47 protein-coding genes (1 of these 47 running past the window's edge) are annotated in these 50,143 nt (G+C 63.9%); 26 read left to right on the top strand and 21 right to left on the bottom strand.

The window, feature by feature from the left end:
* A protein-coding gene (locus U1R88_RS28550; RefSeq protein WP_322434311.1) for a LysR family transcriptional regulator crosses the window boundary here: on the bottom strand, positions 1–21 show its start. It extends 918 nt beyond the left edge of the window; only the first 21 of its 939 coding nucleotides appear in the window; it begins with the start codon at positions 19–21; the stop codon falls past the left edge of the window.
* A 104-nt stretch (positions 22–125) separates the two neighbouring features.
* On the opposite strand from U1R88_RS28550, the gene U1R88_RS28555 reads away from it, so the two are divergent.
* The 3 genes from U1R88_RS28555 (at position 126) to U1R88_RS28565 (ending at position 2,036) form a co-directional block, all read left to right on the top strand.
* Positions 126–296, top strand: coding sequence for a hypothetical protein (locus U1R88_RS28555; protein ID WP_322434312.1), 171 nt, complete (start codon positions 126–128; stop codon positions 294–296).
* A 68-nt stretch (positions 297–364) separates the two neighbouring features.
* A complete protein-coding gene (locus U1R88_RS28560) occupies positions 365–970 on the top strand; it encodes a class I SAM-dependent methyltransferase (protein ID WP_322434313.1) in 606 nt (201 codons plus the stop codon).
* Between the two features lie 103 nt (positions 971–1,073).
* Positions 1,074–2,036 carry a nucleoside hydrolase gene (locus U1R88_RS28565; protein WP_322434315.1) on the top strand — a complete coding sequence of 321 codons (963 nt, stop codon included), beginning with the start codon at positions 1,074–1,076 and terminating at the stop codon, positions 2,034–2,036.
* Between the two features lie 107 nt (positions 2,037–2,143).
* On the opposite strand, the gene U1R88_RS28570 is transcribed toward U1R88_RS28565, so the two are convergent.
* Positions 2,144–3,364, bottom strand: a complete 1,221-nt coding sequence (locus U1R88_RS28570; RefSeq protein ID WP_425545492.1) for a BaiN/RdsA family NAD(P)/FAD-dependent oxidoreductase — start codon at positions 3,362–3,364, stop codon at positions 2,144–2,146.
* Positions 3,365–3,405: 41 nt separating this feature from the next.
* Between U1R88_RS28570 and U1R88_RS28575 the strand changes: the two genes are divergently transcribed.
* A complete protein-coding gene (locus U1R88_RS28575; protein ID WP_322434317.1) occupies positions 3,406–4,314 on the top strand; it encodes a LysR substrate-binding domain-containing protein in 909 nt (302 codons plus the stop codon).
* 276 nt (positions 4,315–4,590) lie between these two features.
* Here the strand turns inward: U1R88_RS28575 and U1R88_RS28580 are convergent, their stop codons facing one another.
* From U1R88_RS28580 to U1R88_RS28590, 3 genes are all read right to left on the bottom strand, one after another.
* The gene (locus tag U1R88_RS28580) at positions 4,591–4,830 is read right to left on the bottom strand and encodes a hypothetical protein (protein WP_322434318.1); all 240 of its coding nucleotides are present in this window, start codon (positions 4,828–4,830) and stop codon (positions 4,591–4,593) included.
* A gap of 60 nt (positions 4,831–4,890) precedes the next feature.
* A complete protein-coding gene (locus U1R88_RS28585; RefSeq protein WP_322434319.1) occupies positions 4,891–5,415 on the bottom strand; it encodes an SMI1/KNR4 family protein in 525 nt (174 codons plus the stop codon).
* A 73-nt stretch (positions 5,416–5,488) separates the two neighbouring features.
* Entirely contained in the window at positions 5,489–5,806 is a 318-nt protein-coding gene (locus U1R88_RS28590) for a hypothetical protein (protein ID WP_322434320.1), read from the bottom strand.
* 544 nt (positions 5,807–6,350) lie between these two features.
* Between U1R88_RS28590 and U1R88_RS28595 the strand changes: the two genes are divergently transcribed.
* The 7 genes from U1R88_RS28595 (at position 6,351) to U1R88_RS28625 (ending at position 15,891) form a co-directional block, all read left to right on the top strand.
* A complete protein-coding gene (locus U1R88_RS28595; RefSeq protein ID WP_322434321.1) occupies positions 6,351–7,493 on the top strand; it encodes an ABC transporter substrate-binding protein in 1,143 nt (380 codons plus the stop codon).
* A 326-nt stretch (positions 7,494–7,819) separates the two neighbouring features.
* Entirely contained in the window at positions 7,820–8,851 is a 1,032-nt protein-coding gene (locus U1R88_RS28600; RefSeq protein ID WP_322434322.1) for an ABC transporter ATP-binding protein, read from the top strand.
* A complete protein-coding gene (locus tag U1R88_RS28605; protein ID WP_322434323.1) occupies positions 8,851–9,792 on the top strand; it encodes an ABC transporter permease in 942 nt (313 codons plus the stop codon). The genes U1R88_RS28600 and U1R88_RS28605 overlap by 1 nt, the downstream gene beginning before the upstream one ends.
* Before the next feature lie 39 nt (positions 9,793–9,831).
* A complete protein-coding gene (locus U1R88_RS28610) occupies positions 9,832–10,638 on the top strand; it encodes an ABC transporter permease (RefSeq protein WP_322434324.1) in 807 nt (268 codons plus the stop codon).
* Positions 10,639–10,769: 131 nt separating this feature from the next.
* Positions 10,770–12,200 (top strand): gamma-aminobutyraldehyde dehydrogenase, encoded by a 1,431-nt coding sequence (locus U1R88_RS28615; protein ID WP_322434325.1) that lies wholly within the window; start codon positions 10,770–10,772, stop codon positions 12,198–12,200.
* A 166-nt stretch (positions 12,201–12,366) separates the two neighbouring features.
* Positions 12,367–14,109 carry a tetratricopeptide repeat protein gene (locus U1R88_RS28620; RefSeq protein WP_322434326.1) on the top strand — a complete coding sequence of 581 codons (1,743 nt, stop codon included), beginning with the start codon at positions 12,367–12,369 and terminating at the stop codon, positions 14,107–14,109.
* Between the two features lie 135 nt (positions 14,110–14,244).
* Positions 14,245–15,891 (top strand): AMP-binding protein, encoded by a 1,647-nt coding sequence (locus tag U1R88_RS28625; RefSeq protein WP_322434327.1) that lies wholly within the window; start codon positions 14,245–14,247, stop codon positions 15,889–15,891.
* A gap of 81 nt (positions 15,892–15,972) precedes the next feature.
* Here U1R88_RS28625 and U1R88_RS28630 read toward each other — a convergent pair whose 3' ends face one another.
* The 5 genes from U1R88_RS28630 to U1R88_RS28650 form a co-directional block, all read right to left on the bottom strand.
* Positions 15,973–17,211: an amidohydrolase family protein gene (locus tag U1R88_RS28630; RefSeq protein ID WP_322434328.1), complete on the bottom strand. Its 1,239-nt coding sequence runs from the start codon at positions 17,209–17,211 to the stop codon at positions 15,973–15,975.
* Between the two features lie 2 nt (positions 17,212–17,213).
* Complete coding sequence (locus U1R88_RS28635; RefSeq protein ID WP_322434329.1) at positions 17,214–18,791, bottom strand: gamma-glutamyltransferase family protein; 1,578 nt, start codon at positions 18,789–18,791, stop codon at positions 17,214–17,216.
* A gap of 388 nt (positions 18,792–19,179) precedes the next feature.
* Entirely contained in the window at positions 19,180–19,455 is a 276-nt protein-coding gene (sciP, locus tag U1R88_RS28640) for a CtrA inhibitor SciP (RefSeq protein ID WP_068297942.1), read from the bottom strand.
* 129 nt (positions 19,456–19,584) lie between these two features.
* Positions 19,585–20,871, bottom strand: a complete 1,287-nt coding sequence (locus tag U1R88_RS28645) for a chloride channel protein (protein ID WP_322434330.1) — start codon at positions 20,869–20,871, stop codon at positions 19,585–19,587.
* A 126-nt stretch (positions 20,872–20,997) separates the two neighbouring features.
* Entirely contained in the window at positions 20,998–21,777 is a 780-nt protein-coding gene (locus U1R88_RS28650) for a class I SAM-dependent methyltransferase (RefSeq protein WP_322434331.1), read from the bottom strand.
* Between the two features lie 187 nt (positions 21,778–21,964).
* Here U1R88_RS28650 and U1R88_RS28655 point away from each other — a divergent pair, with 187 nt between their 5' ends.
* The 3 genes from U1R88_RS28655 (at position 21,965) to U1R88_RS28665 (ending at position 25,685) form a co-directional block, all read left to right on the top strand.
* Positions 21,965–22,828: an alpha/beta fold hydrolase gene (locus U1R88_RS28655; protein WP_322434332.1), complete on the top strand. Its 864-nt coding sequence runs from the start codon at positions 21,965–21,967 to the stop codon at positions 22,826–22,828.
* A 229-nt stretch (positions 22,829–23,057) separates the two neighbouring features.
* Positions 23,058–24,629: a serine hydrolase gene (locus tag U1R88_RS28660; RefSeq protein ID WP_322434333.1), complete on the top strand. Its 1,572-nt coding sequence runs from the start codon at positions 23,058–23,060 to the stop codon at positions 24,627–24,629.
* Between the two features lie 174 nt (positions 24,630–24,803).
* Positions 24,804–25,685: an alpha/beta fold hydrolase gene (locus U1R88_RS28665; protein WP_322434334.1), complete on the top strand. Its 882-nt coding sequence runs from the start codon at positions 24,804–24,806 to the stop codon at positions 25,683–25,685.
* 172 nt (positions 25,686–25,857) lie between these two features.
* Here the strand turns inward: U1R88_RS28665 and U1R88_RS28670 are convergent, their stop codons facing one another.
* Entirely contained in the window at positions 25,858–26,718 is an 861-nt protein-coding gene (locus U1R88_RS28670) for a DMT family transporter (protein ID WP_322434335.1), read from the bottom strand.
* Between the two features lie 26 nt (positions 26,719–26,744).
* Positions 26,745–27,257 carry a GNAT family N-acetyltransferase gene (locus U1R88_RS28675; protein WP_322434336.1) on the bottom strand — a complete coding sequence of 171 codons (513 nt, stop codon included), beginning with the start codon at positions 27,255–27,257 and terminating at the stop codon, positions 26,745–26,747.
* A gap of 108 nt (positions 27,258–27,365) precedes the next feature.
* On the opposite strand from U1R88_RS28675, the gene U1R88_RS28680 reads away from it, so the two are divergent.
* Positions 27,366–28,772, top strand: a complete 1,407-nt coding sequence (locus U1R88_RS28680) for an aminotransferase-like domain-containing protein (protein ID WP_425545493.1) — start codon at positions 27,366–27,368, stop codon at positions 28,770–28,772.
* A 7-nt stretch (positions 28,773–28,779) separates the two neighbouring features.
* Here U1R88_RS28680 and U1R88_RS28685 read toward each other — a convergent pair whose 3' ends face one another.
* From U1R88_RS28685 to U1R88_RS28695, 3 genes are all read right to left on the bottom strand, one after another.
* Positions 28,780–29,571 (bottom strand): metal ABC transporter permease, encoded by a 792-nt coding sequence (locus tag U1R88_RS28685; RefSeq protein WP_322434337.1) that lies wholly within the window; start codon positions 29,569–29,571, stop codon positions 28,780–28,782.
* Positions 29,572–29,681: 110 nt separating this feature from the next.
* Positions 29,682–30,470: a metal ABC transporter ATP-binding protein gene (locus U1R88_RS28690; RefSeq protein ID WP_322434338.1), complete on the bottom strand. Its 789-nt coding sequence runs from the start codon at positions 30,468–30,470 to the stop codon at positions 29,682–29,684.
* Entirely contained in the window at positions 30,467–31,297 is an 831-nt protein-coding gene (locus U1R88_RS28695; protein WP_322434340.1) for a metal ABC transporter solute-binding protein, Zn/Mn family, read from the bottom strand. Before U1R88_RS28695 ends, U1R88_RS28690 begins: the two co-directional genes overlap by 4 nt.
* A 412-nt stretch (positions 31,298–31,709) precedes the next feature.
* Between U1R88_RS28695 and U1R88_RS28700 the strand changes: the two genes are divergently transcribed.
* Positions 31,710–33,755 carry a DUF4139 domain-containing protein gene (locus U1R88_RS28700; RefSeq protein WP_322434342.1) on the top strand — a complete coding sequence of 682 codons (2,046 nt, stop codon included), beginning with the start codon at positions 31,710–31,712 and terminating at the stop codon, positions 33,753–33,755.
* A 262-nt stretch (positions 33,756–34,017) separates the two neighbouring features.
* Positions 34,018–34,602: a class I SAM-dependent methyltransferase gene (locus U1R88_RS28705; RefSeq protein ID WP_322434343.1), complete on the top strand. Its 585-nt coding sequence runs from the start codon at positions 34,018–34,020 to the stop codon at positions 34,600–34,602.
* A gap of 66 nt (positions 34,603–34,668) precedes the next feature.
* Here U1R88_RS28705 and U1R88_RS28710 read toward each other — a convergent pair whose 3' ends face one another.
* Positions 34,669–35,556, bottom strand: a complete 888-nt coding sequence (locus tag U1R88_RS28710; RefSeq protein ID WP_068297985.1) for a cupin-like domain-containing protein — start codon at positions 35,554–35,556, stop codon at positions 34,669–34,671.
* A gap of 387 nt (positions 35,557–35,943) precedes the next feature.
* Between U1R88_RS28710 and U1R88_RS28715 the strand changes: the two genes are divergently transcribed.
* Together U1R88_RS28715 and U1R88_RS28720 are read left to right on the top strand one after the other, a co-directional pair.
* A complete protein-coding gene (locus U1R88_RS28715; RefSeq protein ID WP_322434344.1) occupies positions 35,944–37,662 on the top strand; it encodes a caspase family protein in 1,719 nt (572 codons plus the stop codon).
* A gap of 106 nt (positions 37,663–37,768) precedes the next feature.
* A complete protein-coding gene (locus U1R88_RS28720; protein WP_322434345.1) occupies positions 37,769–38,392 on the top strand; it encodes a GNAT family N-acetyltransferase in 624 nt (207 codons plus the stop codon).
* 7 nt (positions 38,393–38,399) lie between these two features.
* On the opposite strand, the gene U1R88_RS28725 is transcribed toward U1R88_RS28720, so the two are convergent.
* The 4 genes from U1R88_RS28725 to U1R88_RS28740 all read right to left on the bottom strand — a co-directional run bounded on the left by U1R88_RS28725 (position 38,400) and on the right by U1R88_RS28740 (position 40,982).
* On the bottom strand, positions 38,400–39,545 hold the full coding sequence (locus U1R88_RS28725) for a PQQ-dependent sugar dehydrogenase (RefSeq protein ID WP_322434346.1): 1,146 nt from the start codon (positions 39,543–39,545) through the stop codon (positions 38,400–38,402).
* A 57-nt stretch (positions 39,546–39,602) separates the two neighbouring features.
* Positions 39,603–40,118 carry a hypothetical protein gene (locus tag U1R88_RS28730; RefSeq protein WP_322434347.1) on the bottom strand — a complete coding sequence of 172 codons (516 nt, stop codon included), beginning with the start codon at positions 40,116–40,118 and terminating at the stop codon, positions 39,603–39,605.
* Positions 40,119–40,323: 205 nt separating this feature from the next.
* Positions 40,324–40,578: a hypothetical protein gene (locus tag U1R88_RS28735; RefSeq protein WP_322434348.1), complete on the bottom strand. Its 255-nt coding sequence runs from the start codon at positions 40,576–40,578 to the stop codon at positions 40,324–40,326.
* On the bottom strand, positions 40,575–40,982 hold the full coding sequence (locus U1R88_RS28740) for a VOC family protein (protein WP_322434349.1): 408 nt from the start codon (positions 40,980–40,982) through the stop codon (positions 40,575–40,577). The genes U1R88_RS28735 and U1R88_RS28740 overlap by 4 nt, the downstream gene beginning before the upstream one ends.
* A 172-nt stretch (positions 40,983–41,154) precedes the next feature.
* Here U1R88_RS28740 and U1R88_RS28745 point away from each other — a divergent pair, with 172 nt between their 5' ends.
* The gene (locus U1R88_RS28745) at positions 41,155–42,069 is read left to right on the top strand and encodes a bestrophin family protein (RefSeq protein WP_322434350.1); all 915 of its coding nucleotides are present in this window, start codon (positions 41,155–41,157) and stop codon (positions 42,067–42,069) included.
* A gap of 19 nt (positions 42,070–42,088) precedes the next feature.
* Here U1R88_RS28745 and U1R88_RS28750 read toward each other — a convergent pair whose 3' ends face one another.
* Entirely contained in the window at positions 42,089–43,147 is a 1,059-nt protein-coding gene (locus U1R88_RS28750; RefSeq protein WP_322434351.1) for a putative bifunctional lysylphosphatidylglycerol flippase/synthetase, read from the bottom strand.
* 266 nt (positions 43,148–43,413) lie between these two features.
* On the opposite strand from U1R88_RS28750, the gene ppaT reads away from it, so the two are divergent.
* The 6 genes from ppaT (at position 43,414) to U1R88_RS28780 (ending at position 49,817) form a co-directional block, all read left to right on the top strand.
* Positions 43,414–44,655, top strand: coding sequence for a pyridoxamine--pyruvate transaminase (gene ppaT / locus U1R88_RS28755; protein ID WP_322434352.1), 1,242 nt, complete (start codon positions 43,414–43,416; stop codon positions 44,653–44,655).
* Positions 44,636–46,252 (top strand): ABC transporter substrate-binding protein, encoded by a 1,617-nt coding sequence (locus tag U1R88_RS28760; protein WP_425545494.1) that lies wholly within the window; start codon positions 44,636–44,638, stop codon positions 46,250–46,252. Before ppaT ends, U1R88_RS28760 begins: the two co-directional genes overlap by 20 nt.
* Positions 46,253–46,380: 128 nt before the next feature.
* Complete coding sequence (locus tag U1R88_RS28765; protein WP_322434360.1) at positions 46,381–47,337, top strand: ABC transporter permease; 957 nt, start codon at positions 46,381–46,383, stop codon at positions 47,335–47,337.
* Positions 47,334–48,164 carry an ABC transporter permease gene (locus tag U1R88_RS28770; RefSeq protein WP_322434354.1) on the top strand — a complete coding sequence of 277 codons (831 nt, stop codon included), beginning with the start codon at positions 47,334–47,336 and terminating at the stop codon, positions 48,162–48,164. The genes U1R88_RS28765 and U1R88_RS28770 overlap by 4 nt, the downstream gene beginning before the upstream one ends.
* Positions 48,161–49,051 carry an ABC transporter ATP-binding protein gene (locus tag U1R88_RS28775; RefSeq protein WP_322434356.1) on the top strand — a complete coding sequence of 297 codons (891 nt, stop codon included), beginning with the start codon at positions 48,161–48,163 and terminating at the stop codon, positions 49,049–49,051. Before U1R88_RS28770 ends, U1R88_RS28775 begins: the two co-directional genes overlap by 4 nt.
* Positions 49,044–49,817, top strand: coding sequence for an ABC transporter ATP-binding protein (locus U1R88_RS28780; protein WP_322434357.1), 774 nt, complete (start codon positions 49,044–49,046; stop codon positions 49,815–49,817). The genes U1R88_RS28775 and U1R88_RS28780 overlap by 8 nt, the downstream gene beginning before the upstream one ends.
* Positions 49,818–50,143: the final 326 nt, after the last annotated feature.

Below are 50,143 nucleotides of genomic sequence, written 5' to 3' on the forward strand. Positions count from 1 at the left end.
CGGGGGCAAATCCCAATGCATGATGCATCAATCCAGTTGATGCATCCTACGCGACGTTCGATTGGAATCCAAGGCTTGGCGGCGGCAGGATGTCTCCATCGCTCCAGGCCGAAAGGACCACGAACATGACGAAACATATCAAGCGCTACAGGCTTTCGCTCCTCGACTTGTTCGCCGCGCCGTTCCGGCCGCGCGCCTCTCGTCAACTCGATCCCCGCGATCTCGGCGACCACCTGAAGCGCGACCTGGGCCTGATCGATGGAAACCGGGCCGTCGGCGGCGTCCGCTGGCGGTGACTCGCATCGGCAAGGGCAGGGGACCCGATGGGAAAGACCCGATCGGGGAGAGATCGGAGATCGCCACCATGAAGAAAACGCCCGAGGCGCTCGAACAGTGCCGCCAGACCATCCAATCCTATGAGGGCTGCGCGGATCGCTACTACGCCCGCATTCCCGAAATGCCGAATCTGCGCGACCAGGCGGCATTGCGGCGTATCGCCGAAATGGCGGGAGATGGCGGATTGATCCTGGAGGTCGGGTCGGGGCCTGGCCGCGAGGCGGATTTCCTGGAGACGCTCGGCGTCACGGTGCGCCGCACCGATGCGACCCGCCGCTTTCTCGAATTGCAGGCCGCTCGCGGCAAGCATGGCGAACTGCTCAACATCGTCACCGACGATCTCGGCGGTCCTTACGATGCCGTCGTCGGCCTATGTGTGTTGATTCACGTTCCCCGCGATCGGATCGATCACGTGCTGGCCAAGGTTGCCGCGTCGCTGCGTCCCGGTGCGCCTTTCCTCGTCTCCATGCGCGAGGGCGACGGGGAGACCGCCGGAAAGTTCCACACGGTCTATTGGCGACGCGATGCGTTTGCCGTGCGGCTCGAACAAGCCGGGCTGACCGTGCTGTGGGATGAGTTTTCCATCGACCCGGATGGCGACCCCTGGAACACCTTCCTGGCCGTCAGGCCATGATACCGGCTTTGCCGAGGCGCATTGCGGCTTCGCGGCGTTGACTTTCCCCACCACCGGGCGCAGACGCAAAGGTTCCCGCCTTTTTTTCCCGGTTTGCCTTACGATGCCCAGCCATAAAGTCATCTATGATACCGATCCCGGCGTCGACGACGCCATGGCGCTGTTCTTCCTGCACTATCATCCGGACATCGAACTGATCGGCATCACCACCTGCCACGGCAATGCGCCGGTCGAGATCACCACGCGCAACGCGCTCTATCTGAAGGAACGCTTCGGCATCGATGCGCCGGTGGTGCGCGGGGCGGCGGGCCCGGTGACGGGGGACGACGCCCATCACGCCGCCGTCGTCCACGGCCATAACGGCCTCGGCGAGATCGAGATCCCCACCGAGATCGAGGCGCAGGCGATCGACATGCCCGCCCATCGCTTCATCATCGAGACCGTGCGCAAGCATCCCGGCGAGATCACGCTGCTGGCGGTGGGGCGCATGACCAACCTGGCCCTGGCCCTGCGCGAGGATCCCGAGATCGCCGGCCTGGTCCGCCGGGTGGTGGTGATGGGCGGTGCCTTCGGCTATCGCGGACATCTGGGCAACGTCACCCCAGCCGCGGAAGCCAACATCCATGGCGATCCGCATGCCGCCGACGAGATGTTCGCCGCAGCCTGGCCCGTTACCGTCATCGGCCTCGACGTTACCCACGAAGTGCTGATGCCGCAGGATTATCTGCGCCGGCTGGGCGAGGAGGCCGGCGAGGTCGGCCGCTTCATCTGGGACATCACCCGCTTCTACGAGAATTTCTATCTCAAGAAAGGGCTGGCCGGCATTTCCGTGCATGATGCCTCGGCGGCGATCTATCTGGTGGCGCCGGACTTGTTCGAAACCCGCTCCGGCCCGATTCGGGTGGTGTGCAAGGGCCTCGCCTTCGGCCAGACCATCCAGCGCCCGGCAGCGGTCGGTTTTCCGCCCAACGAATGGGATGGCCGGCCGGATCATGCGGTCTGCATCGACGTCAAGGCCCAGCCCTTGCTCGATCTCTACCGGGAAACCCTGCTGAGATCGGCTTAAAGAGCGGACGGGACGTCCGCGGTCCCAGCCCTACCGCTTCCAGCGCGAATCTTGCAGGCCTTGTCCGGGAAACGCCGCGGCTGGGACCGCGGACATCTTGTCCGCCCCTACCTGGCGGCCAGCCAGGTTTCGATGCCCCTCGCCGCCGCCACCCCGGTGGCGAAGCAGGCCTGCAGCAGGTAGCCCCCGGTCGGCGCCTCCCAGTCCAGCATCTCGCCGGCGACGAAGACACCGGGAAGCTTTCGCAGCATGAAATGGCCGTCGACCTCGTCGAGCGCGATGCCGCCGGCGCTGGAGATCGCGCGTTCGAGGCCGCGCTGCGCCGTCACCTTCAAGGGAACATGCTTGATCAGGCGGGCCAAGGGGACGGGATCTCGTGGCAGCATGTTGCCGGTGGCCTCGCGCAGCAGGCCGATGGCCGCCGGCGCCAGCTTGGCGGCTTTGCGCAGATAGGTGGAAAGGGACTGGCTGCCCTGCGGCCGGTCGAGCAGGCGAGGCAGCGCCGTCTCATCGAGATCGGGACGCAGGTCGATCTCGATCTCGGCATGGCCGTGCGTGGCGATCGCCGTGCGGATGAGGGGAGAGAGGGCATAGATCGCGCCGCCCTCGAGCCCCTGTTCGGTGACGACGGCCTCGCCGCGACGCGTGGTGCCGGCGATGGAAACGGCAATGCGCTTCAGCGGTTCGCCAGCCGATTTCTCCGCATAGGCCGGGCTCCAGGCGATTTCGGCGCCGCTGTTCGACGGTGCAAGCTCGGCGATGGTGACGCCGCGGTCGCGCAGCAGCGGGACCCAGCCGCCATCCGAACCCAGGCGCGGCCAGGAGGCGCCACCGAGGGCGAGCAGCGTCGCAGCGGCTTTGCGATGAAGAGGCTTGTTGTCCGGACCCAGGAAGACGGGCTTTCCCCCATCGTCCCATCCTGTCCAGCAATGGCGGGTGTGCAGGGTCACACCCAGGCGAGTGAGCCGGGCCAGCCAGGCCCGCAACAAAGGCGAAGCCTTGAAGCTCTCGGGAAAGATGCGGCCGCTCGAACCGACAAAGGTCTTCTCGCCCAGCCCTTCGGCCCAGGCGACCAGATCGCTCGGCGCGAAGGCGCGCAAGGCGGGTTCGAGAAAGGCCTGGGCCGGACCGTAGCGGGTGAGGAAGCGCTCGAAATCCTCGCCATGTGTGAGGTTGAGCCCGCCGCGCCCGGCCATCAGGAATTTGCGGGCGGGCGAGGGCATGCGCTCATAAATCGCGACGCTTCGGCCGGCCTGCGCCAATTTCTCGGCGGCGATCAGCCCGGCCGGGCCGGCGCCGATGATGACGATGTCGCTCAAGTCCGCCACGTCCGTCTTTATTTCCAATTCGCATTGTGCTCACTGCCCTCATGGCATTCTCCTTCCGGCAAATCCAATATTTCGTGGCGGTGGCCGAGAACGGAGCGGTGTCGCGCGCCTCGCACGAGCTCTCCATCTCGCAATCGACGGTGACGGAGGCCATACGCGAGCTCGAAGGCGATCTCGGCTTTTCCCTGTTCGACCGGCGCGCCCATGGCGTCGAGCTCACGCTGAAGGGGCACCAGTTCCTGCGCCATGCCCGCAAGATCCTCTCGGAGATCGCCGACGCCCGCCGCGCCTTGCGCTCGGAGACGGCACCGATGGAGGGGCGGCTTGCGGTCGGGGTGACGCCTCTGGTGGCCGCCTATGTGCTTCCGGACCTGCTCGCCCGCTTCCGACGGGCCTTTCCCCATGTCGCGGTCGAGATCATCGAGGATACCAGGGACTATCTCGACCATCTGCTGGTGGGCGGCGAGCTCGATGTCGCCGTGATGGTAGCAGGCACCGAGAAGAGTTCGGCGGCCCTGCATGTGGAGACGATGGAAGCCTCCCCCTATCGCCTCTGGCTGCCGATCGGCCATCGCCTGGCCGAGGCCGAGAGCATCGGCATCGTGGACCTCGCCGAGGAACCGTTCGTGCTCTTGATGCTCGACGAGATCGCCGAGGCCGCCGAATATGCTTGGCGGCGGGCCGGCGTGCGGCCGCCGGTAGCCATCCGCACCCGTTCGGTGGAGGCGGCCCGCAGCTTGGTCGCAACCGGGGCGGGCGTCGCCATCCTGCCCGACCTCACCTATCGCCCCTGGTCGCTCGAAGGCGACAAGATCGAGGCGCGCGACCTTGCCGAGGCGCTTGCGCCGGTGGAAGTGGTGATCGGCTGGCGGCGCGGCTCGCCGCTCGATGCCATCGCCACGCAGTTCGTTGCGGTGGCGCGAACGCATCGGACTGGTAAGGGGCGGTGAGGTTTCGATGAAATGAGTTACGCGGATTGGTGCGTGTCTGTTTCAAAAATCGTTTGCAGAAGTCGACTTTCCAGATGGTCTTTTGCGACAACAAGAAGCCAGCAGCTTCAACGGTTGTGATCTTACCAAACCTACTCTTCAAGGAAGTGCTTTCACCAGAAATTCATAGATGTAGCAACGCTCCTTGAATCCATCCGACCAGGTGTATTTCTCTCGATAAAAATTATCGAATATTATCCTATATTGCGACGAGCGAATAAGAAATTGCTTTTCCTCTCAAAATAATTCAAATCTAACATTCGCAAATTTATCATCAGAATTATCAAGTGTAGATCCATAGATTTTCCATTCTTTATCTTTTGCTTCGCTGTCATTGAGAAAAATCTCGAGGCGTGGCTTTTCAATATCTTCAAAGGTGTAGGACAGTTTGAATACCAGGTCGAAAAGCTCGACGTAGTATGGGTTGTACGCTTCATGAATAATGCTGATTCTCTTGGCGGTATCGGCAATCTTCATGAGTGTGCCCGAACTATTCTACGTCGTAGTTTTGAGGGATTTGTACGACATGGAAGGCCGTCATCGCATCGCACCTAACTGCGGTGCATTGCCTGCGCAGACAGCCGAGATGACTTCCTCCAACACGCTCGCAATGCTTGCACGATGGCGGATGAGCCCTGAGCTAGGCAAAAATTCCCAAACCTCTCCGATCATTGCATGGATACACAATTCATAAGCATCCCACGATGCGAATGGAATCAATTCCGGCACCCAATATCCTGGGTCCTCCCCACCCGAAGGAGGGAAGGTCGGCGGTGGATCAAAGGCAACATAGTAATTCTCTGCATGTATCTTATGGTTCTCAATGACCTCGGCAGGGCTGTGCAGCCGATGTTTTCCAAATAAGCCAGTGATGCCGGGCGGGATGTACTCCTGACCGCCGTGGACGGCATACACCGCGCGCAGTTCTTCCGGGATAGGTAGGGACAATTCCAAGGCAATTCGCTCGATCGCGTCTTTGCCAGTAGGCGGCAGCAATCCGTGACCGCAGTTCAAACCAGCGGCTGCATAAACTTCCTGTGCTTTGGCGATGAGCGATTTCATTGACCGGCCTTCACGTGATTATCTAATTTTTCGACGTCGCGCTTTGCGGCGTTTCGTATAAGGAGGCTGGCAATCAAAAAAATTGAGGCCCTTTGAGTGTGCCACCTTCCAAAGAGGCACCTGTGCCGAGAGCATTGCTGATCGTAGCAAGAAGGCCACTCCTTTCCGCGACGTTCTTCATTATGTGTCGTGGGCCGTTATGGAAAACATGCTGGGAAATGACGATTGCAGCACCAAAAATCGGCTCCCGATCGAAGTCGAATGATTGCCAATCCCCCATTGCGTCTTTTGCATAAAAACAAGTCGGCAGCTTCACGCCTGACGCTGCCTTGAGATGGGAAATAAGTATCAATCCGAATGCCTCTGGAATGACATCGGCAAGTCTACGCATGGTCATCTCGTCCGCGACGAGAGCTAGAATTTTCCCTTCAACATCCATTCTTTATCAAGTTGATGTTCTTGCGCTCCGATAATCTCCACAGCGGCGTAGATTGTGTCCAGGGCTACGGCTTCTATTTTCACCTCCTCTCATTTAAATTGTCGCGAAACTCCCAATTAAGGTGAGGCTTTAGCGTCGGACTTTAGTGAGTAACCTGCGATCCTGTTATCCACGATGGATCCGCAAACGTAGCATACAAGGTCTGTCCCGGTTGTACGGCCAATCATAAAAGCAATTTTGGTGCCATAGGTTGGCGCGACGTGCAGCATTCGTCGTTATGCGCCGTGGACGGCGCACTGTTTAACACACGCCTGAATGGTAGGTGTGGTTTCCATGTAATGGGTTGCAGCAAAGCGATCTCTCATCGATGATATCGGAAAAACCGATATCATCGATCTCCGGAATGGTGTGGCGCCTGTGGCTTTTCCAAGGCATGCTCGCCGCAATCAAGAATTCGCCCTGTATTCGAACGGACGGCAACCAGAGGAAAACCATCATGTCCAGGCTTGGATGGGTCGTAGCGTTGGCGGGTATTACGGCAGTGGCCGTACCGGCGCTCGCCAAGGAGATCGGCAAGGGAGAGGGCCAGCTCAACATCGTGGCTTGGCCCGGCTATATCGAGCGGGGCGACACCGACAAGAGCTATGACTGGGTTACCGATTTCGAGAAGAAGACCAGCTGCAAGGTCAATGTGAAGACCGCCAGCACCTCCGACGAGATGGTCGCCCTGATGAATGAGGGGGGCTACGACCTCGTCACCGCTTCCGGTGACTCCTCTTTGCGCCTGGTCGCCGGCAAGCGCGTGCAGGAGATCGATACCTCGTTGATCCCGAGCTGGAAGACCGTCGACGAGCGCCTGCAGAACGCGCCCTGGCATACGGTCGACGGCAAGCATTATGGCGTGCCCTATCAATGGGGCCCCAATGTGCTGATGTACAACAGCGACGTGTTCAAGGAAGCGCCGAAGAGCTGGAGCGTGGTGTTCGAGCCGCAGAACCTGCCGGACGGCAAGCCCAACAAGGGGCGCATCCAGGCCTATGACGGTGCCATCTACCTCGCCGACGCCGCCCTCTATTTGATGAGCAAGAAGCCCGAGCTGGGCATCAAGGATCCCTATGAGCTCAACGAGGATCAGTACAAGGCGGTGCTCGAACTGGTGCGCCAGCAGCATGCCCTGATCCAGCGCTATTGGCACGACGCCAATATCCAGGTCGACGACTTCAAGAACGAAGGCGTGGTCGCTTCCGGTTCCTGGCCCTTCCAGGTCAATCTGATGCGGGCCGACAAGAAGCCGATCGCCTCCACCGTACCGGAGGAAGGAGCGACGGGCTGGGCCGATACCACCATGATGGCCGCCGATGCCGCCAATCCCAATTGCGCCTATATGTGGCTCGAACATTCGATCCAGCCCAAGGTTCAGGGCGATGTCGCCGCCTGGTTCGGCTCGCTTCCCTCGGTTCCGGCGGCCTGCAAGGGCAATGCGCTGCTGGGCGATAGCGGTTGCGCCACCAACGGTTTCGACAATTTCCCCAAGATCAAGTTCTGGCGCACTCCGGTGGCCAAATGCACCACGCAGAGCGCCTGCGTGCCCTATTATCGCTGGGTTACCGACTATATCGCCGTGATCGGCGGGCGTTGATGCGGGCATCCAGCGGTCCCCAGCCACAACGCTCGGTAGGGGCTAGATTGCCGGGGCAAGCCCGGCAATCACAAAGGTCGAGCCAATTCGATCGTTCTCTGGAGGGCTCAGGGCGTTTTGTGATTTCACGCAGTCACCAGGAAGCGCAAAGACGCGTCGAAACAAGGAGCTAGAGCAAACAAGCGTTCAATCCTGAACGCACTTTGCTCTAGGGCGCGCTGACTGAAAATCGGCACGCCAGAGCATTGCCTTTGTGCCCGTGCGGGTCATGAAATTTTTGTCCAGATAGAGGCGGCTGAGCCAGCTCACGTCCTCGAGGTATCCTCATGGCTGTAACCAGCACCACTCCTGCCGTCTCGTTCCGCGGCGTCCAGCGCCATTTCGGCAGCGTGAAGGCGGTCGACGGCGTCGACCTCGACATCGCGCCCGGCGAATTCTTCGCCATGCTGGGGCCGTCCGGCTCGGGCAAGACCACCTGTCTGCGCCTGGTCGCAGGCTTCGAACAGCCGACTGGGGGCCATATCGAGATCTTTGGTGAGGCGGTCGAGGGCATGCCGGCCTATCGGCGCCCGGTCAACACCGTCTTCCAGGACTATGCCCTCTTCCCGCATTTCAACATTCTCGACAATGTCTGCTACGGCCTGATGATCCGCGGCGTCGCCAGGCAGGAGCGCTATCGCCAGGGACGCGAGGCGCTGGCCATGGTCAAGCTCGCCGGCAAGGAAGACCGCCGGCCCGGACAGCTCTCGGGCGGCCAGCGCCAGCGCGTGGCGCTCGCCCGCGCTTTGGTGGTCAGGCCCAAGGTGCTCCTGCTCGACGAGCCGCTCGGTGCTCTCGACCTCAAGCTGCGCGAGGAGATGCAAGGCGAGCTCAAATCGCTGCAGCGTTCCCTCGGCCTCAGCTTCGTGTTCGTCACGCATGACCAGGGCGAAGCCCTGTCCATGGCCGATCGCGTCGCCGTGTTCAACGAAGGCCGCATCGCCCAGGTCGGCAGCCCGCAGGACATCTATGAGCGGCCACGCACCCGCTTCGTCGCCGATTTCGTCGGGTCTTCCAATGTGATCGAGCCGGACCGGACACAGAGCTGGATCGGCATGAGCAGCGCGGCCAGCCTGCGGCCGGAAAAGATCACCCTGCTGCCGCAAGGGGTGGGCGCCGCCGGCGATGCCGTGGTGGTGCCGGGCACCGTGACCCAGGTGCTCTACCATGGCGCCGTCAATCGCCTGGAACTGCGCACCGATGACGGCGCCCGCCTCAGCGCCGCCATTCCCGCCGCCATCGGCACGCCGCCCGAACAGGGCGCGGCCGTGCGCGTCAGCTTTCCCCGCCAGGCCCTGCACCTGATGGAGGACGCGTGATGAGCCTCGCCACCCTCCAGGCCCCGCGGGACGGTCTTCTTCGGCGTATCTCGGATGTGCTGGTCGCCCGGCGCGGGCTCTATCTCCTGCTCCTGCTGGTGCCGCCGCTGCTTTGGCTCGGCGTCGTCTATCTCGGCTCGCTCTTTGCCCTGCTGGCGCAGAGCTTCTTCTCGATCGACGAGTTCTCCGGCACCATCGTGCGCGAGCCTTCGCTGAAGACCTATGGCGAATTGCTGTCGCCCTCCAATCTCGACATCATCATCCGCACGGTGAGTCTTTCGGCGGTGGTGACGCTGCTCTCCGCCGTCATTGCCTTCCCGATCGCCTATTATGCCGCCCGCTATGCCCGCGGACGCGTCAAAGCGCTGTTCTATATCGCGGTGATGATGCCGCTGTGGTCGAGCTATCTGGTCAAGGTCTATGCCTGGAAGCTGCTGCTGGCCAAGGAAGGCGTGATCGGCTGGATCATGGCCAAGCTCGGTTTGGCCTGGCTGCTGGAGGCCTGGCTGTCGCTGCCGATCCTCGGCGGCCCCTCCCTCTCGGTGAGCTATACCGGCATGGTGCTGGTGTTCCTCTATCTGTGGACGCCCTTCATGATCCTGCCGGTGCAGGCGGCGCTGGAGCGCGTGCCCGGCTCGCTGATCGAGGCTTCCGGCGATCTCGGCGCCACCCCGGGCCAGACCTTTCGCAAGGTCATTCTGCCGCTGGCCTTTCCCGGCCTGGTGGCCGGGGCGATCTTCACCTTCTCGCTCACCCTCGGCGACTACATCGTGCCGCAGATCGTCGGACCGTCCTCGCTGATCCTCGGCCAGGTCGTCTACACCCAGCAGGGCACCGCCGGAAATATCCCGCTGGCGGCCGCCTTCTCGGTGGTGCCGGTGCTGATCATGGGCATCTTCCTCACCGTTGCCAAACGATTGGGGGCTTTCGATGCGCTGTGATCGACACGCCTGGTTTCCTGCGCTCGCGGGGAGGGCATCATGACCGAGAACCGCTCACCGCTGGGCCTGCGTCTTGCCGCCGCCGCCGGCCTGCTCTTCCTGCACCTGCCGCTTCTCTTCATCATCCTCTATGCCTTCACCACCGAGGAGCGCAGCTTCGAGTTCCCGCCGCCGGGTTACACGCTGAAATGGTTCGGTGTGGCCTGGAACAGGCCCGATGTCTGGGCCGCGCTGGGGCTTTCGGTGAAGGTCGCGCTGGTCTCGACCTTCCTCGCCATCATTCTCGGCACGCTGGCGGCGGCAGCCTTGTCGCGCACCCGCTTCTTCGGCCGGGAAGCCATCTCGCTGTTGCTGATCCTGCCGATCGCCCTGCCGGGCATCATCACCGGCATTGCGCTGCGGGCCGCGTTCAACCTGGCCGATATCCCGTTCTCCTATTGGACGATCGTGCTCGGCCACGCCACCTTCTGCATCGTGGTCGTCTATAATAATGCCGTGGCGCGTTTCCGCCGCTTGTCGCCTTCGCTGATGGAGGCCTCGATGGATCTTGGAGCCGACGGCTTCCAGACCTTCCGCCATGTCGTGCTGCCTTCGATCGGCACGGCTCTGCTGGCGGGTGGCATGCTGGCCTTCGCCCTGTCCTTCGACGAGGTGATCGTCACCACCTTCACCGCCGGCCAGCAACAGACTCTGCCGATCTGGATGCTGTCGGAGCTGATCCGCCCGCGCCAGCGCCCGGTCACCAATGTGGTGGCGGTGATCGTCATCCTGGTCACTGCCTTGCCGATCCTGGCTGCCTATTACCTCACCCGTGAAGGCGAGAACGTCGCCGGTTCCGGCAAATAGTCAACTTCCGGAGCGCTTCGCGACGAGACCAAGATGTCTCGGATCGCAACGGTCCCCGGAAGCAAAGAGCAAGATCAAACCAGCGTTCGCCCTTCAACGCGTTGTGCTTTGGAATGCCCAAGGAGATTGCCATGCTCGATACCAAGATGCTGATCGGGTCGAAATTCGTGCCCGGCACCGAAGCGCCGGAAAAGGTGCTCAATCCCAAGACCGAGGAGACGCTGGTCGATCTCCCCGAGGCTTCCGTCGAGCAGGTCGACGAGGCCGTGGAGGCGGCGGCGGCGGCTTTCGTCGGCTGGTCGCGCACCACGCCGGCCGAGCGCTCGGCCCTGTTGCTCAAGCTCGCCGACGCGATCGAGAAGGACGCCGAGGCCTATGCCACGCTGGAGGCGCTCAATTGCGGCAAGCCGCGCATCCGAGTGCTGCAGGACGAGATTCCCGGCATCGTCGATTGCTTCCGCTTCTTCGCCGGCGCCGTGCGCAACATGCATGGGCTGGTGGCCGGGGAATATCTGGCCGGCCACACCTCGATGATCCGGCGCGATGCCATCGGCGTGGTCGGCTCGATCGCGCCGTGGAACTATCCACTGATGATGGCGGCCTGGAAATTGGCGCCGGCGCTGGCGGGCGGCAACACCATCGTGATCAAGCCGTCCGAGCAGACGCCGCTGACGCTGCTCAAGCTCGCCACCACCATCGCCGAGATTTTTCCGGAAGGCGTGGTCAATGTCGTGGTGGGGCGCGGCGAGAGCGTCGGCAATGCCCTGATCCACCATCCCAAGGTCGCGATGGTCTCGCTGACGGGCGACATCGCCACCGGCAAGAAGGTGCTGCAGGCGGCCGCCAAGACGGTCAAGCGCACCCATCTCGAGCTCGGCGGCAAGGCGCCGGTAATCGTGTTCGACGATGCCGATCTCGAGGCCGTGGTCGAGGGCGTCAAGCTGTTCGGCTATTACAACGCCGGCCAGGATTGCACCGCGGCCTGCCGCATCTATGCCGGCAGCAAGATCTACGACAATCTGGTGTCCGAGCTCGCCGGTGCGGTGAAAGGGCTGAAATACAACCAGCCCAATGACGACGAGAACGATATCGGCCCGCTGATCTCGGCCCGCCAGCGCTCCCGCGTCGCCTCCTTCGTCGAACGGGCCACCGAGCACAAACATATCGAGATCGCCACGGGCGGCCATCAGGCGGCTGGCAAGGGCTTCTTCTACGAGCCCACCGTGGTCGCCGGAGCCCTGCAGAGCGACGAGATCGTGCGGCGCGAGGTGTTCGGGCCGGTGGTCTCGGTAACCCGCTTCGGCGATGTCGAGGAAGCGTTGACCTGGGCCAATGATTCCGACTACGGCCTGGCGTCGTCAGTATGGACGCGCGACATTTCCAGGGGCATGCAGATGGCCTCGCGCCTGCAATATGGCTGCACCTGGGTGAATTGCCATTTCATGCTGGTGAGCGAGATGCCGCATGGCGGCGTCAAGTCCTCCGGCTACGGCAAGGACCTGTCGATGTATGCCCTGGAAGACTACACCGTGGCGCGCCACGTCATGGTGAAGATGGGCTGACCCGCGAGTTTGCAAGCCGAGCAGGGATGGGGCTGCCTTCGGGCAAGGCCCATCCCTTCCTTTTGGACAGCGATGCCGAGTTCGGGCATGGTCTGGTGTTGTGCATGGAACAGCCTGCGCAAGCCATTGATTTCATCATGCCTTTTTCATGAACGAGGTGATTGCCATGGAGCTCGGGAAACGGCTGATCCCGGCAGCGATGCTGGCCGGCGCCTTGCTGGCAATGCCGACGATCGCGCCAGCCAGGACGGCACCGGCCACCGTCGAGGCGCTCTGGCAGACCTGCCGGGCCATCGAGAAGGACCCGGCTGACAGCGTCAAAGCCTGCACGCGGTTTCTAGATCTGCCCGAGGGGCGGCGACAGCAGTTTCGTACCTATGCCTTCTCCAATCGTGGCAACGCCTATGTCAGCCTGCAGCGCTATGACGAGGCGCTGGTCGATTTCGCCGAGGCGCTGCGCCTCGACGCGGGGAACGAGACCGCCTATGTCGGCCGCGGCAACGTGCATTTCTGGCGCGGCGAAAACGATCTTGCCCTCAAGGATTTCGGGCAGGCGCTCAAGCTCGATCCGCGCGATGCCAATCCCCAACATGGCCGCGGCAACGTCTATTTCAACCAGGGCCGCTACGAGGAGGCGATCAAGAGCTATAGCGAGGCGATCCGCATCAATCCGAAATTCTTCAACGCCTATAGCGGCCGCTCCAACGTTTATGCCGAGCTCAAACAGACCGACCGGGCGATCTCGGATCTCTCGCAAGCGCTCAAGCTCAATCCGACCTATGTCAATGCACTCGTCAATCGCGGCAACAACTACGTGCTCGCCAAGCGCTTCGACGAAGCGATCGCCGACTACGACAAGGCCCTGGTGCTCAAGCCGGACACCGTCCTTGCCTTGAGCGGGCGGGCTGGCGCCTACGGCTTGAAGAAGGATTATGCGCACGCGGTCGCCGATTTCACCAAGGCGCTGGAACTCGATCCGTCCTATCTCAACGCGCGCTATGGCCGGGGGCAGGCCTATAAGGAACTGGGCAAGCTCGATCTGGCCGCCGCGGATTTTCGCAATATCCTCGCCCAGAAATCCGACTTCCTGAACACGCGTGACCTGTTGGCCGATGTCGAGAAATCCGGCGCGGCGGCAGTCGTTCCGCCGTCCGGCGCCAATCTGGCACCCATGGCCGGCGCGCTCGCGGCCATCAAGGCGCAGCGCCGCGTCGCCCTGGTGATCGGCAACGCCGCCTATCCGCAGGCTCCCCTTGCCAATCCCCACAACGATGCCGCCGATGTCAGCGCCCGCCTGGGCCAGCTCGGCTTCGACGTGGTGACCGGCTACGACCTCACTCTGGCGGGCTTTTCCGACACGGTGGAGCGCTTCGTCGCCAAGGCGCAGGGCGCCGATGTCGCCGTGTTCTACTATTCCGGCCATGCCATGCAGGTGGATGGCGAGAACTGGCTGCTGCCCGTCGATACCAGGGTGCGCAGCCTGTTCGACGTCCAGCAGTTCAACGTGTCGTTGCAGCGCCTGCTGCAGACCGTGGATACGCAGGCCAAGACCACGCTGGTCTTCCTGGACGGCTGCCGCAACAATCCGTTCGCCGATGCCCTCAAGGCCCAGCTCAAGGCGCAGAACCGGGCCTATGCGGAGACGCGTGGGCTTGCCCGCATCACGGTGGATTCGCCCGATACGCTGGTGGTGTTCGCCACCCAACCCAATGACGTGGCGGCGGATGGCACCGGCCGCAACTCCCCCTTCACCCGTGCCTTCCTCGACAATGTCGGTGCGCCGGGCGTGGAGGTCGAGACCCTGATGAAAAGGGTGACGGCCGAGGTGAAGGCGGCGACAGGAGACAAGCAGCGTCCCGAGCGCCTGTCGGGCCTGACCACGGAATTCTACTTCGTTCCCCCGAATTAATGTGCGTCCGTTTCGAGCCAGCTTGCCCGGCGCGACAATTCCGTCATGATATCGTCAACCATAAACGGATTGGGAGGAATCATGACGGCGGTTTCGTCTGAGCAAAGGCCATGGTTGGCGGCCTATGACGGAGACATGAAACCGCATGTCGGGGAGGTGCCCTACAGATTGCTGGGCGACATGATCGTCCAGAGTGCGCGCGAGACCCCACGCAAGACGGCCTACACCTGCGTCATGCCCAACGGTATGCATGGGTCGCTGAGCTTTGCCGAGGCCGATCGACTGTCCGATCAGTTCGCCGCCTATCTGCACGCCGAGCTGAAACTGCCGCCGGGATCGCGCGTGGCCATCCAGGCCCCCAACGGGCTTGCCTATCCGGTGGTTGCCTTCGGCGTGTTCAAGGCAGGCTGCGTGCTGGTCAATGTGAACCCGCTCTACCTGGCCGAGGAGGCGGGCGCTGTCTTCGCCGACGGCGGCATTTCGGTGCTGGTGGTGATCGACATGTTCGCCGACCGCACCGCCAAGACCCTTGCAACGGTTAAGGTGCCGCATGTCGTCCTGATCAGCGCGGCCGAGTTCTTCCCGGGCTGGCCGCGTACCGTGATCGGCCTGGTGCAGAAACATGTGCGCAAGGAGATTCCCGCCGCGACTTTCCCGCATATCCGCCTCAGGCAAGCCCTGGCACTCGGCCAGGCCAAGCTCGCGCGTGGCTTGAGGGTCGCGGACATCACCGCCGGCATGGATGCCTCGGCCACGGCCTGCCTGCAATATACCGGCGGCACCACCGGCGTGAGCAAGGGGGCCATGCTTACCCACCGCAACCTGGTCATGAATGTCCTGCAGGTGCTGGCCTTCGGGGGCAGTGCCTTCACGCCGGACGATGTGATCATGACGGCGCTGCCGCTCTATCATATCTTCGCCTTCACCGTTAATTTCCTTACCTTCACGGCGCGCGGTGCCCATGTATTGATGGTGCCCAATCCGCGTCCCCTGAGCAATCTGCGCAAGGCTTTCGAGAAATATCCGGTCAGCTACATCACCGGCGTCAACACGCTCTATAATGGCCTGTTGAACGAGGCCTGGTTCATCTCCATGCCCAAGCCCCATCTCAGGGTCTGCATTGCCGGCGGCACGGCCCTGCAGGCTGCGGTAGCCGAGCGCTGGCACAAGAGCGTCGGCGTGCCGGTGGGGGAGGGCTACGGCCTGACCGAGACGTCACCCGTCGTCTGTTTCAACCCGTTCGGTTCGGGACATAACGGGGCGGTCGGCGTTCCCTTGCCGGACACCGACGTCAAATGTGTCGATGACGATTTCAATGAGGTGGCGCTGGGCATGCCGGGCGAACTTGCCGTGCGCGGCCCGCAGGTGATGGCGGGCTATTGGCGCCGGCCGGACGAAACGGCCAAGGTGATGCGCGGCGAGTGGATCCTCACAGGCGACATCGCCGTGATGGATCATGCCGGCTATTTCCGCATCGTCGACCGGCGCAAGGATATGATCCTGGTGTCGGGCTTCAACGTCTTTCCCAACGAGGTGGAGGACGTGCTGGCCAAGATGCCGGGGGTCAAGGAAGCGGCGGTGATCGGTGTGCCCGACGGCGCGGCCGGCGAAGCACCCAAGGCCTTCGTGGTCAGGAGCGATCCTGCTTTGACCGTCGAGGCGGTGCGCGCCTATGCCAAGCAGCACTTGACCGGTTACAAGGTGCCGAAATTCGTGGAATTCAGGGACGATCTGCCGAAATCCAATGTCGGCAAGATCCTGCGCAAGGATCTGCGGGGCTAGCAAACAAGCGTTTCGGTCCAAATGCGCTTTGCTCCAGCTGGGAAACTCGATTGCTTCCCGCTTTGCAGCCCGGCGACATCATTATCCTCGACGAATGATCTCCGGCCTCGTCGTACGGAATGTCGGGCGACCGCGCTTCCAGCCTCGTATCACGCGGCTGTTCTCGCGTATCGCCTGTTCGGGCGTCACGCAGTCGATCAGTACGATGTCGGCTGCCGCTCCGACCGATAGGCCGGATGCGCGCCGCATTCCGCGGGCTGCAAGAGGACCGATCATGTCGAAGACGACCCGCAGATGCTCGGTGCGCGAAAGTTGAACGACATTGGCATAGAGGTTCGCCATGCGGAGGAGTGAGGCGTCGCCAAATGGTGTGAAGGGGTTGAGAATATTGTTGGTGGCGATCGAGGCATTCACCCCCATCAAAGCCAGAATATGGGTCGGAGCGACCCCGCGCGGCACCAGTCGCTCATACTCGCGGCCACTTAGAAACAGGTCGGTGGCCGGCAGGGTGACCACTGCAATGCCGGCCTCCCGGAGCCCTGCCGCGATCGCTTCAACCTCATGTGACGGCCGCGCCGAAAGGCTCGTCATGTGTCCGAGCGAAACGCGCCCCTGCCAACCGCGTCGTATCGTTTCTTTCAGGACGACGGGCAGATTGCTCTTTTCGGGTGCGAGATCGAAATCGAGATGGAAGTCGACAGCGACGCCGTGCGCTTGCGCGAGGTCGAAGATCTGGCTGATTTGTCCAGCCGGATCGGGATCGGTGTAGGGAGCACCACCCACCAGGTCCGCTCCGCCCGCCAGGGCCTCGTTCAACAAACCCAGCGTTTCCGGCTCGTTGGTAAGCCCTTCCTGCACGAAAGCGCAGATCTCGATATCGATGGCGAACGCGTAATCCCGGCGAACGCGTTTGACGGCTTCGAAGGAGCGCAACCCGGCCCGCGGATCGACCTCGACGAAGCTGCGCATCGCCATGGTGCCTTGTATGATGGCCTGCTCGACGACGCGAGCGGCCCGTGCATAGACATCCGCCTCGGTGAAGGACGCCTTGGCTCTTGCCGTCTCGCGCACCGCCTCCGCCAAGGTACCTTCGCAGATGCGGCAGCGATCGAGGATACAGGCTTTGTCCAGATGGATGTGGCTGTCGACAAAGCCGGCGCAAGCCAGTGCGCCTTCGGCTTCTACGATTTCAACCGCTTCACAACGAAGCTCTCGACCGATCGCGGCGATCGACCTGTCGCGTATCGCCAAGTCGACCGGTTCCTCACTGGTTGGCAGGCGAGCGTTGCGGATAAGCAGGTCGGCTGGAGGAATGTCCATCGTCAAAGACCGATCGCCCCACCATCGCTGCGCGGATCATGCGCAGCTATGATCGTCCCGTCAGGTCGGAGGCGAATGATGCCGGCATGTCCGCCGAGTTGGCTGAAGGGTTCGATCAGGCCCACCTGATGTCCCCTGTCCGCAAGCTCGGCAATGAGCGAGCCTCCGGCATGGGCCTCTATCTTCAGGCTGTCGCGACTGTCCGAGAAGGTACGCCCCAGAAGGAAACGCGGCCGGGATAGAGCCGCAAGCGGATCGAGCCCGTGGTCGATCAGCAGCGACAGCAGCAGAGCGAGGGTCTGCGGCTGCCCGTCGGCGCCTTGAGTGCCGTAAAGCAGGCAGGGATGCCCGTCTTTCAGGGCGATGCCGGGGTTCAACGTGTAGAAGGGACGTTTGCCGGCCCTGATGCAGTTCGGGCTTGCTGGATCGAGGCTGAAGGCCGCGCCGCGGTTCTGCCATAGGATACCGGTGTCACCGGCGACGACGCCGCTGCCCCAGTCGAAATAGAGGCTCTGCAGCATGGCAACGCTCCTGCCCGCGCTGTCCGTCGCCGCCAGGAAGGCCGTGTCGGCGGCCTGGAAGGGTTGCGGCCAAGGCAACGCCCTGTCGAGCGCGATCGAGCGTGCCTTCGCAGCCAGTCGGCGCCCATCGAGCAACCGCGCGACATTCACGTCTGTGAAGGCGGGGTCGGCGATCGACGGGCGATCGAGGAAGGCCTGTTTCACGGCTTCCACGAGGAGGTGATAGAATTCGGCCGAGGCAGGGTCGAGCCGGCCCAGATCGAAGGAAGACAAGACGCCCATGATGGCAAGCGTCGTCGCGCCCTGCGTCGGCGGTGGTGGCGCAAGAAGGGTCACATCGCGATAGCGTTGCATAAGCGGCTGCTCACGGAGTGTGCGGGTGCTGGCGAGATCCGCGGCAGTCAGGGGTGAACCGGCAGCTCGGAGGCTCGACGCGATGCGCGCGCCCAGCTCGCCTTCGTAAAACTCGCGCACGCCGTGATCGGCTATGGCGCGCAACGAACTCGCCAAAGCCGGCTGGCGCTGTATGCCGTTCCGGAAGAAGATCCCTTGGAAGCTAGGCCATTGCGTGACCTCGCTTTCGCGGAAACGATACCAAAATTCTTGAGAAGGACTGACGTCGAAGCCGTTTTGTGCCAGCGCGACGGCGTCGTCGAGCAAGCCGGCGATGGACGACCGGCCCTGCCAGTGGCTGTGGGAGTAGTCGAGGACTTGTCCCCAACTGTCGACGAGGCATGCCGTCGTCATGGCCGAAAGCGGCCCGCGAAGCGGGATGACAGACAGATCGGGGATGAACCTCGCCGCCTGGCCAATGCCCAGGAAGGCGGTGGCAGAACCCGTGCGATCGGCAACAAGCCAAACCGCGTCTCCACCAAGACCACAAAAATGTGGATAGAGGACCGAGAGTGCCGCGCTCGCGGCAACCAGCGCCTCGATGGCATTGCCCCCCCGTTTGAGGACCTTCGCTCCGGTCTCTGTGGCGAGCCAGTGTGGCGCGACGACCATGCCCTCGCTCGACGTCGCATTCTCGCTGGGCCCTTGCCGTGGGACGGTCTTCATGCAATCGCCGCGATTGTGTGAACAGACCTCCAGTCAAGCAAGTTCCGGGCCATTTCCGGCTCAGGCGCGTTCGACCTCTTCGAGGCCCCGGCGTCGGTGCACCCAGCGGAAATCCCGGCGATGGGCAGACGGCAACGAAGCGTGCGTTTCCAGGAAGGTCGTGCTTGGACCGGTCGGCATCTTCGAGACTTGGTATGACGCCAAGAGGCCTTATGCGGGATGCATGAACCCGATCTCGCAGACCGACAGGCTATTGAAGGCCGCGGATGTGTGGCTCGCCGTCCGACAAAAAGAGAGCAGATTGCGACTTTTGATCATCGCAACCTGCTCTTGGACTGTCGTATCCGCTGCAAGCGGAAAGAGCAGGCCGGAAGGCCTGATCTCTAGTCTACTGCCGATAATGCTGGATGCGCGTGGTGCGCAGGCCCGCCAGGCCATGGCGGTCGATCGAGGCCTGCCAGGACAGGAATTCCTCGGTGGTCAGCACATAGCGGTTGCAGGCTTCCTCGAGGCTCAGAAGTCCACCGCGTACGGCGGCGACCACTTCTGCCTTGCGCCGGATCACCCAGCGCTGGGTACCGGGAGGCGGCAGGTCCGCAACGGTCAGGGGGCTGCCGTCGGGGCCAATGACATATTTCACCCGAGGGCGAAGAGTTTCGGTCATGGGTACGCTCACACAATTCGAATGACCATGTGAGCTGCAGGCTAGGAGGGCTCGCTTAAAAATTGTTGAAGGAAATTCAGAAAAGTCATTGATCTCGCTTCGATGATTACAATTCGGCAACAAGCTGAATCAGGCCTTAACTTCGTCGCCATCTGTCCGGTTGCCAGGCGCCAGGAAGGGTTTGGCCAAGGCGTGGTAGAGCTTTTCCCGGCAGATGAGGGCCGAGATGCCGTCCGCAATGATGGCGGTGGCGAGCAGAGGCAGCACCATGGCACGGCTGTCCGACATTTCCGAAATGATGATGACGGCGGTGAGCGGCGCCCTGACCACGCCGACGAAATAGCCGATCATGCCGAGAAGCACGATGGCGCCGAGCGGCTGGTCGGGAAAGGCGAGGGCGAGCAGATTGCCAACCCCGGCGCCGGTGGCGAGCGAGGGCGCAAAAATCCCGCCCGGCACGCCGGACAGCACGGTGATCAAGCTCGAAAGAAACTTGGCCGGCCCGAACCAGACGGGCTCGGCATGGGATTCCACCAGCCGGCGGGCGACCTCGTAGCCGGTGCCCCAGGTTGCGCCCTGGCTGAGAACGCCGAGGATCGCCACCAGGAAGCCGCAGACTAGGGCGAGGCGGATGGGACGGCGACGCATGGCCGCGATCGGGGCGAAGGCGGTGGCGCCGAAAGCCAGGATCAGCCGCGAGAACAGGCCGCCGGTGATGCCGCCGATCACACCGGCCAGCGGCGCGATGAGCAGGGCGGCGCCGAGCGGCAGCGCTTCGTGCACGGAGCCGAAATAGATATAGTCGCCGGCAATGCCCAGGCTGACGAGGCCGGAGATCATCACGGCCGCCATGGCCAGTAGGGCGAGGCGCTGGTGGTAGGAGGCCGCGAGTTCCTCGATGGCGAAGGCGATGCCGGCGAGCGGCGTGTTGAAGGCGGCTGAGACCCCCGCCGCTCCGCCGGCAATGATCACGGCGGGCGACAGGTCGATCTTCAGCAGGCGATGCATGAAGGCCATGATTGCGGCGCTGATCTGCACCGTTGGTCCCTCGCGACCGACCGAAGCGCCGACCAGGATGGCGCCGACCGTCGCCGCGAATTTGAAGACGGCGACCTTCATGGAGATCAGGCCGGTTGCAACGGCATGACGGGGATCGCGGGCGCCGGCACTTATCTGGGGAATGCCGGAGCCCCGTGCCGCGGGCGCGAAACGACGTGTGAGCCACGCCAGGAGAGCGAGCCCCAGGGGCGTCACCACCAGTGGCGCATAGGGGGCTTTGGCGACCATCAGCTCGAACAGCTTCGCGGCCTGGTCGGCTGTCCAGGTGAAGGCGAGGGCGACGAGGCCCAGAATGACGGCGCCGATGGTCGTGGCGGTGCGGCGACGCAGCAATATTGGAAGATCGTCAGGAATCATCGGGCAAGCAAAGTCCTTTGCTTCCCTTCTACACCGCCCGGGCCTCGCGGCGGCAAGCAAGAATGGTTCAAGAAGACCTGGCTGGCACCGACTGGGGGCAAACTATCCGCCCCCTGTCATCTCCACCTAGTCCCTCGCCCGTTCGGCGCTGATGATCCAGGCGCGTGACTCAAAAAGCACGCCGTCGGCCGTCATATGGGCGTCCAGCAGATCGCGCAGCCGCTGCAGGGACCGATCCGGTGGTTCGTCCGTGCGAGCGAGCGTGTCCTTCACCAGATAGAGGCCGGTGATGGCATCGAAGGCAGCGTCGACATTCGGCCCGTAGAAGACCGGCTCGTTCACTTCGGCGAAGTCGATCGAGGTAAAGCCGGCTATGCTGAGAAGCGCCGTGGCCGTGGCGGGATCGCCGAGTGAAAACGGCTTGCCGGCATCGACGGAAATCGCCCCTCCCGGAGCCAGGGCCTGCCTGATGGCGCTGGACCAGGTGTTACGCGCCTGGCTCTGCCACACCATCCATGCAAGACGCGCGCCGGGACGCAGCGCCCGTGCGATATTGGCAAAGGCGGCGGCCGGATCGGCAAAGAACATCACGCCGAAGCGGCTGATGCACAAATCGAAGCCGGCAGCCGGAAAGGCGTGGTGCTGCGCGTCGCCCTGTTCGAATGCGACGTTTCCCAAGCCTGCTTGCAGGCAGCGCTGCCGCGCAATTGCGAGCATCTCGGCAGAAGTATCGACGCCGACGACGCCCGCTTCCACCGCGATACTGGCGGCTTCGCGTGTGGTCTGGCCTGCGCCGCAACCGATGTCGAGTACCCGGTCGCGTGGCCCAACCCTGGCAGCGGCCCGTAAATGACGATTATGCCGGGACAATTCCGCGTCGTAAAAGTCGGCACAGTCCAACGCCATGAGGTCCATCCAGTTCTGTCGTGGCTATGAAAAACGCGTCCCTTTGCCGAGTTTCCTGCTCGCCGGCGGCAGGGCTGCGTCCCTTCTTTGGTGGCGTATCCGATCCCTCCCATAAACTGATTGCATAATAGGATCAGATGTGCAATGTCGAATCCAGTTGCAACATGCAAGCAGAAGGATCGTGTTCATGGAACGGGCTGGATCATCCCGCGTCACCGAGAAATCCGTCGAAGTCAAAGGCGCGAAGCTTCAGACTCAGGCATTCGGTGCTCCGCCCAGCCCGCCCATCGTGCTGATCATGGGGATGATGGCCTCGATGCTGTGGTGGCCGGAGAGGTTGTGCAGGGAACTGGCCGCTCGCGGACGCCATGTGATCCGGTACGACCAGCGCGACACCGGCCTTGCCACCCACTATCCGCAAGGCGAGCCTGGCTACTCCTCCAGTGATCTGGCCGACGATGCCATGGCGCTTCTCGACGGTTACGGCCTGGAAACGGCGCATCTGGTCGGCATGTCGATGGGTGGCTTCGTCGCGCAGGAGGCCGCATTGCGCCATTCCCGGCGCGTGCTTACGCTCACGCTGATCAGCACCTCGCCGCTCGCGGTCAAGGGACTACCGCCCTCGACCGAAGCCTATCGGGAGCACGCCGCGACGGGCGAGGCAGTTGACTGGTCTGATCTTGGGGCCATCGCCGATTTCCTGCGCCGCGATGCTGCCATGCTCGCCGGCACCAGGCATCCGCATGATGCCGAGGCCGTGAGCGCGCTGATCGCGCGCGACATGGCCCGGACGCCGGCATTTGCCAGCGCAACCAACCATTTCGCGCTGGTGAGCGGGGAGGAGGCCACGAAGTTGCGAGCCTCCGATCTCACGATGCCGGTTCTTGCGATCCACGGCACGGCCGATCCGCTGTTTCCCATTGCGCATGGAGAGGCCTTCACCAGGGCCGTGCCGAATGCGCGGCTGCACCGGATCGAAGGCGGCGGGCACGAAATCCACGACCGGGACATTGACGAGATGGTGCAGGCCATCGCCCATCATGCGACATAACGCGTGTCCGGCAAGGCAGTCGCACCCATCTTTCACGCGTTGAATTCGTAGTAAATTTCGTACAGCGAGCCGTGCTGATCGAATACAGCTTGGCGCGCTATTTCACGCTGGCAAAAATAAACTGAAAGAGGCAGGGTGCTCGGCGTCTTTCTCATGTCATCGGAAGAATTCGGCGATGTCTATATGTCACCAGGGGAGTAAAGTTGGCTCTCGGTTGCGGCATTCGCTGATGACGGCTGTCATCGCCGGTTCGATGATGCTGTCATCCATGGCGGTCGCGCAGTCGCTCAAGCCGGAAATCGGGCCGTCGCCGCCGGAGGATGCCATGCCGCTCTACAAGGGCGGTGTCGAGAAGGCGATCAGCAGTTTGCCTGAGATCGTTCGTGACGTCAGGGCTCAGTCAGATGTCCCCGGTATCGCCGTGGCGGTCGTGCACGGCGGCAAGACCGTGTTCGCAAAGGGATACGGCGAACGCGTCAAGGACGACAAGACCCAGCCGGTCGATGAATTCACGGTGTTTCAGGTCGCCTCGGTCTCCAAGTCGATTACCGCCACGGTCGCCGCGATCGCGATGACCAAGGGCGCCATGGCCGGCAAGGCCATCAGTTGGGACGATCGCGTCCGCACTTATCTGCCCGGCTTCCTGCTTGGGAACGACTATGTCTCGAACCAGGCCACCATCGGGGATTTCTTCGCCCATCGTTCGGGTCTGCCGGAAGCGGCCGGGGACGATCTGGAGGATCTCGGCTTTGAGCGCAGGGACATCATCCAGCGACTCCGGCTGATGCCGCTCGACCCCTTCCGGACATCTTATCATTACGCCAATTTCGGCACGACGATCGGGGCCGAAGCGGTCGCCGCCGCCATGGGCGAGCGCTGGGAGGTCCTGGCCGATCGGCTGCTTTTCAAGCCTCTGGGCATGCGGTCGACCAGCTATCTTCACAAGGATTTCCTGGCACAGCAGAACCGCGCCGTTCTGCATGCTTTCGAGGGGGGTGAGTTCAAGCCCCGATATGACCGGGATCCCGACCAGCAGGCGCCGGCGGGCGGGGTTTCCTCCAATGTCACGGAACTGGCGAAGTGGCTGCAATTGCTGCTCGCGGGCGGCAAGTATGGCGGCGAAACGCTGATAGCGCCCCAGGTTATCCTGCCTGCGTTGACCCCCCAGGCGGTAGGCGGACGCGCCGAGGCGCTCGACGCGCGCACCGGCTTCTACGGCTATGGCTTCAACGTGAACGTCAATGCCAATGGCCGGACCTCCATGGGTCATTCGGGCGCCTTCCTGCTCGGTGCCGGCACCACCTTCCAGATCCTGCCTTCAGCCGATGTCGGCATCGTGATTCTGACCAATGGCGCGCCGGTCGGCGCCGCCGAGGCCATCGCCGCGCGCTTCATGGACATCGTGCAATATGGCGGGGAAACGAGGGATTGGTATACCCTTGCGCATCAGCACATGACGGGCTTTTTCAAGCCGGTCGGCGATCTCGTGGGCAAGACGCCGCCTGCCCATCCCAAGCCTGCCAGGCCGCTTGCCAGGTATGCCGGCGCCTATGTGAGCCCTTATTTCGAGGTCGGCACGGTGCGGGTCGAGGATGATCATCTGGTCCTGCTGCTCGGGCCGCACCTGATGAAATTCCCGCTCCGCCACTGGGACGGCGATGTCTTTGCCTTGAGTCCCGACGGCGAGAACGCCCCCGAAGGCTCCCTGTCTTCGGTCAAATTCTCGGGGGAGCAGCCAAATCCTGGAGCGATGACGGTCAACTATCTGAATGCCGAGGGGCAGGGCAGTTTCAGGCGATGATCGCCTCTCCGCCCTCGCTCTGATCGTCCGAAAAGAAAAATCCACGGTCGAAGCGGGCCAAGGTCCGGACATCCTGTTTTCGATACCGCGCGGCATCGCTGCTGACAGGACGCGGTCAGTTGCCTCGTCTTATGTCAAGATGACCTCCCCTCTGCCGCATCGGATGCCCAAGCCATGAAAATCATCGAAGCCGGCGTTCTCGACATCGCCTATATCGAAAAGGGCCCCGCTGACGGGGTGCCGGTCCTATTGCTGCACGGCTTTCCCTATGACGTCCGTGCCTTCGACGTCGTCGCCGAGCGGGTGGCGGCGAAGGGCATGCGCTGCATCATCCCCTATCTGCGCGGCTATGGCCCGACGCGGTTTCGCTCGGCCGAGACGCCGCGATCCGGCGAACAGGCGGCGCTCGGCGCCGATCTCCTCGCACTGATGGATGCTCTCGCCATCCCCGAGGCCGTGCTTGGCGGCTATGATTGGGGCGGGCGTGCCGCCTCGATCGTGGCGGCGCTCTGGCCGCGACGTGTGAGGGGACTGGTGAGTTGCGGCACGGGCTACAACATTCAAGACATTGCCCGCGCCACGATTCCGGCCGAACCGGAAGAGGAAATGCGCTTCTGGTATCAGTATTATTTCCATACGGAGCGCGGCCGGGCGGGCCTGACGGAAAGACGCCGGGAGCTCTGCCGCTTCATCTGGAAGCTCTGGTCGCCGCGCTGGGCCTTTGACGAAGAAACCTTCCAGGCCAGCGCCGCAGCCTTCGACAATCCGGATTTCGTCGAAGTCGTCATCCATTCCTACCGCCACCGCTATGGTGGCATCGTCGGCGACCCGGCATTGGCTGCGATCGAGACACGTCTTGCCGCCCAGCCCGCGATCGATGTACCGGCCGTCGTGCTGCAGGGCGATGCCGACGGCGTCGATCCGCCCCGCCGCGAAGATCGCGACGCTCCTCATTTCACCGCGCGTTATGAGCGCCGTATTCTCCCCGGCATCGGCCACAACCTCCCACAGGAGGCACCGGAGGCTTTCGCCGAGGCCGTCGCCTCGCTGGTGTAGATCCCATGAGTACCGTGGTTACTTTCGATGCCATGGCTACCCCGTGGCGGTACTGGGTGCGCGCAAACAAAGAAGGCCCGCTCGATAGCGGGCCCGAGGTGCGGAAATCACGCTTTCCGGGGGCGCTCCGCCGCAGGGGAAGCGGCGGGAACCGGTTGGCTGGACAGGCGGATCAGGCATAGCGCTTGGCGCCGGCGACGCAGATCACCACGCCGGCTGCGACGGCCCACACCGTCAGGCCGACCTGTTCGTGCAGCAGCAGCGCGGCGAGAGCCAGAGACATGAAAGGCTGTAGCAATTGCAGCTGGCCGACGGCGGCGATGCCGCCTTGGGCAAGGCCGCGATACCAGAACACGAAGCCGATCAGCATGGAGAACAGCGAGACATAGACGAGGGCCGAAAGGGCCGGCCAGCCGATGGCGCCGAGATCGGCGGGCAGCCACCAGATCGCCAGCGGCAGCATCACCGGCAGCGACAGGATGAGGGCATAGGAGATCACCTGCCAGCCGCCGAGATCGCGCGACAGCCGGGCGCCTTCGGCGTAGCCGAGGCCGCACACCAGGATGGAGGCCACCATCAGCCCGTCGCCCCAGGCATTGCCGGCGGCACCCTGGCTCAGGGCATAGGCGGCCACCATGGCGGCCCCGGCGATCGAGAACACCCAGAAGCCAAGGCGCGGACGCTCGCCGCCCCTGAGCACTCCGAAAATGGCGGTCGCGAGCGGCAGGAGCCCGATGAAGACGGTGGCGCGCGAGGAGGTGATGCTCTGCAGGGCAAGCGCCGTCAGCAGGGGGAAGCCGACCACGCAACCGATGGCAACCAGGCCCAGGGAGCCCAGCTGCGAAGCGCGCGGCCATCTCTGCCTGAGGATGACCAGGAGGACGATGCCGAGCAGGCCGGCGATGGCGGCGCGCGCCGTGGTCAGGAAGAGCGGCGTCAGGTCATGCACCGCGACGCGGGTGGCCGGCAGCGATCCGGAGAAGATCGCCACACCCAGGAAACCGTTGAGCCAGCCTGCCGACTTGTCGTCCATTCTTGTATCTTTCGTATCTCGTTTCGTCAGCCGGCAATGCCGCGGACATAGAATTTCGTGTCGACCGCCATGACTGGGAAGCTGGCGGGCAGATCGGGCCGGGCGATCTCGGCAAAGCCGTTCTTCTCGTAGAATCGGTGGGCGGCCAGGAATTTGGCCGTGGTTCCCAAGAAAATTTCCTCGACGCCGCGTTCGCGGGCTTCGGCCAAGAGATGGCCGAGCAGGCGCGAAGCCACGCCGTAAGGCCGGCCGCGATAAGGGGCGGCCACGAACATCTTGCGCAAAGCGGCCTGCGCTTTCGCGGTGCGGCCGGGGGCAATATCCTTCAGTCCGATCGTACCGACGATGGCGCCGTCATGTTCCGCTACCCAGAATCCACCCCGGCCGCTCTGATAGAAATCACCGATCGCGTTCAGGTCCGGCTGGTCGCCTGCCGTGATCTCGATGCCGAATTCCTCGCGCTGAATGGGGAGGATGACGTCGAGCACGCCATCCCGGTCGGCCGGTACGAATTGTCTGATCCTGATGGCAGTCGTCATGGGGAAACCTTCGAATAATCGAGCTTGTTGTCCCAGAATTGCGCTGGCATCGACAGGGACAGACCGGTACAATCTATCTGAACTGTACTGGCTCATGGAGAGGTACGGATGCTGGATCAAGTTGGCGGTTCCACGCTGATCGAGGCGACGATGGCGGAGATCCGCCGCCTGATCGCGACGGCGCCCGGTGCGCGCCTGCCCTCCATCCGCCGGCTGGCCGAACGGCAGGGCGTATCGAAATCGACCGTCGTGGAGGCCTATGAACGGCTGGTCGCGCAGGGCGCCGTGACGGCGCGGCCCGGCTCGGGCTTCTTTGCGGCCGGCCGTATCCGTCCCTTCGCCTTGGCGGAGAGCGGTCCGAGCCTTGATCGCGCCATCGATCCGCTCTGGATCTATCGGCAGTCGCTGACCCAGCAGACGAGTGCGCTGCACCCCGGCTGCGGCTGGCTGCCCGATTCCTGGCTGCCCGAGGACATGGTCCGGCGCGGGCTTCGCGCGGTGGCGCGCGACGAGACCACCAATATCTCGACCTACAGCGTACCCCAGGGGCTGCGGTCCCTGCGCGAGCACCTGGCCCGCCGCTTCACGGAGCGGGGCCTGGAAGTGGAGCCGGCCGCTATTCTGCTGACCGATTCAGGCTCGCGCGCCATCGACCTGGTCTGCCGCTTCCTGATCCAGCCGGGCGACGTCGTGCTGGTGGACGATCCCTGCTATTTCAACTTCCAGTCCCTGCTGCAGGCGCAGCGGGCCCGCATTATCGGCGTGCCCTATACGCGCCAGGGGCCGGACCTCGAGCGTTTCGCCAACCTGTGCGCCGAGCATCGTCCCAAGCTCTATCTGACCAATGCCGTCCTCCATAACCCCACCGGGGCGACGGTGAGCGTGGGCACCGCCCATCGCCTCTTAAAACTGGCCGAGCAGCATGATTTCATCTTGGTCGAGGACAACATCTTCGCCGATTTCGAAGCACGACCCTCGCCGAGCCTGGCGGCGCTCGATGGTTTCGAGCGTGTCATTCATCTCGGCAGTTTTTCCAAGACGCTGACGGCGGCCTTGCGCTGCGGCTATATCGTGGCGCGCGCCGACTGGATCGAAGGACTGACGGATCTGGCGCTCGCCACCGGCATCGGCTGCAGCGATGTCGCGGCCCAGACCACGCTGCGCCTGCTCACCGATGGCAGCTATCGGCGCCATCTCGACGGCCTGCGCCCGCGCCTGGCCAGAGCGATGGCCGCGACGACGGAAAAGCTGGAGGCCTGTGGCCTGCGCCTGTGGCTGGAGCCGCAGGCCGGCATGTTCCTGTGGGCGGAGCTTCCGGAGGGACTGGATTCGGCGGCGATCGCCCGCAAGGCCCTGGAGCGGGACGTGGTGATGGCGCCGGGCAACGTCTTCAGCGTCTCGCGCAACGCCGCCCGCTTCCTGCGCTTCAATGTGGCGCAATCGGCCGACAAGCGCATTTTCGATGTTCTCGCCGAGGTGATGGAGAAGACGGCGACATCCCGCGAGGGTATGTGACTTGCGGTCAGTGCCCGCGCTTGCGCGCCATCAGGCCCGCAGCGACATAGGCGAGCGCTCCCAGGGCCGTAATCCAGAAGCTGGTCGGCCAATCGGTATAGAAGGCCAGGATCAGGCCGATCCAGGCGATGGCCACCGCCAGGACGATGGAGATGATCAGCCCCTGATGGACGCGGTGGCTGATCCGCAATGCCGCCGCCGCGGGGGCGACCATCAGCGCGAAGACCAGGAGCACGCCGACGATCTGCATCGCCTCGGCCGTGGCCAGGGCGACGACCACCATGAAGAGGGCGGAAATCAGGGATGTCGACACGCCCTTGGCCTCGGCGAGTTCCGGCTGCAGGCTGGCGAACAGGAGGGGCCGCCCGATGACCGCAAGACCGATCAGGCAGAGGAGGCCGAGGCCCGCCAGCACGAAGACCGTGCCGAGGCTGACGCCGAGCACATTGCCGAACAGGAGATTGGTCACCGCCCCGGCATAGGCCTTGTAGAAATAGAGAAAGAGCAGGCCGATGCCGAGCGAGAGGGTGAGCACGATGCCGATGGCGACGTCGCGATGGGCGCGCTCGCCCAGCAGGCCGATGCCGACGCCGGCCAGAACGGTGAAGATGGTGAAGCCTACAAAGGGCGAGAGGCCGAGCAGCGCGGCGCCGGTCGCGCCGGGAAAGCCGACATGCGCCAGGGCATGGCCGGCGAAGGTCTCGCCGCGCAGCACCAGGAAATAGCCCACGGCCCCGGCGACGATCCCCACGATCGTGCAGGCCATGAAGGCGTTGCGCATGAACTCATACTCGAACATTGCGGGACTTTCCTGGACAATCCTGGGAGCGCGGACGTCCTCGTCCGCCTCTTCCTATCCGCGCGAACCGCGTTTCCAAGAGCGGACGAGGACGTCCGCGCTCCCAGGCCTTACGCATCATGCACATGGCTTTCCAGCTCGCCTTCCTCGGCCATCACGAAGATGCGGCCATTGACGCGGGCGACATGAATGGGCGTGCGGTAGAGATCGGACAGGACATGGCGGTTGACGACCTCGTCGACAGTGCCGATCGCGGCGCGGCCATGGCCGAGATAGAGCACCTGGTCGACGGCGTTGAGCAGCGGGTTGATCTCGTGGGCGCAGAACAGCACGGCGATGCCGCGTTCCGAGGCGACCTCCTTGATCAGTTCGACGATGCCGCGCTGATGGGCCGGGTCGAGGCTGGCGAGCGGCTCGTCCATCAAGAGGAGCCTGGGGTTGCCGATCAAAGCCTGTGCGATCAGCAGGCGCTGGCGCTCGCCGCCTGAAAGCTGGGAAATCGGCCGGTGGGCAAGATCGGCAGCGCCGACGCGCTCGATCGCGGCCCAGGCCGCTTCCTTGTCGGCCGCGGACGCGAAGGGCCAGCCCCAGCGCGTGCCTTCGATGGCGCCGAGCACGAGTTCGTAGCCGCTGAGGCCTGATAGCGCTGCGCTACGCCGCATCTGCGGCATGTAGCCGATCTTGGGGTTGCCGCGCCGCGGCGCTTCGCCGAGCACGCTGATCCGCCCGGCCTGCGGCGTAACTAGGCCGAGCACGGCGCGCATCAGTGTGGTCTTGCCGGCGCCGTTGGGACCGAGCAGGCCGACAAAGCGACCTTCGGCAATGGAAAAGGAGACGCTGGACAGGATCCGGCGCCTCCCGAGGGTCAGGCTGACTTTCTCGAAACCGACAGCACTCACTGCGTCAAACCGGATAAGGCCAGATCCACCTGGCCGAGCTGTCCGTCGAACCAGGCCTGGATCGCGGTGCCGGCCGGCATGGTTTCGGTGACGCCTACCACCGCGACCTTGTGATCCCTGGCGATCTGCAGGAGCCGCTTCGTGGTCTCGTCGGTGACCTGATTGTTGTAGAACAGGATCTTGGCCGAGCCGTCCTTGAGACTGTTCTCGAAGGCGGCGACCTGGCTGGGGCTCGGCTCGCTGTCATTCATGATCGCGGTCTGGAAATCCTGGTTGAGCATCTTGAGGCCGAGGGCATCCGCCATATAGCCGAAAACCGGCTCCGTGGCAGTCACCTTGACGTCCTTGTACTTGGTCTTGATCGCATCGACCTGTTTCGTCAACTCGGAGAAAGACGCTTCGAACTTGGCGAGATTGGCCTTGTAGTCGGCGGCATGGGCAGTATCGCGCTTTTCGAGCTCGGCGGCCAGCGCCGTGGCCACGGCCGGAAACGTCTTCAAATCATACCACAGATGGGGATTGTCGCCCGCTTTGTGCCCGGTGAGCTCGGCGGCGACGATCGCCTTGCGATCGGGCTGGGCGGAAGCGGAAAGCAGCTTGTCCATCCACGGATCATAGTCGGCGCCATTATAGACCACGATCGCGGCGGTCGAGAGCGCGCGCGCCGTGGACGGGCTCGATTCGAACAGATGCGGGTCATCCTCTGGATTGGAAAGAATGGAGGTGACCTCGACATGCTCGCCCCCGATCTGGCTGGCGAGGTCGCCATAGAAATTCTCCGCGGCGATCACCTTGATCTTGTCGGCGGCGCTGGCGGAATGAGGCATGACCGCTGTAGCTGCCAGAAGGAGGGCGGCAAATATCGTCGAACGCATCATGGGCTCCGTGGCATTGAAGAGGCGAGCGCTTCGCTCGCCTTCGGTCTGAAATGTTATAATATAACAATCGTTGATTAGAGGGCGGCGCAGGCGATGTCAATCGCGTCGCGGCAGGATTCGCGAGGAGAGGGCCTTCCGGGTGCACGGGCATCCTGCCCGTTCTTTCTGCCCAACCAATGACTGTTTCCAAGAACGGGCAGGATGCCCCCGTGCACCCGGAACGCGCCACTCGGAGCAGGCGTTAACCTTGTCATGACGCGTCCATCGGTTGCGCTTACCTGTAACCGCCGATACACCTCGAATGAGCCACAAAGCCGATACAGACAGCACCGAGACCTGTCGCCGAGCTCCCGAGGTTTTCATGCGTTCCCCCACACTTCTCGTCCTGATGGCCACCACCATGCTCACCGGTACCGCTGAAGCCGCCGAACTCGTCCTCAAGCGTGCCGTGCTCGGCACCGGGGGCGTCGGCTATTTCGAATATACTGCCGAGGTCACGGGCAAGGAGACGCTCACCCTGCGCGCCCGGCTCGACCAGGTCGACGACATCCTCAAGAGCGTGCTGATTCTCGACCCGGCCGGTACCGGCTCCGCCACGCTGCCGGGCAAGGCCGGTGCGGACGAGACCTTTGCCTCCCTGCCATTCGCGAAATCCGATCTCGACAGCATGCCTGCCCTGATCGCGGCGCTGAAGGGGGCCGAGATCAGGCTCTCCGGCCCGCGCAAGCTCGAAGGACGGATCGCCAGCGTGCAGACGGAGACGGTGACGAGCAAGGACGGCGGCACCATGACGCGGACCCGCGTCTCCGTCTTCTCCGGCGCCGCGATCGAGCAGTTCATCCTGGAAGAGGCCGAAGGGCTGGAATTCAAGGACGCCAGGCTCGGCGAGCAGGTAGAGACGGCGCTCAAGGCCCTGCGCACGGCGCAGGACCGTTCCGGCCGCGACATTTCCATCCAGCTTGCCGAGGGCGGCAAGCGCACCGTGCGCATCGGCTATGTGGCGGAAGCGCCGGTCTGGAAGGCGGCCTACCGCCTGACCTTGCCCAAGGCCGACGAGGACAAGGCGCGCCTGCAGGGCTGGGTCGTCCTGGAAAACATGACGGGCAATCCCTGGAAGGACGTCGAGGTGACCTTGTCCTCGGCCTCGCCGGTGACCTTCCGCCAGGCGCTCTACGATCCCTATTACGTCCAGCGCCAGACCATTGCGCCGCCGGTAAGCCGCACGGCCTTGCCGCGCACCGATGCCGGGCAACAGGGCGTGGCCGGTGCCGCTGCTGGCGAGGCCAGGGCCGAGCCCATGTACGATTTGGCGGCGCCGGCCCCAGCGGCCGCCCCTGCCCCGATCGCGCCGTCGGCGCGGCTCCGCAAGAACCAAGTTTTTTATGACGCGAGAGCCGGAGCGCAGAATTTCGGTATGGCCGAGCCGCAGGAGGCCGGCAGTGCCGCCGAGGAGAACGCCGCCGGCGCCAGCTTCACCCTGTCGAAGCTGGTTAGCGTCGGCTCGGGCGAGAGCCTCACCATTCCCTTCGTCGATCTCAAAATGCCCTCGCAGGCCGTGGCCTGGTATCAGGGCGGCAGTCGCAATCCCTGGCAGGCGCTGACCTTGAAGAATGACGGCGCCACCTCGCTGCCGGCAGGCTCGGCCACCATCTATGAAGGCACCGAGGCTGGACCGCTCTTCTCGGGCGAAGCCCAGTTCCCGCTGCTGCCGACAGGCGATTTCCGCCTGATCGGTTTCGGCGCCGACCAGAAGGTGCTGGTTGACTCAGAATCGAGCTCGGCCAAGGCGATTACCAAGATCAAGGTGGTCGACGGTACGCTCCAGGTCGAAAGCCGTCTGCGCCAGACCACGACCTATCGGGTCAAGAACGGCGCCGGCGAGCTGCGCCATATGGTGGTCGAGCAGCCGCGCGTTGCCGACTGGACTTTGGTGGAACCCAAGGCCGAGGAGGCGACAATCGCCGGGCAGGTCTATCGTATCCGCTTCGATGTCGAGGCGGGCAAGTCCAAGCAATACAAGGTCACGCTGGAGCGGCCCGTGGTCGAGGCGATGGCCGTCGCCGATGTCACCGGCGAACGCATCCAGGCATTGATGGCCGCCCCCGATCTCGATGCCGAGACCAAGGCCCGGCTTGCCACGGTTGCCGAGGCGGCCAAGGCGAGCGACGAGGCGCAGGCAGCGACGAGCCGCCTCGAGGAACAGCGCGACGGCATCACCCAGGATCAGGAACGTATCCGCGAGAATCTGAAGTCGGCGCCGCAGGGTTCCGATCTCGCCCGGCTCTATTCCCAGAAGATGCTGGAGCAGGAAAAGGCGCTCGACAAGCTCGATGGGGCGATCAAGGAGGCGCGCGCCAAATATGAGGCGGCCCGTAAGATCCTCGGCGATCGCGTGAGAGCGCTGTAGCGGCAGGAGACAAGATCGGTCCCGCACCGGGGCCGGTATGCCGCTTTTTTAACAGCCGCCGAAGGGTTGCAATGCTGGCTCAATGCAGCCCGGCACAATGGTCGTGCCTGCGGCGAAGATTGAGTCGCGTTCCGCCTCTCAACGTGGTGGCGGCAGGTCCGACGGTGCAGGCGCGATCGAGGCTGCATCCGTTTCGGCGGATGCATGGAGCGGGTCTCGGCCGCGCTTCTCCATGCGGTCTCGATTGCGAGCGGACGATGGCATGACCATGCGCGACGTATTGCCCTTCTTGCGGGCCTTGAATTCAGATCCTCTCAGCGTGGGCGCCATCGCGCCCTCGGGTCCGGCCCTCGCCGAGTTGATCACCCGTGAGATCACGCCGTCCTCGGGACCCGTCGTCGAGTTGGGGCCGGGAACGGGTGTCTTCACCCGGGCCCTGCTGGCACGTGGCATACGGGAGGACGAGCTCACGCTGCTGGAGCGTGGCACCGAATTCGTCGAATTGTTGCGTGGGCGCTTTCCCCTGGCGCGCGTGCTTCACGAGGATGCCGCCGGCCTGGGGGCACTCGGCCTCTTCGACGGGCCGATGGCAGGGGCGGTGATCAGCGGACTGCCGCTCCTCAATCTGCCCCGGGACAAGGTTCGGGCCATATTGGCCGGCGCCTTCGAGACCCTCCGTCCGGGCGGTGCCTTTTATCAATTTACTTATGGCGCGCGCTGTCCCGTGCCGGGACCGATGCTCGAGGAGCTCGGCTTGCGAGCGGTCCGGATCGGCCGGGCCTTCGCCAACATACCACCGGCGACGGTATATCGGATCGGCCGGCGTGGCGCCTCCGTGCCGCGCTGATCCCCAGGCCGGCCATCGTCAGGCGGGCCATCGTCAGGCGGGCCTGGCGTCCAGGCCGGCCTTGCCTCAGCGGCCCACCAGCTTCTTGACCTGGCGGACGCAGCCGATCGTGGCCGCCTTCGAGCGGTCGACGATGGCTGACTGGCCGGGCGACCGGGGTTTCAGGCCCATGCGGCGCAGATAATAGTTGGCCCGGTAGACGTCCTTGTACTTCCAGTTCGGAAATTCGAGATTGAGCGACAGGCTGATCGAAATATTGTCGTGGTTCTGCAGCCAATGCGCGCCATGCGTCGGAATATGCACTGCGTCGCCGGGCTCAAGCGTGATCTTGCGGGCCTTCCGCTCGGCTTCCGGCTTGAAGGTACCCGCCGTGGTCGTCACCGCGTAATAGCGCTCGAGTTCATCCTCGGTGGTGATGCTGCGATCCATCGGATCGCAGACCCAGATATCCTTGGTGCCGTGAATCTGGGTGAGGACGTTGACCTCGGCATCGAAGTGATAGGGCGTCTTGCGGCGGGGTGAGGTGATGAAGATCAGCATTTCGGTATTGCTGAGCTGCTTGGAGCCTTCGGGGCCGGCAATCTGGCGAATGAAGTCGTCGAACTCGTCCAGCAGCTTCTTGTAGCGCGGATCGATTTCGATGTGCTTCAAAACCATCCAGGCACCGGCCGTCTCGATGCGGTCGATGACTTGGCGCACCGTCATGTCCGGTTTGGGGACGGAGCCCCATTTGTCGGTGATCGAGAGATCCCCGGCATCCCAATAGAGGTCGCCCGGGCGCTTGGCCGCTTCCTCCGCCACGCTCGCCAGCGCATCGATCGAAAACAGGGGGTGGCTGGCCAGAGGGTGCTGCATCGAGAAAGCGGCCTTGTGAAGCAGGCGGCGACATTCCTCGAACGGTTCCACCGTCGACCATTGATCCGAATGCTGAACAATAGATGGCTTCGTCAGCATGCCATGTTTCCTCTGGATTGAGCAGGACGTATCAGTAGTTGAGTTATGATTTATTGATTTATCGCAGATTTTTACTTTATGGGCGAGGCGAGTGGAGGAGTCTTTCGGGGGCGTACAAATCAATCTTTAGTAGAAGGGACGACGTTCCCTCGCTCGCTCGTAAGCCGTATCACTTAAGGGAAGTCGACGGGTCGCTGATGGCAAGAAGAACGCTACGGCCAGGCGCTCGTGCCCGACGTGAGCGGGATCGTGCAAGGCGATCGGAGTGCGCAAAGGCACGGTCCGGACAGCAAAAGTCGTGCCTTCTGCCGCCGGGCGAACTATACAAGCGGACTATAAAGGCGCAGCCGGCGACGCCTGACTGTTCTTGCCGGTTTCGAGGGTATCATGCGGCGTGCGGCACGCTTCTTCACCGGTCTGGTTCTATCGCTGGCGCTCGGCCTGTGCGCAGCCGAAGCTGCCCTGGCGCGCAATCTCGCGCTGGTCATCGGCAATGATTCCTATGCCAATGTCACCTCTCTCCAGAAGGCGGTCTCCGACGCCCGCGCCATTGCCGACCAGCTCGAAAAGCTCGGCTATGTGGTGAGGCGGGTCGAGAATGCCGATCAGCGCGGCATGAGCCGGGCCCTGGTGGCTTTCAACGCCGATATCCAGCCTGGTGACCGGGCGCTGTTCTACTATGCCGGCCATGGCTTCGAGATCGGCGGTACCAACTACCTGCTGCCCACCGACGTGCCTTCGGTCCAGACCAATCAGCAGGACCTCATCCGCGATGCATCCTTTTCGGTGGAGCGCGTCATCGACGGGATCCGGGACAAGGGAGCCGGCGTTGCCGTGCTGGTGCTGGATGCCTGCCGCAACAATCCCTTCGCCAATGACAGGTCGCGCTCGGTGGCGGCGACCCGCGGCCTGGCCCGCGTCGACGCGCCCGAGGGCGTTTTCGTCCTGATGTCGGCGGGCGCGAAGCAGGAAGCGCTCGACCGGCTCTCCGATCAGGACGGCAATCCCAATTCCGTGTTCACCCGCAGCTTCCTCGGCGAATTGTCGAAGCCCGGCCAGACCCTGGTCGAGATCGCCAAGAAAACGCAGGTCGACGTGCGTGCCTTGGCCGCGAGTGTCGGTCACGACCAGACGCCGGCCTATTACGACCAAGTCATCGGCGACGTCGTGCTGTCGGATGCGGTGGACACCACCCCTCAGGCGAGGCAGCAGGTCGCCTTGGCGAGCCCGCCGGGCAATACCGGTCCGAACATCCGCACCGAGATCAACACCGTCGGACGGACCGAGGCCGGCAAGGGTGTCTCGATCGGGCCCGGCGTGAAGCTCGGGCCGGGGGTCACGATCGGTGGCAAGGACTCCCGTATCGCCCTTCAGAATCCGGCCAATCCGCCCACGATGGATCCGGCCAAGGCCTTGAATCTCCAGCAGGGCGGTGCGGCGACCGGCCAGCAGCTCGCTCTGGTCCGGCCGGATACCAAGCCCGGCCAGCTTACGCAGCCCATCGGCCGTGCTCCGATCGCCAGCTTCTCGCGCTCCAATGCCGGCTGGACGGTGACATTGTCCCTGCCCGAACCGGCGACGGCCCTGTCGTACCGGGTCGGCGAGGCCGGCGAGTTCAAGGAAACCGGCCTGCTCGACGTCCTCGACCAGCGCACCGGCGGGCGCATGCCCAATCCGTCCTTCTCGATGTCGCCCCGCGCCCAGGCGGGCATCATCCAGGTACGCTATCGCAGCATCGATGGCGCCGATGTCGGCCCCTTCTCGATTCGCTTCGACCCGGACATCGCCCTTTACGAGGACCAGCGCCGCAATCTCACCTCGATCCAGGGCAGCTGGGTGGAGTTTCGCGATTTCAACGGCGTGCTGGTCTATTTCACCACGCTGGTGAGCTATCGCTGTGCCGTCACCGAGGTGCGCTATGGCCTCAACGGCGCACCGCCGTTGACCCGCTTCGACCTGCCTGTCTGCAACATGAAGGATCCCTATTCGATCCCCAACAATGCCAAGACCTATCTGAAGTTACCGGGCAGTACCAAGTCGATCAGTGTGCAGGTCACCTGGCGCGACGGCTCGCAGTCCGAGATCAACACGGTGGAGAAGGATTGAGGCCGGGAGATCGGGTGAGGCAAGGTGGCACTCTTTGCTTCGGTGCGTCTTTGTGATTTGAAGTGGTTCATTCAGATCATAAAATCCTTCTGCATCGTTCGGTTCCATGACCTCCTCCGCTCCCGTTCTTTCCGCTGGCTATTCCAACGTGCCGCCCGGCATGCTCGCCAATGTGGTCACCTGTCTCGAAATGCTGCAAAGGCCCAAGCCGAAGCCGGCAAAGCCGCTCGAACGGCCACTGACGCTGGAGCGGATCGAGAAACCCGATTTGAGCGACTACCGCGCCCTCTATCGAGCCGTCGGCGAGGACTGGCTGTGGTTTTCGCGGCTGATCATGCCGGACGCCGAACTCGCGGCGATTCTGGAGCATCCCGATGTCGAGGTCCATGTCCTCATGGCAGGCAAGCGGCGGCTTGGCCTGCTGGAGCTCGATTTTCGCCAGCAGGGGCAATGCGAGCTCGCCTTTTTCGGTCTGGTGGCGGAGGCGATCGGGCAAGGCGCCGGCCGCTTCCTGATGGACCAGGCCCTGGCCAAGGCCTGGGCCAGGCCGATCGAGCGGCTATGGGTGCATACCTGCACGTTCGACCACCCTGGCGCGCTTGCCTTCTACCGCCGCTCCGGCTTCGAGCCGTTCGCCTTCGAAGTGGAAGTCTGCGCCGATCCGCGCCTGAGCGGATGCCTGCCGCGCCAGGCCGCGGCCCACATACCGCTGGCGGACTTCAGCGCCTGAGCATTCGCTATTTCGCCGGCGTCAGGCGCAGCAGGCGCCCGTCCGAGGCGTCCTCGATCAGCCAGATTGCCCCGTCGCCATCGACGGCGACGTCGCGGATGCGGGCGCCCATCTCCCAGCGATCGGCCTGGCGCGCACCGTCCTTGCTATCGAAGGCGATGCGCACCAGGGCTTCCCCTCCGAGAGCGCCGATGAAGGCCGAGCCTCGCCATTGCGGAAACAGCTTGCCCGAATAGAAGGCCAGGCCGGCAGGGGCGATGATCGGGGTCCAGTAGATCACCGGGGCTTCGAATTCCGGGCGGGTCCGGTGACGAGGGATCGGCACACCGCTGTAATTGTCGCCGTTGGAGACGATGGGCCAGCCATAATTCGCGCCCCGGCGGATCAGATTGAGTTCGTCGCCGCCGCGCGGGCCCATCTCGTTTTCCCACAAACCGCCGTCGGGGGCGAAAGCCAGGCCATAGGGATTGCGATGGCCCAGGCTCCAGATCTCGGCCTGCACGCCGCCCTTGGCCGCCATCGGATTGTCGGCGGGCGCCGTACCGTCGAGATTGAGCCTGAGGATCTTGCCGCGGTTGGTGTCAGTGTTCTGGGCGGTCTCCGGCTCCATGCGATCGCCGGAGCTGAGGAAGAGGTGGCGCCCATCGGGGGCGAAGGCGATGATACCGCCCGGCTGGCCGCCGCCACCCTTTGGCGACGCGCGCCAGATCACGGCAACATCGCCGAGACCTGCTTTGCCGCCCGCCTCTTTCAGCCTGGCTCGTGCCAGGGCGAGTGTTCCGCCGCCGAAGCTTGGTTCGACATAGCTGAAATAGACCAGCCCGTCCCCGGCAAAACCCGGCGAGGCTGCAATGTCGAGCAGGCCGTTCTGGCCGCCGGCCTGCACGCGCGGAACGCCGCTAACTGCAGACTTGGCACCGGCCGGGGTCACCAGGAACAGCTGCCCGCCCTTTTCGGTGACCAGCATGCGCCCGTCGGGCAGGAAGGCGATTGCCCAGGGCGTGTCGAAACGCGCGACGGTGGCGGCCCTGAAAGGGTGGGTCGTCGAGGCAGGGCTGTTCGCCGCGTTCACTTCGGCGCGGGCCAGGCCGGGAGGGGCCGCTGCGCTCCCGATGATTGCGGCAGTCAGAGCGATTCGGACGGCATTTCGCATCGATGAGTCCCCCACCGGCCCGCGCAACCCACCGGCCCGGACCCGGATGCATCAATCTCAGCCGATTGCGTCCTTCCAATGGCCGGACGAGGTTGGCCGTCCGCGGCGCTGAGGACAGATGTTGCCCTTGCGCAGGATGGCCTCGGCGCAGCGCAGATTGATCCAGGTTGCGGTCAGGAAGATCACGGCGAAGATCAGGCTCTGGGGCGACAGATCGATCATGGCCATGCCGCGCCGTGCCAGCTGGATGACGAAGGTCGCCGCAACCAGGGCCGAAAAGCCGGCGCCGATCGCGCTGAAGGCGAGACGCGGCAATGGCCAGACAGTCGACGAACGCCGGCGTTCCCAAAGGAGAAGCCCGAAATTGGCCAGTGGCCCCACCAGAAACACCGCCACGATCGGGCCGAAGAGGAGCAGGATCCACTCGAAATTGCACAGGAGCTCGCGGCAGGGCAGGCTGTCGATATAGAGATAGACACCCCAGTAGAGCAAGGCGAGCGTGCCGCTCGCCAGCGCATAGGCCAGCAATCCGTTGGAGAAAGCCTTGGTCTGTGACGGCGTAGGAGAGGTCATGGTCCTGTCCTGCTGGCTTGCTCGAGATCATTTAAGTTAGTGAACGAACGCTAACTTAAATGATCTGACGGTTGGCGTCAACCGCATTCGCATCTTATCGAAGGCGATGTGGGAGGGGCGTGCGATCGGACACCGGGCATCGCGGGAGGAGAGGCCGTCATCGAGCAGGTTGCGCCCGCCGCGGCAGGGTGGGGAAGCGGCAATTCTACTCGGGTACCGTGAAAATCCCGCCATTGGCCCAGGCGCTGCGGCGGATGTCTTCTTCACGGGCCGGCTCGGCGTCGTCGCCGTCCAGCAGCGTAAGAAAGCCGTCCCCGGCTGCCAGCCTGTCCGGCGACAGATAGCCCCATTCGCATTCCTCGCAATGGCCATAGACAATGCCTGTTTTGACACTTCGATAGAGGAGGAGCCGGCCCTGGCGGCAATTGGAGCAGAGGCCGACATGAAAGTGGCCGGTCATATCTGCGGGCTCGGCCGGGTCAACTGCAGCAGGTCCCAGAGATTGCCGTACAGGTCCTCGAACACCGCCACCGTGCCATAGGCCTCTACCCGCGGCTCCTCGTGAAATTGCACGCCGCGCGCAAGATAGAGGCGATGGTCGCGCCAGAAATCGTCTGTGTTGAGGAACAGGAAGACGCGCCCGCCCGTCTGATTGCCGATTGCCGCCGCCTGGGCGGGGGAAGCGGCCTTGGCGAGAAGCAGGCGGGTTGGGCCGGTGCCGGGTGGCGCAACCAGCAGCCAGCGCTTGCCATCGCCGAGGTCGCTGTCCTCCACCACGTCGAAACCTAGCTTGCCGACATACCAGTCTTTGGCCTCGTCATAGTCGCGGACGACCAGTGTGATTGCACCCAGATGCTGCGGCATCGTTTCTCCCTGTTTCGAAGTGCCGGCCGGGGCGGTCGCAAGCCCAGCCACCCGAGCGCGACAATACGGCATCCAGATAGGGCCGCGAGAAAATTCACGCCGCCTTCGCGGTGTGGCACAAGCGGGCCTGCGTGCCACATGCCACCCCAAGCCCCAACCGGATCCCGCTTTTATGATTGTTCGCAAAAACCCGCAGGCATGGGAGCTCTTTTTCATCATGCGCGGCTCCATCGTACCGCAGATCTGGCCGCAAATGCTGGTGGTGGTACTGATCTCGGTTGCGGTGACGCTGCTGGAGACACGCGGCTTCATCCATGTGCCGCCGATCGCCGCCTTGCCCTTCTCCCTGATCGGCGTGGCGCTGTCGATCTTCTCGGCCTTTCGGAATACGGCGAGCTATGACCGCTGGTGGGAGGCGCGCAAGATCCTGGGGGCTCTGGTGATCGATGCCAGGGGATTGTCGCGTCAGGCCCTTGCCTATCTTGCCGCCGAGCCGGAGGTAGCGCGGCGGCTGGCGCTTCTTGGCATCGCCTTTTGCGATCTGGTCCGCTGCCATCTGCGAGACGAGGAGCCGGACGAGGCAGCGCTACGCCATCTCGATGCGGCCGATCGCGCTGCCGTCACCGCAAGCCGGCACGGGCCGAATCGCCTGCTGCTGCAGATGAGCCGCCTGGTCGCCGAAGCCCTCGACAAGGCACGGATCTCGGCGCAGATGGCGCAGATTCTCGAGGAAAGAATCTCGGGGCTTTCGGCCGATCTCACCGCCGCCGAGCGCATCAAGCAGACCCCATTGCCCTTTGCTTATTCGCTGCTGCTGCACCGCACGGTCTATCTGTTCTGCTTCCTGCTGCCCTTCGGGCTTGCCGACAGCATGGGCCTGTGGACGCCGGTGATCGCGGCCATCGTAACCTATACCTTCTTCGGTCTCGACGTGCTCGGCGACGAATTGGTGGCGCCCTTTGGTGCGACTCCGAACAGCTTGCCTGTCATGGCGATCTGCCGGACCATCGAGATCAATATTCTGGAGAATCTCGGCGAGACCGACCTGCCCAAGGCACCCACGCCCGTCGATTTCGTGCTGAGCTGAAGATCGGGGCCGGCCGGGCTTACGAATGCTGCGGCGGGTCCTGGCGCACGGTTTCGAGCTTGATCGCCGGCTGGGCGTCCTTGCCTTCGACTGGCTTGCCACCGACGACGGAGCCGAGCAGGCCTCCAAGGGACTGGCGCTCGGTGTAGAGCACGATGACGCAGGAAATCGCCAGCGGGATGAGCAGATAGAGCAGGCGGAACATCAGGAGAGCCGCGATGATCTCGGCCTTGGACTGAATCACCGCAGGATCGCTCGGATTGGCGCCGGCCGGCAGCATGATCAGCAGGAAGACAGCTTCGAACACGCCGACGCCACCTGGGGCGTTGGAAATCAGGCCGGCGCAGAAGGACGCCAGGAACATGCCCAGCACCACGAAGAAACCCGGGTTGAGGGCGTCGGGCAGGGCGAAATAGATGATGCCGGCGGCGCCGACGATTTCGATCGGAGCGGCGAAGAGCTGCCGGAAGGCGATGGTCGGCTTGGGATAGGCAATCTGCAGCGAACGGATGCGCAGGGGCTTGAGATGCAGGATCGCACCGGCCTGGTAGAGCAGCACGAAGGCGAGCATGGCCAGGCCCAGCATGAAGGCGGCGCTGGGCGGGAAATGGAACAGGCGCGAGAGCAGCTCCGGCTCACCCACCAGCACGATGCCGCCGAGGAACACGGCGCCATAGGCGAAGGTGAAGGCGCAGAAGGCCGTGACGACGGCGACCTCGGCTGCATTCAGCCCCATCCTGGAATAGGCCCGGTAACGCACCAGGCCGGAGGAGAGCACGGAGACGCCGATATTGTGGCCGAGCGCATAGGCCACGAAGGAGACGACCGAGACCACGGGCCAGGACAGCTTCTTGCCGACATGCATCAAGGCGATGCGGTCGTACCAGGCCAGGGCGGCATAGGCGAGCGTGGTGGAGGCGAACGCCAGCAGGATCATCAGGGGGCCGCGATCGACCACGGCCTGCCAGACCTGGCCGACTTCGACGCCCTTGAGCTCCTTGGACAGGAGATAGACCGAGAATACGACGGCGGCGAGCCCGATGACCGGCCAAACATATTCGAGCTTGTTCTTCATCATGTCCGTCTGGGTAAGGGTTCGAACCGGTTGCCGAAACATGTCGCCACACCGTGTCCAGGTAAAACCATAAACAACGGGATCGTGTCGAACACAAGACAACCGGATGATGAGCGTCGCAGAACGGTCACGCCGGAGACAGTCCTACTTTTAACGCAACTAACATGTATTTCCTTTTGAGGCGCGTTAACTCGCTGTAATTCATGCGTTGTCGGCACGGCGCTGCGAAGCTAGCATCCGATCAAATCGTTTTCCGCGCGGACTGTTCCATGCTTGCACCACCGCCTTTCATGCTGACGACCGGGCCGGTGACGGCCTATCCGGCCGTGCTCAACGCCATGGCCCGGCCTGCCGTCTATGATGGACACCCTGATTTCCAGCAGTTCTACCGGGCGGTGGTGGGCAAGCTGCAGGCCGCCTTGCGCCTTTCGAACCTGCCCCTGATCCTGCAAGGGGATGCACTGCTGGGGCTCGAAGCCGCTGCCGCCTCGCTGATCGGCCGCAAGGACGTCGTGCTCAATCTCGTCTCAGGCGTCTATGGCAAGGGCTATGCCGGCTGGGCCCGCCGTTATGCCGGTGAGGTGATCGAACTCACCGTACCGTTCGACGAAGCGATCGATCCGGAAAGAGTGCGCGAGGCGCTGGCGGCGCGCCCCGATATTTCGATCATCACTGTCTGCCATCACGATACGCCCTCGGGTACGCTCAATCCCCTGGCCGAGATCGGACGCCTTGGCCGCGCACACGGCGCCCATGTCATCGCCGATGCCGTTTCCTCCTTCGGCAGCCTGGACGTGCACCCGCAAGAGGCCGCGATCGACATCTTCGTGACCTCCGCCGCCAAATGCCTGGGGGCCACGCCGGGCCTGAGCCTCCTTGCCGTCAGCGACAGGGCCTGGGAAAGAATCAAGGCCAACCCGGATGCGCCGCGGGCCTCCTTCCTGTCGCTGCTCGACTGGGAGCTGGCGGCCGAGGCCGGGCGGGCGTTTCCGGTCACGCCTTCGCTCGCGGAGATCAGTGGCCTCGATGCGGCGCTCGACCTCTATCTCCAGGAAGGGCCCGAACGGATCTGGGCCCGCCATGCCCGCACGGCGGCAGCCGCGCGGGCGGGGCTGAAGGCGCTGGGCCTGAAGCTATGGCCGGCACGCGAGGCAATCGCCGCACCCTCGGCCACGGTTTTCCGCCTGCCGGAGGACATTACGGATATCCGCCTGCGCGATACGCTGCTGGAACGCTATGGCGTGATGCTCTCGCTCGGCCGCGGCGAGACGGCGGGCAGAGTGCTGCGCATCGGCCATATGGGGCCGGCAGCCGAACCGATGCTGGCCGTGACGGCGGTGGCGGCGTTGGGCGGAGCGCTCAACCAGCTCGGTCGGCAGGTCGATGCGGGCACCGGGGTCAATGCCGCGCTTGCCATTCTCAGCCAAGCGTCATCCAATCACGCTGATTCGAAAGGCTCCTCCCGGGAGGTTGCACATGCCGATCCTGCCAATTCTGTCGACCCTGCTTGATCGCCGCTCGTTCCTGCTCGCCAGTGCCGGGACGGCCTTGGTGCTCGGGCTGCCGCACCGCGTCCGGGCCAGCGAGGTTCCGGCCGGCCGCCTGACCGTTGCCGCCGATTCCGAGCCGACCAATCTCAATCCCGCCATCGTTGCCTCGAACGGCGTGTTCTTCGTCGCCAGCAAGGTGATCGAGCCTTTGGCCGAGGCCGATTACAACGGCCCGGACGGATTGGTGCCGAAGCTTGCCTTGTCCTGGGAAGGAGCGGCAGACGGCAAGGCCGTCACCTTCAAGCTGCGTCCCGACGTGAAATGGCATGACGGCAAGCCGTTCACCTCGGCCGATGTCGCCTTCTCGGCCCTGGAAGTGTGGAAGAAGCTGCAGAATCTCGGCCGCGTCGTGTTCAAGGACCTCGAAAGCGTCGATACGCCCGATCCCCTGACGGCGATATTGCGTTTCTCGGCGCCGACACCGTTCCAGCTCATCCGCAACTGCCTGCCGGCCCTGACCTCGGTGCTGCCAAAGCACGTATTTGCCGGCACCGACATCATGAAGAACCCGGCGAATGAGAAGCTCATCGGTACCGGGCCGTTCAAATTCGTCGAGCACAAGCCGGGCGAATATTATCTGCTCAAGCGCAACGAAAACTATTGGAGCCAGGGTCAGCCGCATTTCAACGAGATCCTGTTCAAGGTGCTGTCCGATCGCCAGTCAGCCGGTGCGGCGCTCGAGGCGGGCGAGATCCAGCTTGCCGCTTTCTCGGCCGTGCCGCTGGCCGATCTCGACCGCATCTCGAAGGTGCCGGGCCTCAAGGTCTATTCCACGGGCTATGAGGCACTCACCTATCAGATGATCATCGAGATCAACCATACCCGCAAGGAACTGGCGGATCTGCGCGTGCGCCAGGCCATTGCCCATGCCATCGACAAGGGCTTCGTGGTGCAGGCGATCTTTCGCGGCTATGCGACGGCAGCCACCGGTCCCGTGCCGCAGACCGACAAGACCTTCTACAATCCGGATGTCGAGCGTTACGAATTCGACCCGGCCAAGGCCGAGACCCTGCTCGACGAAGCCGGCTACAAGAAGGGCGCGGATGGCATCCGCTTCCATATTAAGCTGTTGCCGGCGCCCTTCTTCAACGAAACCGTGCAGTTCGGCGCCTATCTCCGGCAAGCCTTGGCCAAGATCGGCATCGATGCGGAGATCGTCTCCAACGACTCGCCGGCGCATCTGAAGGCCGTCTACACCGATCATGCTTTCGACCTGGCCGTGGGCACGCCGGTCTACCGGTCCGATCCGGCGATTTCCACCACCATCCTGTTCCAGAGCGGCATACCGGCGGGCGTGCCGTTCTCGAACCAGTATGGCTACGCCAACCCCAAGACCGATGCGCTGATCGCGGCGGCCGCGATCGAGATCGATCCCGAAAAACGGGCCGAGCTCTACAAGCAGTTCCAGAAGCTGGTGGTGGACGACCTCGCGCTCATCAACGTGGCCGAGTTCTCCTTCATCACTGTGGCCAGCGAGAATTTGCAGAACGTCTCCAACAATCCGCGTTGGGCGGTGTCGTCCTGGGCGGATACCGCCCTGCCGGAGATGGCGCCGTGATATCGTTTCCGGGTGTGCGGACGTCTCGTCCGCTCTTGGAAGCGCCACGTTCCCGGGAGACCAAGAGGCGGACGAGACGTCCGCGCATCCTGGAATAATCGCCCGTGATCCCGCGCTTCCTCCGGCGCATGGGCGGGGCCCTGGTGGTTCTGCTCCTGGTCGTCATCGGCGCCTTCTTCATGCTCGAATCGGCGTCGGGCGATGCCGTCGATGCCTATGTCGCCGGTATCGGCGGGGCGGATGCAGCGCGGATCGCCGAGCTGAGAAGCGAGTGGGGGCTGGATCAGGGGCCTGCCTTTCGGCTCAAGGCCTATCTATCGGCCTTGGCTCACGGCGATTTCGGCTGGTCGACCGCCTTTCAGCGGCCCGTACTCACCATTTTGCTGGAGCGCCTGCCGGTGACCCTGATCACCATGGGCTCGGCGCTGGCGCTGGCATTCCTGCTCGGCATCGCGCTCGGCTTCCTGGCGGGCTGGCGACCGAATGGCTGGCTTGACCGCGTTTTGTCGCTGGGCTCGCTTGCCCTCTACGCCATGCCCGGCTTCTGGCTCAGCCTGGTGCTGATCATGGTCTTTTCCGTCATGCTGCGCTGGTTGCCGGCCAGCGGCTTCGAGACGATGGCGTCCGGCAAGACAGGCCTGGAACGGGCAAGAGACATCGCCTGGCATCTGGTGCTGCCGGTCGGCGCGCTCGGACTGCTCTATATGACCCTGTTCCTGCGCCTGTTGCGTGACGGCATGGAGGAGGTCTGGCATGCCGATTTCGTCCGGGCTGCGCGCGCCCGCGGCGTGACGGGCTGGCGCCTAGCGCTGAACCATGTCGCCCGCAATGCACTGGCACCGGTGATCACCATGCTCGGCCTGCAGTCGGCTTCCCTGCTGGGTGGCAGCGTGGTGGTGGAGAGCGTGTTTGCCATACCCGGATTCGGCCGCCTGGCCGCCGAGGCGGTCGCCCGCCGCGATACGCCGCTGCTGCTCGGCGTGGTGCTGTTCAGCGCCGTCGTCGTCATCGTCATGAATCTGCTGGCCGACCTGGTGCAGGCTTGGCTCGATCCGCGCATCGGTGCCAGCGAGCGTTTGGCATGACCATGCTGGCGGCCATGTTGCGCAGCGGGGAGGGCCGTGTCGGCCTGGTGTTGCTCGCTCTGTTTGCCGTGCTTGCGCTTACGGCGCCATTCGTCTTTCCGGGCGATCCGCTAGCCATTAGCGCGCCACCGCTGCTCGCGCCTTTCACCGATTCTGCCCATCCCCTGGGAGCCGACCGGCTGGGGCGCGACATCGCTGCCGAGCTGGCCTGGGGCAGCCGCACCACGCTTCTCGTGGCCGTCGCTTCGGCGCTGGCTTCCCTGTTGCTCGGCTGCCTGGTCGGCACGCTGGCAGGCTTCCTGGGTGGCTGGACCGACGACGTGCTGATGCGCCTCTCCGATGCGTTCCAGACCGTGCCGGCCTTTCTCCTCGCCATGGCGCTGATCAGCGTGACCGGACCGAGCCTGCCGGCCATCGTGCTGGCCATCGCCGCCGGTGCCTGGCCGCAACCCGCCCGCATCGCGCGTGCCGAAATTCGCTCCTTGCGCGAACGCGATTTCGTCGCTTCGGCCCGGGTTGCCGGCATGCATCCGCTCGTCATCGGCTTTCGGGAGATCCTCCCCAATGCCCTGCCGCCGGTGATTTCGCTCGCCGCGATCATTGCCGCGGCGGCCGTATTGATCGAGGCCGCGCTGTCGTTCCTCGGCTTCGGCGATCCCAACAGGCCGAGCTGGGGCAGCATGGTGGCCGAGGGGCGCGCGCTGCTGCGCAGCGCACCCTCCCTGTCACTGGTGCCGGGACTCGCGCTCGTTGCAATGGTGCTGGCGATCCATCTCACCGGGCGGGGCTATGCCAGGGCGCTGCGCGTGAAGGAGCCGGCGGCATGAAGCTTTTCTCCTTGCGCGGCTTCGGCGTCTCCTATCGCGATCGTGCCGGCATGCATCCGGCCTTGCAGGGCGTCGACCTCGATATCGAGGCTGGCCGGCATCTGGCTCTGCTGGGGGAAAGCGGATCGGGCAAATCGACCCTGGCCGCAGCCCTGGCGGGATTGCTGCCGGCCAATGCGGCGAGTGCCGGCAGGTTGACCCGGCCGGGCTTTGCGTCGCAGCCTCGGCCTGGGCGCGATATCGGCATGGTCTTCCAGGATCCGGGCGGCAGCCTCGACCCGCTGATCCCTGTGGGCGACCAGATCGCCGAGGCGCGCCGGGCCTGCCGGGGTGGGAGCCGCGCGGACGCGCTGGCCCTGGCGCAGGATTGGCTCGGCCGCATGGCCTTGCCCGACCCGCATGCCGCGTCGCGCAAATATCCGCACCAGTTTTCCGGCGGCCAGAAGCAGCGCATCGCCCTCGCCGCAGCACTGGTCAGCGAGCCCAGCGTACTGATCGCGGACGAGCCGACCAGCGCCCTCGATTCGATTACCCAGCACGCCATCGTCGAATTGCTTCGGGCGCTGACGGCGGGAAGCGGGCTCACCTTGATCTTCGTCACCCACGACATCGCCTTGGCCTCGCAATTGGCAGACGATGTCGCGGTGCTCTACCAGGGGCGCCTGGTCGAGGCTGGCCCGGCGGAGCGCCTGTTCCGGACACCGTCCCATCCCTATCTCAAGGCCTTGCTGGCGACACGCCAGGAACTGAAGGATCAGGAACTGAAGGGTCTGGACTTCGGGAATCAGGCGCTCGGACATCCCCGCTCGCGCCGCTTTGCCGAGATCGATCCCAGGGATTTTTCCGTCAAGGTTCCCGCCGTAGGGGAGGGGGCCGGTCATGGCTGATGCCCTGCTTGAAATCGAGGCGCTGTGCGGCAGCGTGCGGGGGCCGGCGGGGCGGCATGCCATCCTGGATGGTATAGACCTTGCCATCGCACCGGGCGAGATCGTCGGTCTGGCGGGGGGATCCGGGGCGGGCAAGACCAGTCTTGCCCGTGCGATTCTGCGGCTCCATCCGGTCGATGCCGGTTCCATCCGTTTCGAAGGGCGCGAGATCACCCATCTTGCCGGCAAGGCTCTGCGCCGTATCCGGCCGCGGCTGCAGATGGTGTTCCAGGATCCCTTGGCGGCCTTCAATCCGCGTGCCCGGGTCGAGCGCGTCATCGGCGATCCCCTGCGGATCTGGCATTCTCTGTCTCGGATACAGGAGAGGCAACGGATCCTCGCATTGATGGAGCGCGTCGGCCTGCCGGAGCAGCTGCTCGGCCGTTTCCCCCATGAGCTCTCCGGCGGCCAGCGCCAGCGTGTCGCCATCGCCCGGGCCCTGGCGACGGATCCGGCCCTGATCATCCTGGATGAACCGGTTTCGGCGCTCGACGTGGCCGTCAGGGCGCAGATCCTCAACCTCCTGCTCGACATCCGTGAGAAGGCCGGCACGGCGCTTTTGTTCATCGCCCATGATCTGGCCGTGATGGCGGCCTTGTGCGACCGGCTCTGCGTGATGGATGCCGGGCGTATCGTCGAGTCCGGCCCTCCCGACCGGCTTGTTGCAGTGCCGCAAAGCGAAATGACGCGTTTGCTGGTCGCCGCGGCACCGAAAATGAGATTCTGAAAATTCTTTCGCGAGTCTCAGGGCGATTTCGACTCGGATTCGGCGCAAGCAGGTCGGTCTCGACTGGAATTTATCCACAGGGCGCAGGAAATCTTTGATGCGCCGCAACATGGTAAATTATTCCTGATGGGGCCTGAAAACGGCCCAAAACGGGCATTTTTGATGAGTTTCGATCTGGATGGAGGGGAGCCGTTCCCGTGGGCCCGGCATGGTCCCATGACGATTTTGCAAAAATCCGCAAAAGGGGGCGTTGACAGTGCGGGCGGGGGTCCCCTATACAGCGGCCATCGACGGACGGCGTTGCCGCGGATTGAGCGGCGGCGCTG

Origin of the sequence: Labrys sedimenti (genome assembly GCF_034424805.1) — a bacterium.
GTDB lineage: Bacteria > Pseudomonadota > Alphaproteobacteria > Rhizobiales > Labraceae > Labrys > Labrys sedimenti.

Coding starts and splice junctions, on each gene's coding strand:
- U1R88_RS28555 (WP_322434312.1), top strand. CDS start 126: ATGACGAAACATATCAAGCGCTACAGGCTTTCGCTCCTCGACTTGTTC.
- U1R88_RS28560 (WP_322434313.1), top strand. CDS start 365: ATGAAGAAAACGCCCGAGGCGCTCGAACAGTGCCGCCAGACCATCCAA.
- U1R88_RS28565 (WP_322434315.1), top strand. CDS start 1,074: ATGCCCAGCCATAAAGTCATCTATGATACCGATCCCGGCGTCGACGAC.
- U1R88_RS28575 (WP_322434317.1), top strand. CDS start 3,406: ATGGCATTCTCCTTCCGGCAAATCCAATATTTCGTGGCGGTGGCCGAG.
- U1R88_RS28580 (WP_322434318.1), bottom strand. CDS start 4,830: ATGAAGATTGCCGATACCGCCAAGAGAATCAGCATTATTCATGAAGCG.
- U1R88_RS28585 (WP_322434319.1), bottom strand. CDS start 5,415: ATGAAATCGCTCATCGCCAAAGCACAGGAAGTTTATGCAGCCGCTGGT.
- U1R88_RS28590 (WP_322434320.1), bottom strand. CDS start 5,806: ATGCGTAGACTTGCCGATGTCATTCCAGAGGCATTCGGATTGATACTT.
- U1R88_RS28595 (WP_322434321.1), top strand. CDS start 6,351: ATGTCCAGGCTTGGATGGGTCGTAGCGTTGGCGGGTATTACGGCAGTG.
- U1R88_RS28600 (WP_322434322.1), top strand. CDS start 7,820: ATGGCTGTAACCAGCACCACTCCTGCCGTCTCGTTCCGCGGCGTCCAG.
- U1R88_RS28605 (WP_322434323.1), top strand. CDS start 8,851: ATGAGCCTCGCCACCCTCCAGGCCCCGCGGGACGGTCTTCTTCGGCGT.
- U1R88_RS28610 (WP_322434324.1), top strand. CDS start 9,832: ATGACCGAGAACCGCTCACCGCTGGGCCTGCGTCTTGCCGCCGCCGCC.
- U1R88_RS28615 (WP_322434325.1), top strand. CDS start 10,770: ATGCTCGATACCAAGATGCTGATCGGGTCGAAATTCGTGCCCGGCACC.
- U1R88_RS28620 (WP_322434326.1), top strand. CDS start 12,367: ATGGAGCTCGGGAAACGGCTGATCCCGGCAGCGATGCTGGCCGGCGCC.
- U1R88_RS28625 (WP_322434327.1), top strand. CDS start 14,245: ATGAAACCGCATGTCGGGGAGGTGCCCTACAGATTGCTGGGCGACATG.
- U1R88_RS28630 (WP_322434328.1), bottom strand. CDS start 17,211: ATGGACATTCCTCCAGCCGACCTGCTTATCCGCAACGCTCGCCTGCCA.
- U1R88_RS28635 (WP_322434329.1), bottom strand. CDS start 18,791: ATGAAGACCGTCCCACGGCAAGGGCCCAGCGAGAATGCGACGTCGAGC.
- sciP (WP_068297942.1), bottom strand. CDS start 19,455: ATGACCGAAACTCTTCGCCCTCGGGTGAAATATGTCATTGGCCCCGAC.
- U1R88_RS28645 (WP_322434330.1), bottom strand. CDS start 20,871: ATGATTCCTGACGATCTTCCAATATTGCTGCGTCGCCGCACCGCCACG.
- U1R88_RS28650 (WP_322434331.1), bottom strand. CDS start 21,777: ATGGCGTTGGACTGTGCCGACTTTTACGACGCGGAATTGTCCCGGCAT.
- U1R88_RS28655 (WP_322434332.1), top strand. CDS start 21,965: ATGGAACGGGCTGGATCATCCCGCGTCACCGAGAAATCCGTCGAAGTC.
- U1R88_RS28660 (WP_322434333.1), top strand. CDS start 23,058: ATGACGGCTGTCATCGCCGGTTCGATGATGCTGTCATCCATGGCGGTC.
- U1R88_RS28665 (WP_322434334.1), top strand. CDS start 24,804: ATGAAAATCATCGAAGCCGGCGTTCTCGACATCGCCTATATCGAAAAG.
- U1R88_RS28670 (WP_322434335.1), bottom strand. CDS start 26,718: ATGGACGACAAGTCGGCAGGCTGGCTCAACGGTTTCCTGGGTGTGGCG.
- U1R88_RS28675 (WP_322434336.1), bottom strand. CDS start 27,257: ATGACGACTGCCATCAGGATCAGACAATTCGTACCGGCCGACCGGGAT.
- U1R88_RS28680 (WP_425545493.1), top strand. CDS start 27,366: ATGCTGGATCAAGTTGGCGGTTCCACGCTGATCGAGGCGACGATGGCG.
- U1R88_RS28685 (WP_322434337.1), bottom strand. CDS start 29,571: ATGTTCGAGTATGAGTTCATGCGCAACGCCTTCATGGCCTGCACGATC.
- U1R88_RS28695 (WP_322434340.1), bottom strand. CDS start 31,297: ATGCCTCATTCCGCCAGCGCCGCCGACAAGATCAAGGTGATCGCCGCG.
- U1R88_RS28700 (WP_322434342.1), top strand. CDS start 31,710: ATGCGTTCCCCCACACTTCTCGTCCTGATGGCCACCACCATGCTCACC.
- U1R88_RS28705 (WP_322434343.1), top strand. CDS start 34,018: ATGACCATGCGCGACGTATTGCCCTTCTTGCGGGCCTTGAATTCAGAT.
- U1R88_RS28710 (WP_068297985.1), bottom strand. CDS start 35,556: ATGCTGACGAAGCCATCTATTGTTCAGCATTCGGATCAATGGTCGACG.
- U1R88_RS28715 (WP_322434344.1), top strand. CDS start 35,944: ATGCGGCGTGCGGCACGCTTCTTCACCGGTCTGGTTCTATCGCTGGCG.
- U1R88_RS28720 (WP_322434345.1), top strand. CDS start 37,769: ATGACCTCCTCCGCTCCCGTTCTTTCCGCTGGCTATTCCAACGTGCCG.
- U1R88_RS28725 (WP_322434346.1), bottom strand. CDS start 39,545: ATGCGAAATGCCGTCCGAATCGCTCTGACTGCCGCAATCATCGGGAGC.
- U1R88_RS28730 (WP_322434347.1), bottom strand. CDS start 40,118: ATGACCTCTCCTACGCCGTCACAGACCAAGGCTTTCTCCAACGGATTG.
- U1R88_RS28735 (WP_322434348.1), bottom strand. CDS start 40,578: ATGACCGGCCACTTTCATGTCGGCCTCTGCTCCAATTGCCGCCAGGGC.
- U1R88_RS28740 (WP_322434349.1), bottom strand. CDS start 40,982: ATGCCGCAGCATCTGGGTGCAATCACACTGGTCGTCCGCGACTATGAC.
- U1R88_RS28745 (WP_322434350.1), top strand. CDS start 41,155: ATGATTGTTCGCAAAAACCCGCAGGCATGGGAGCTCTTTTTCATCATG.
- U1R88_RS28750 (WP_322434351.1), bottom strand. CDS start 43,147: ATGATGAAGAACAAGCTCGAATATGTTTGGCCGGTCATCGGGCTCGCC.
- ppaT (WP_322434352.1), top strand. CDS start 43,414: ATGCTTGCACCACCGCCTTTCATGCTGACGACCGGGCCGGTGACGGCC.
- U1R88_RS28765 (WP_322434360.1), top strand. CDS start 46,381: ATGGGCGGGGCCCTGGTGGTTCTGCTCCTGGTCGTCATCGGCGCCTTC.
- U1R88_RS28770 (WP_322434354.1), top strand. CDS start 47,334: ATGACCATGCTGGCGGCCATGTTGCGCAGCGGGGAGGGCCGTGTCGGC.
- U1R88_RS28775 (WP_322434356.1), top strand. CDS start 48,161: ATGAAGCTTTTCTCCTTGCGCGGCTTCGGCGTCTCCTATCGCGATCGT.
- U1R88_RS28780 (WP_322434357.1), top strand. CDS start 49,044: ATGGCTGATGCCCTGCTTGAAATCGAGGCGCTGTGCGGCAGCGTGCGG.